This is a genomic window from Bacillus sp. LNXM12-1, from assembly GCF_003004375.1.
GTDB lineage: Bacteria > Bacillota > Bacilli > Bacillales > Bacillaceae > Bacillus.
In genome coordinates, this window is record NZ_PVWX01000007.1 from 1 (window position 1) to 55619 (window position 55619).

Consider the following 55619-nt stretch of genomic DNA (forward strand, 5'->3'; position numbering starts at 1 on the left):
ATCAGGTTGATAGGTCTGAGGTGGAAGCGTGGTGACACGTGGAGCTGACAGATACTAATAGATCGAGGACTTAACCTATATTCTAATGTGAAGCATGAACATTGTTATCTAGTTTTGAGAGAACATTCTCTCCATCAGGTTTGGTGGCGATAGCGAAGAGGTCACACCCGTTCCCATACCGAACACGGAAGTTAAGCTCTTCAGCGCCGATGGTAGTTGGGGGTTTCCCCCTGTGAGAGTAGGACGCCGCCAAGCTTTTCTAAGGATCAGTTCCATACGGAACTGGTCTTTTTTGTTTTTTAAGAAAAGGAACAAACACCCGATCTGACATGGATACATATACTAAACTACCATCTAAAACATTCTTAATTTTGTATACAATTGAAAGCGCTAGGGCATACTGAAGCTATAAGTGGAGGTGTCACAATGAGCAAAAAAGAGCGAGAAGCGATTTGTTTGATTTGTGAAGAGAAAAAGACAAAGGGAATTTATTTATATCATCAGTTTTTGTGCCGAGACTGTGAGCGAAAGTTAATTTCTACATCGACCTCGGATCCTAGCTATTCCGATTATGTGAGAAAGCTTAAAAATCTTCATACGCCGCCTTTGTATTCATAGACCACTAGATGGTCTTTTTTTATGAGCTATAAAGGATTGGTCTTGTTTTTTGGAACTTAGTTTGGACATCATCCGTAATTCATAATAAGATAAACAGAGAGCCTGATTATTCATAGGAGTCGATGAACATGAAATCAATTTTTTATACATTTATATGGGCCATCCTCTCTACTTTTTTTTCGGTTGTGATTTTAACCGTCAGTATAGGGGTTTTCCATCATCATGCTGGATTATCGATACTGTATGCGATGATTGGATGGGGTGTGATGTTTGTAGGGGGCAGATGGACTGCTTTCCAATTGTTTTTAAAGAAACACGGACTGTCTCGTAGTGATTATGTATATATCAAACAGCATTTAAAAGAAGCAGGGCAAAAGCTCGTGCGTTTAAAAAAAGCTTTATTTGCTGTGAAAAACGTACAAACGATCAAACATAATTATGAAGTTCTTCGGCTTGCACGACGAATCTATACAATAACAAAAAAAGAGCCAAATCGATTTTATGATGCACAGCGTTTTTATTTCGAAAGCTTGGATTCTGTCGTTGAACTAACTGAGAAATATGCACTATTGTATAATCAGCCTAATCGTAGTCATGAGCTGGAAATGACATTGAGCCAAACCCGAGTGACATTGACAGAGCTGCAAAAGCAATTGACCAATGATTTGCAGCAAGTTTTAGGAAGAGACATAGAAGCTCTTCATATTGAGCTTGAAGTAGCAGATAAAATGATGAAGAAATAGATGAAAGGAGTCAAACTCGATGAAACCGGAAGATCACGCCACACCATCACCTGCCTCCACTACAGATCTTCAGTTTCGGGTGTTTGATACCTTATCTGATGAGGAGAAAAAAGAAGCCGTGCAGCGTGCTAAGCAGATCCCTGACAATCCGCAAAAACTGCTTTTCTATGGTACACGTGTGCAGGAACGACTATTGGAACAATCACAACAGATGATGAAATATGTTGAGAAAAAAGATATCGATCAAATAGGAGACGTGCTTGAGACCTTTTTGCAGCAGCTGCATGTAGTGGAGCCTGAGGATTTACTGCCAAAGAAACAGGGCATTTTTTTAAAATGGTTTCAACGGGATAAACGATCTACTCAGGAGATCATATCGCGTTTTCAACATGCAAAATCACAGATCGAGAGATTGTCAGCAAGACTTCGTTATGCAAGAGGCGTATTAATCTCGGACCATATGTTATTAGAGCGTTTATTTGAAGAAAATCAAACTTATTTTCAAGAGATGACGCTGCAGGTCGCAGCAGTTGAAGCGAAAATGACAACGTTAGAGCAGCGGCCTATTTCAGAAACGCAACTTTCTGTTGACCGGACAATAGAGGAGCAATTGATGAGTCAAGAAGTCAATGAGGAAGAGTATGTGGAGAGACTAAAGGAACGAAAGTATGATTTGCTGTTAAGCCGGCAAATTGCATTGCAATGTAATGCTCAAATTCGGATGATCCAGCATACGAATCATACTTTGGCCAATCATATTCAATCAACTGTTTCTGCGTCTATTCCACTATGGATCAACCAAATGTCGATTGCGTTAACGCATATTCAGCAGCGGGCTAATTCAGCTCTTGAGAACCGAATCCAAAAAACATATGAAAAGGTATCGAAGCAGCAGGGACAGCTTCTTGAAGAGGTATCTTTTGCTCCTATAGATACGTTGAAAAAGGTCCAACGTCAATTAGCTGAAACATTACAGGAAACGTTACAGGTGAAAGAGCATGGAAGCCAAGAGCGAGCTCAATTGAAAAGCAGTATGTATGAGGCAGAGCAGCAGCTGGCGAATCCAATAAAGGAATGAGAAACCATCTTTCGGTTCACTTGTTTGAACGTTATAATAGACTTAAGATATCGTTAAAGTGAAAAGGGTCGATTTGTTTGAGAACACCTTTATATACAGCATTAGCACAGCATGCGGAAAAGAAGCCTTATTCTTTTCACGTTCCAGGACATCACAATGGAGATGTCTTTTTTGATGAGGCGCGGTCCCACTATGCTTCAATCCTTCAGCTGGATGTGACGGAGCTTGAAGGTCTAGATGATCTCCATCACCCGACTGGTGTGATTCAAGAGGCAGAAAATTTATTGACTAAGCTATATGGTTCAGATCAAAGCTTTTTCCTTGTAAATGGCACAACAGTCGGAAATTTGGCGATGGTGATGGCGGCATGCCGCACGGGAGACGAGATTTTTGTCCAGCGTAATTGCCATAAGTCTGTCTTCCATGCGATCGAGCTTGCAGGGGCAACGCCTATTCTGGTAGACGCTGAGATAGACCCACACTTGCATGTTCCAACACATGTGACGGATGATACAGTCAGAAAAGCCATAGCAAGACATCCTAATTGCCGAGCAATCGTTTTGACTTATCCGAACTACTATGGACATGCAGCTGATTTATCAAAGCTGATTCACATGTGTCATGAAGCAGGTGTGGTTGTTTTGGTTGATGAGGCTCATGGCGCGCATTTTGTATTAGGCGGCGCATTTCCTCCATCTGCTCTTTCCTATGGAGCGGACGTGGTGGTACAATCAGCACATAAAACCCTTCCGGCAATGACGATGGGTTCCTATCTTCATCTTCAAGGGGACCGAATCGATGCGAAGCGTTTGAAAACATTTCTCACGATGCTTCAAAGCAGTTCGCCGTCTTATCCAATTATGGCCTCATTAGATGTGGCGAGGGCTTATGTCGAGGAGATCAAAGGAAAAGGGACATTGGATGTAATCATGAAAGAACTGACAGAGCTGAAAGATCAGTTCAACCGTCTGACTCATCTTGAAGTGGTTGAGCCTGACTCGCTGCTTTCCGATCCATTAAAATGCGTCATTCGATCAACAAAAGGACTGACTGGTTACGAACTAAAACGGGTGCTTGAATCAGTGGATGTTCATCCAGAGCTTGCGGACGAACATCAGGTTTTACTTATTCTTAGCTTAGAACAGAGGAAGGACGTTCCTTTCAAGCGGATCGAGCAGGCTCTTAAGCAAAGTGATTCATTGATCAAAGGAAAAAAACATATCCAAAATGAGACGTTATCTATTGAGACTGATGAGCAAAATCAAGACATAGAGGCTGTCCCATTTGAACATGCAGCAGGCCGGATGAGTGCAGAATCAATTATTCCCTATCCGCCTGGTATTCCTTTGATGATTAAGGGAGAGCGTATTGAGATAGATCAAATTGAGGCGTTAAGCCGTTTGCTTGGACATCAGGTTCATGTTCAAGCAAGTCAGGTCATTCATCAGAGAAAATTATATGTTTATATAGAAGAGGAGACACTATGAGCGGTATGTTTATTACGTTTGAAGGGCCAGAGGGCGCCGGAAAAACGACAGTGATTCGAAAAGTGTACGAAGAAATGGAACGTCAAGGATATGCAGTCATGGCGACACGTGAGCCGGGAGGCATTGAGATTGCTGAGCAGATTCGTGAAGTCATTTTAAATGAAAAAAACACGAAAATGGATGCGAAAACAGAGGCATTGCTGTATGCAGCAGCGAGAAGGCAGCATTTGGCTGAAAAGGTAGAACCGGCATTGCAGCGCGGAGACACAGTCTTATGTGATCGTTTTGTTGATAGCTCTCTCGCTTATCAAGGCTATGCGAGAGGGCTTGGAATTGACCAAGTCAGATCAATTAACGACTTTGCTATTGATGGTACGATGCCGCAAATGACCATTTATTTTTCCATTACACCTGAAGAAGGGTTAAAACGAATTCACGCCAATCAAGGAAGAGAAAAAAACAGATTAGACATGGAGACGCTGAATTTCCACCAGTTGGTCAGAGAAGGCTATGAACTGCTTATTGCGCAATCGCCAGAACGATTCCGTGTAGTAGATGCGTCTCAGCCGATACAGGATGTCTATGAAGAAGTACTTCGGGTGATTCAGGACACATTAAAGAAAAATCAAATATGACCTCATTCCCAATCGTTGTTATAATATAGAGGAAGACATCGGCATGTCACCTGTGCCTAAAACAAAGGAGGCCAATCAAATGAAATTAATTGTTGCCGTTGTACAGGACCAAGATAGCAGCAAGTTGTTGAAAATATTGACTGAACATCATTTCGGCGTGACAAAATTAGCTTCAACTGGTGGGTTTTTAAAGTCTGGGAATACGACTTTTATCATTGGTTGTGATGATGTCCGAGTGGATAAAGCATTACAGCTTATAAAAGAAAATTGCCGCAAACGTGATCAAATGATTGCACCTGTATCTCCAATGGGTGGTAACGCAGATTCATATGTACCATACCCTGTTGAGGTTGAAGTTGGTGGAGCTACTGTCTTTATTCTGCCAGTTGAACAATTTCATCAATTCTAAGGATGGGTTGCTGTGAAAATTAATCAAGATATGCGGCTGCTTTTAGAAAAGCGTGAACTCCAAGGCATTAAAGGAAGCCAAACATCTGCCTCCTTTAAAGCATCGATGGAGACGCAAAGCGGCAAAATGCGCTTAGAGCAGCTGACGGTTATGCTGAGTGATATCGAAGTGTTCGGTAAAAAGCTGACAAAGTCACGAAACCTAAAGGACTTGGCAAGGTTTAAAGGGCTTGTGAAGCGCTTTGTAAAAGAGACAGTCGATAATGGATTCAATATAGAAACATCAAGGAGCTTTGACATTTATGGCAACACGCGTACACTCGCTTTAGTCAAAGCATTAGATGAAAAGCTGATTGAATTAACAGAGGATATGATGGACCAAGAGAAACCTTCTATTGATTTGCTTGAACGTATTGGAGAAATAAAAGGTTTATTGATTAACCTTTACACATAGAGAGTGATAACATGGCAATTAGCTGGGATGACATGAATGATTTGCAGCCGCGCGTCATGCGGCTGATTTTTAATAGTATTGATAAAGACCGACTTGCGCATGCCTACTTATTTGAAGGAAAAAAAGGGACGGGAAAGCTGGATGCTGCGATGCTTTTGGCTAAGAGCTTTTTTTGCTTGAAAGCAGGAGTGAAACCATGTGAATCCTGCCAAAACTGCAAAAGGATTGAGTCAGGAAACCATCCCGATTTACATCTCGTGCAGCCTGATGGTCAATCGATTAAGAAAGCGCAAGTGCAGGCATTGCAAGAGGAATTTACAAAAGCAGGTGTGGAATCTCACCGAAAAATGTATATCATTCTTCATGCGGACAAAATGACGGTCAATGCCGCGAACAGTTTATTGAAGTTCCTAGAGGAGCCTAACCGGGAAACGATGGCAATTTTAATCACTGAGCAATCGCATAAAATGCTGGATACGATTATTTCAAGATGTCAGATGCTTAGCTTTCAGCCGCTGCAGCCGCAATCCTTGGAGCAGCAGCTATTACAAGAAGGCGTATCTCAGCATCTTGCAAGGCTTTTGTCGAATTTAACCAACAATTTAGCAGAAGCACTCGAATTAAGTCGAAATGATCAGTTTGCAGAGTCTAGAGCGAAAGTGATAAAATTGTATGAAGTCTTACACCAGCGAAAAGAACATGCATTTTTTTATATACAAGATCAATGGATGCCTTTTTTCAAAGAGAAAGACCTTCAAGAAACAGGTCTGGATATGCTTTTATTTATATATCGTGATGTATTGTCGATTCAAATAGGAAATGAAGATAAAGTCATTTATCAAGACTTATTCCAGACAATGAAGCAGCACGCGCTGCATTCCACACAGCAGATGGTGACGAACCAGATCCTTGCTGTATTAGAAGCGAAAAAGAGACTTCAATCCAACGTGAATGCCCAAGGGCTGATGGAGCAATTGGTGTTGATGTTGCAGGAGGGATAAGTTTGTACAACGTAATTGGTGTTCGTTTTAAAAAAGCGGGCAAAATCTATTATTTCGATCCTAATGGATTTCATATAGAAAATGATAGTTGTGTCATTGTAGAGACGGTCAGAGGAGTTGAGTACGGACAAGTGGTCATCGCTAATAAAAAAGTAGATGAACACGATGTCGTTCTTCCTCTGCGTAAGGTGATTCGTGTAGCAGACGAACGAGACCGGCTCATCGTTGAGGAAAACAAAGAAGCAGCGATGACAGCCTTTGATACATGTCTTCAGAAGGTAAGTGAACACGGGCTAGAAATGAAGCTGGTCGATGTTGAATTTACATTTGACCGAAACAAGGTCATCTTCTACTTCACAGCGGATGGCAGAGTAGATTTCCGCGAGCTAGTGAAAGATCTTGCTTCAATTTTCAAGACGAGAATTGAACTTCGCCAGATTGGTGTAAGAGACGAGGCAAAAATGCTGGGCGGCATAGGTCCTTGCGGGCGAATGCTTTGCTGTTCGACATTCTTAGGAGACTTTGAACCAGTATCCATTAAGATGGCAAAAGACCAAAACCTGTCGCTAAATCCTACAAAAATTTCAGGGCTTTGCGGCCGTTTGATGTGCTGCTTGAAATATGAGAATGATGAGTATGAAACAGCGAAAGAACAATTGCCCGATATCGGTGAAACGATTCAGACATCTAGTGGCTCTGCAAAGGTAGTAGGGCTCAACATTTTAGAACGAATTTTGCAAGTTGAATTAACCGGGCAAGAAAAAGTGATAGAATATACGTGGGAAGAATTATTACAAGAAGGCGTTGTATCTGCACAAACAACTGAGTAACGAGGTGTGCCACCTTGGATAAAAAGGAACTATTTGATACGGTGATCAATTTAGAAGAACAAATCGGTTCTCTTTATCGCCAGTTAGGTGATTTGAAAAATCATATCGGTGAAGTGATTGAAGAAAATCATCAGCTGCAGATGGAGAATCAGCACTTGCGTGAACGTCTGGATCAGTCTGATCGGGACAAATCGTCTGAGACAGAGAATGATTCTGCTCAGAAGCCAGGTCATTCTGATATAGGAGAAGGTCATGATAACCTGGCTCGGTTATATCAGGAGGGCTTCCATATTTGTAATGTACATTATGGGAGCATTCGTAAAGAGGGAGACTGTTTGTTCTGTCTGTCATTTTTAAATAAAAAATGAGAAAAGGCTTCCGCTGAATCGGAAGCCTTTTTCACAGGAAAAGAAAGGATACATCATGGTTTCGTTAAGAGAAGATGAACGATTAGATTACTTGCTCGCCGAAGATATGAAGATTATTCAAAGTAAAACGGTTTTCGCCTTTTCATTGGACGCAGTATTATTAGCGAAATTTGCGTATGTGCCAATCCAAAAAGGAGAGATCATTGATCTTTGTACGGGAAATGGCATTGTGCCATTGCTGCTTTCGACTCGATCTAAGGCCTCCATTACTGGGGTCGAAATTCAAGAACGGCTGTTTGATATGGCAAAAAGAAGTGTGGCGTATAATCAACTTGAAAAGCAAATTAAATTGATTCATGGTGATTTGAATGATATGCCAGCACGCTACGGCAACCACAAAGTAGATGTCATCACATGTAATCCGCCATATTTTAAGACACCTTCTAAGGAAGAAATGAATGAAAATGAATACTTGGCAATTGCTCGGCATGAAATCCATTGTACATTAGAAGATGTCATTCGCGTTTCTTCCACGCTGCTGAAGCAAGGAGGTAAACTGGCGATGGTTCATCGGCCGGGTCGGCTGCTTGAGATTGTGGAATTGATGAAGAAGTACCGAATTGAGCCAAAACGAATTCAATTTGTTTATCCCAAACAGGGGAAAGAAGCCAATACCATCTTAGTAGAGGGTATAAAAGATGGAAAACCAGATCTGAAAATTCTCCCGCCTCTTTTTGTTTATGGAGATGATCAAGAGTATACAGAAGAAATCAGGACGATACTGTATGGAGAAGCATAATCATTACTTCTATGTATTGAAATGTGCAGATGGCAGCCTGTATGCAGGTTATACAAATGATTTGCAAAAAAGACTGACGATCCACAATAGTGGAAAGGGAGCAAAGTATACAAGAGCAAGACGGCCGGTTGAGCTGTATTATCATGAATGTTTTTCAACCAAAAGAGAAGCCATGCAGCAAGAATATCGTTTCAAAACGTGGACACGGAAAAAGAAAGACCTTTATATAGAAGAAATGCGTTTAGAAAAGGAGGCGGCACATGAAAACACAGAAAAGCTTTGATGGTCAATCAGATATGGGCATTCTGTATCTCGTCCCAACCCCAATTGGCAATTTAGAAGATATGACGTTTCGAGCCATACAAACATTAAAAGATGTAGACTATATTGCCGCAGAAGATACAAGACAAACGAAAAAACTTTGTCATGTCTATGAAATTGATACGCCATTAACGAGTTATCATGAGCATAACAAAGACAGCAGCGGCCACAAGTTAATCGAATGGTTAAAAGAAGGAAAAAACATCGCACTCGTGAGCGATGCTGGTTTACCGACGATCTCAGATCCAGGTGCTGAAGTGGTTCGAGACTTTACTAATATTGGCGGCTATGTCGTTCCGTTACCTGGAGCAAATGCTGCACTTACAGCACTCATTGCATCAGGGATTACACCTCAGCCATTTTTCTTTTATGGTTTTCTTGACCGACAAAAAAAGGAAAAGAAAAAACAGCTCGAAGCTTTGAAGAAGCGTCAAGAAACAATCATTTTCTATGAAGCGCCCCATCGATTAAAAGAAACGCTGACTTTGATGAAGGAAGTGTGGGGCAACCGGAATATCGCCATTACGAGAGAACTAACGAAAAAATTTGAAGAGTTTATTCGTGGAGATTTAGAGTCTGTGCTGACATGGGCCGCAGAGCATCAAATCCGGGGTGAATTCTGTCTTGTCGTACAAGGTAATGATCAAGATGAAGAAGAGCTAAATGAAGATGTCTGGTGGAAGTCCTTATCTGAAAAGGAACACGTGATCCATTACATAGAAGAAGGATTAACGTCGAAGGAAGCCATTAAACGTACAGCCGTCGAACGTGGTGTACCAAAGCGCATGATATACGATGCCTATCATATTGAACAATAAAGAAAGGTTCTTGCAAACGGTGCAAGAACCTTTTTTATATCAAACTTATTTTTGTGATTGAAGTTGGTTTTGGATTTCGTTAATGATTTGCTCTGCACCTTCACGGCTAAGAACTAATTTACCATTAGCAAGTTTAAGGTTATCGTCTGATACTTCACCTGTAACTTGGCAAGTCATGTTTGGTTTATATTTTTTTAGGATAATTTTTTCATCATCAACATAAATTTCCAAAGCGTCTTTTTCAGCGATTCCTAGAGTACGGCGAAGTTCGATTGGAATCACCACGCGTCCTAATTCGTCAACTTTACGTACAATACCTGTAGATTTCATCTTCATTCTCCTCCCAAAGAGTTCTTATTCTTAATATAATATTATCTTCGTCATTATTCGACAAATTCCTTACATTCATAGCATAACAAGGTTTCCATAAATCGTCAATCATTTTGTTTACTATTGTTTGTAAAATATGACTCTTAAAGTCAAAAGACCTTGAAACTATTGATTTATAAGGATTTCTCGGGTTTTTTCTATGAAAATATGAGAAATGACGAGTTCAGATTAACAAGACTTTTGCCCTAAATTAGACAATTGTAAATCTGGAAATAGATTTCATACGACAATATTCGACAAAATGTCGACAGGTTTGTCGTTTTTTTCGAAAAACTCATCTTTTTCGATCATTTCATCTTGTTCTATGTATATATGCTTGATCTTAAAGGCTAAGATGGTATCATAGAGAAAGCACAAGTGCAAAATTTAATGAATTGATCTAACACATTTTCATGTAATGATGATAACCGCTCTCGTCCATTGGGCGGGAGTTTTTGACATTTACACACATGCAGGAGGTTCCGACATGCCGGAAAAGAAAAAAACGTTTTATCTGACAACACCTATTTACTATCCGAGCGGAAAATTACATATTGGACATGCTTATACGACAGTAGCAGGGGATGCTATGGCTCGTTATAAACGTCTTCAAGGCTATGATGTGATGTATTTAACGGGTACAGATGAGCACGGACAAAAAATTCAGCAAAAAGCTGAAGAACAAAATATTACACCGATCGAGTATTTAGATCCGGTCGTAGCAGACATTCAATCATTATGGAAGAAACTCGACATTTCGAATGATGATTTCATCCGTACAACAGAAAAAAGACATACGAAAATCATCGAGCAAGTGTTTCAAAAGCTGCTTGATCAAGGTGATATTTATTTAGATCAATATGAAGGCTGGTACAGTATTCCTGATGAGACATTCTATACGGAAACACAGCTTGTGGATGTTGAGCGGAATGAAAAAGGAGAAGTCATTGGCGGGAAAAGCCCTGACAGCGGACATCCTGTCGAATTAATTAAAGAGGAATCATATTTCTTCCGTATGAGTAAGTACGCGGATCGTTTACTAGACTATTATGAGAAGAATCCAACGTTCATTCAGCCTGAATCAAGAAAAAATGAAATGATCAATAACTTCATTAAACCAGGTTTAGAGGATTTGGCTGTATCAAGAACAACCTTTGATTGGGGAATTAAAGTTCCTAACAATCCAAAACACGTCATCTATGTATGGATTGATGCGTTATTCAACTATTTAACTGCGATTGGCTACGGAACTGATCAGGATGAAAAATATAAAAAATATTGGCCTGCTAACGTGCATCTCGTAGGGAAAGAAATTGTACGCTTCCATACGATTTATTGGCCAATTATGCTGATGGCACTAGATCTGCCGCTACCGAAACAAATTTTCGCACACGGCTGGCTGCTGATGAAAGATGGGAAGATGTCTAAATCAAAAGGGAACGTAGTAGATCCCGTCACATTAATTGATCGCTATGGCCTTGATGCCCTTCGTTATTACCTCCTTCGTGAAGTACCATTTGGTGCGGATGGTGTGTTTACACCAGAAGGATTCGTGGAACGTGTAAACTATGACCTTGCCAATGATTTAGGTAACTTGCTTAACCGTACAGTTGCGATGGTACAAAAATATTTTGACGGTACATTAAGCAGCTATAAGGGTCCAGTTAATGAGTTTGATGAGGAACTTAAAGCGGTAGCTGAGCAAACAGTCAAAGCCTATGAAGAAGCGATGGAAAACCTTGAATTCTCGGTGGCTCTTTCAAATGTTTGGACATTAATCAGCAGAACCAATAAATATATTGACCAGACAGCTCCATGGGTGTTGGCAAAGGATGAAACAAAACGAAAAGAGCTGCATTCTGTCATGTATCATTTAGCAGAATCACTGCGCATCACAGCGGTGCTCTTAACGCCATTCCTAACGAAAACACCTGAGAAAATCTTCTTCCAGCTTGGCATTGAAGAAGAGAAGCTTAAAAGCTGGGATAGCATTCTATCTTTTGGTGCCATTCAACAAGCGACGGTACAAAAAGGAGAGCCTTTGTTCCCTCGTTTAGAGGTTGAAGAAGAAGTAGCGTATATTAAAGAGAAAATGCAGGGAAGTGCACCAAAGGAAGAAGAGAAAGTAGAAATAGAAGAAACGGAATTACCTGAGCTTGGAGCAGAAATTGCATTTGATGATTTCTCAAAAGTTGATCTTCGAGTAGCACAGGTACTGGAAGCAGCCCCAGTGAAAAAAGCGGATCGTCTCTTAAAGCTTCAGCTTGATTTTGGATTTGAAAAAAGACAAATTGTTTCAGGGATTGCCAAGCATTATCAACCTGAGGAATTAGTGGGGAAAAAGCTCGTTTGCGTAGCGAATCTCACACCAGTCAAACTCAGAGGGGAAATTTCCCAGGGAATGATTTTAACTGGAGAAACTGATGGGAAATTGCAGGTTCTTGAAGTAGACCGATCTCTAGCAAATGGAACAAAAATTTTATAAATCAACAAAAGGTGTTCCACGTGTAACATTTCGTCGAACACCTTTTGTTTTTTAGAAGAATTGTCGAAAGGAGCAATCAACGATGTTATTTGATACACATGCCCATTTAAATGCTGAACAATATAATGAAGACTTAGAGCAGGTGATCGAAAGAGCGAAAAGTGAAAAAGTCGAAAAAATCGTGGTGGTAGGGTTTGACCGCCCGACAATTACAAGAGCAATGGAATTAATTGAAGAGTATGATTTCATCTATGCAGCCATTGGCTGGCATCCAGTCGATGCCATTGATATGACAGATGAGGATTTGCTGTGGATCAAAGAATTATCTCAACATGAAAAAGTCGTTGCGATTGGAGAAATGGGTCTGGATTACTATTGGGACAAGTCGCCAAAAGATGTACAAAAGGAAGTCTTTAGACGTCAAATTGCTCTTGCGAAGGAAGTGAATCTTCCAATCATTATTCATAATCGTGACGCAACGGAAGATGTCGTGACGATCTTAAAGGAAGAGGGAGCGGCTGATGTTGGAGGGATTATGCATTGCTTTACGGGCAGCCTAGAAATCGCAAAAGCGTGTATGGATATGAACTTTTATATTTCATTCGGTGGACCCGTGACATTTAAAAATGCCAAAAAACCGAAGGAAGTTGTCAAGGACATACCAAGTGACCGGCTTTTAATTGAAACAGACTGCCCTTACTTAACGCCAGCGCCATTTAGAGGGAAACGTAACGAGCCAAGTTATGTGAAATATATCGCAGAACAGATCGCGGAGTTACGAGAAACAAGCTTTGAAGAGCTTGCTGAATTGACCACAAAAAATGCGAAAAAAGTTTTCGGTATAAACTGACAGTATATGATGTCAATCCTTGTTTAAGCTTGTCCAATTGTGAAACATAACGAAAATGTTCTACACGTTTGCGCCTCCTCATAGGATAAGTTGTCGATAAGTCTTTCTTCCCTTCCTTCCATCAATCTCCCATAATAGGGTTACAATCGAGCATTTTTGTACAGTGGGAGGAAGGGTTGACAGGTTTTGAGATACTCTATATAATCTCTCCGAGGAGAAGGAGGCGTTTTTCATCGTACAAAAAATGAAAAATCTGTTTTCTGTTAAGCTAGGAAAAGGCAAGGTTTTATTACTAGTTGTTTGCTTGCTTTTAGCTGGAACTGGGACGGCTTACGGTGCGCATGAGCTCACTAAGCAGTCTATTACCATTTCAATCAATGGTAAAGAGAAGACAATTCGTACACATGAAGAGACAGTAGCACAGCTGCTTTCAGACCTTGGAATAAAGACCAGGGCGGAGGATCATATCTCTCCAAGTCTAAATACAAAAATTGAAGACAACATGAACATTGTGTATGATGCGGCTATACCGGTTCATCTGACCCTAGATGGGAAAGAGAAAACGATATGGACAACAGATCAGACGGTTGGAGCATTATTGAAGAATGAGAAGATAGATATTGGGAAGCACGATCAAGTAACTCCAGGAAAGAATGACAAGATTAAAAAGGATATGAATCTTGTGGTTCAGCAGGCCTTCCAGGTCAGCGTAAATGATGGAGGAAAAGATAAAAAGGTGTGGACCACTTCGACTACGGTCGCTGACTTTTTAAAGCAACAAGAGCTGAGGCTCAAGAAGCACGATAAGATCAAGCCTGCGTTACATAGTAACCTTTCTAAAAAGAGCGCAGATATAAAGATCACTCGGGTGGAAAAAGTCACCGATGTAGTGGAAGAGAAAATTGCTTTTGATACCAAACATAAAAAGGATCGTTCTCTTGAAAAAGGAAAAGAGAAGGTGCTTAAAAAAGGTGAAGAAGGTAAATTGAAGAAGCACTATGCCATTGTGAAAGAAAACGGCAAAGTGGTGTCTAAAGAATTGATTAAAGAAGTGACTGAAAAAGATAGCAAGGATCGTTTAGTGGCTATTGGTACACAAGTGTCCAATAAAGAGCCTAAAGCGACACCTGCCGTTTCAAGAAGCAATGAATCGTCTGGAAAAGAATTTTATGTGGCGTCGACAGCCTATACAGCGAGCTGTGCTGGATGTACGGGCAGAACGTCAACAGGCTTTGATTTAAAAGCAAATCCGGGTGCAAAGGTTATAGCAGTAGATCCGAGTGTCATTCCGCTAGGCTCTAAAGTGTATGTGGAAGGCTATGGATATGCCGTTGCATCAGACACTGGATCTGCTATAAAAGGGAATAAAATCGATGTGTTCGTCCCAAATAAGTCGGCAGCTTATCAATGGGGAAATAAACGAGTGAAAATTAGAGTACTCAAATAAACACATCAAATCATTTATATGAACAGAGGGCTTTGCGCACCCTCTGTTTTTTTGGTTATAATAGAAGCACTGTTTTCTAATTAATTAGACGCAAAAACAGCATGAAAGGTTTCATTTTTTAACCAAAAATTGTTTATTGTTTTTGCAAGCGGAGGAATACATGAAAATCAAAGAAATCATTGTGGTGGAAGGTCGTGATGACACTGCCAGAGTGAAGATGGCAGTTGATGCAGATACGATCGAAACAAACGGATCAGCTATTGGTGATACAGTTATTCAACAAGTGCGTCTTGCTCAGGAGACGAGAGGGGTCATTATTTTAACTGATCCTGATTTCCCTGGTGAGAAGATCCGGAAAACCATCGCAGAAGCGGTTCCTGGCTGTAAGCACGCATTTTTGCCAAAACATCTTGCGAAGGCGAAGCGAGACAAAGGAATTGGTGTCGAGCATGCTTCCTTGGACAGTATTCGAGAATGCCTAGCCCATGTCCATGAGGAAATGGAAGAATCGGAAAGTGACATTACATTAGATGACTTATTTGACGCAGGCCTTATCGGAGGAGAAGCATCGAAACGCCGCCGCGAACGACTAGGTATGCTTTTAAATATAGGATATACCAATGCGAAGCAGCTGCAAAAGCGCCTTCACATGTTCCAAATAACCAAACATGATTTTATTGCGGCCTTAAAGACCGTCATGCAGGAGGAAGCCGATGAATAAAGATATTGCGACACCCATCAGAACGAAGGAAATACTGAAGAAATACGGTTTCTCTTTTAAAAAGAGCTTAGGGCAGAACTTTTTAATTGATACAAATATACTCGATCGTATTGTCGATCACGCAGAGGTGACGGATGAGACCGGCGTGATTGAGATTGGGCCTGGTATCGGTGCATTGACCGAGCAGCTCGCTAAGCGTGCAAAGAAAGTCACCGCTTTTGAAATCGATCAGCGTTTATTGCCCATTTTAAACGATACACTCTCTCCATATGATAATGTCACGATCATTCATCAAGACGTATTAAAGGCGGATGTGAGGAAGGTCATCGAGGAAAATTTTGCTGACTGTAAAGAAGTGATGGTTGTCGCCAACCTTCCATATTACGTGACGACACCGATTATTATGAAGCTGCTTGAAGAAAACCTTCCATTGAAAGGGATTGTCGTCATGCTGCAAAAAGAAGTAGCAGATCGTATGGCAGCAGTCCCTTCATCAAAGGAATACAATTCGCTGTCTATCGCAGTTCAATACTATACGGAAGCGAAAACAGTAATGGTTGTGCCTAAAACGGTTTTTGTTCCACAGCCTAATGTGGATTCGGCTGTGATTAAACTAACCGTTCGTGAAACGCCTGCTGTCTCAGTAGAAAATGATGCGTTTTTCTTTCAATTGATCCGTGCGAGCTTTGGTCAGCGCCGAAAAACATTGATGAATAATCTCATGAACAATTTACCTGATGGAAAAAAACATAAAGCCATCATCGAAGAAGCACTTCAAACAGCAGACATTGATGGAAAGCGCCGCGGCGAGTCATTATCCATTGAGGAATTTGCCCGTTTGTCGAATGTTTTACAAAAAGCCCTGTTTTAAGGGCTTTTTTTGTTTTTCACCACTTCGCTTGTTCGGGCATAGGCTAGAAAGAACAGCACATATGAAAGACGAACATATTTAGTGCAAGACGATACCAACAGGATATGAGCCTGATTGTGGAGTGAAAAGCATGCAATTTCAAATAGGAGATATGGTGACAAGGGCATCCTATCAAATGGATATTTTGTTTCGAATCATTCGAATTGATGAGACCGATCAGCACGAAGCCACCGCCATATTGCATGGGAATGAAGTGAGGTTGATTGCTGATGCCAAGTTGTCAGATCTCGTCAAGGTTCAAAAAGAGGAACAGCTGACTAGAGAGAAAAATGACGAACGAAAAATCAATGAATCGCTTGACTTACTTAGACAGGATTATCAGCTGCTGCGGGAAAAACAAGAGTATTATACTTCTGGACAATATCAGCATCAAGAGCAGTATTTTCACATGCCTGGAAAGGTCCTTCATTTAGATGGAGATGCTTCATACCTAAAGAAATGCTTGGATGTATATGAACGAATTGGTGTACCTGTGTACGGTGTACATTGCCATGAGAAGAAAATGCCAAGCATGATTGACTCGTTAATTGATCAATATCGACCTGATATTTTGGTCATCACAGGACATGATGCGTATTCCAAGCAAAAGGGCGGCGTACATGATATCGGTGCCTATCGCCATTCTCGTCATTTCGTTGAAACGGTTCAAAAAGCAAGACGGAAAATTCCTCATTTAGATCAGCTTGTGATCTTTGCAGGTGCCTGTCAATCTCATTTCGAATCATTGATCCAAGCAGGTGCCAATTTTGCGAGCTCGCCTTCCCGTGTGAATATCCATGCGCTCGACCCCGTCTATATCGTTGCGAAGATCAGCTTCACTCCATTTGTAGATCGAATCAACGTGTGGGATGTGCTCCGAAATACATTAACAAGAGAAAAAGGCCTCGGAGGCATCGAGACGAAGGGCGTTCTAAGGGTAGGTATGCCATATAAAAGAGACCATGAATCGACATAACCCGACTGATTTCAGTCTGGTTTTTTTTATGTTCAAAAAGAAATTGCAAAAGGATACATAATTCACCGGAATTTGAGAAAAATAGGGAGAAGAAAAGGTAGAAGTTTGTCAAAATTATTTTGTTGACAATGGCTCGTGTTCGTTGATATAATTTAATTTTTATTTGACAAAAACGAGCCGTTGTTGTATAATTATCTCAGTGAGGTGGATGCAATGGCGAAGACTTTGTCCGACATCAAAAGATCGCTTGATGGTAACTTAGGTAAACGTTTGACGTTAAAGGCTAACGGGGGCCGCCGTAAAACAATTGAGCGTTCGGGCATTTTAGCTGAAACGTACCCTTCTGTATTTGTGATTCAATTAGATCAAGATGAGAATTCGTTTGAAAGAGTTTCTTATAGTTATGCAGATATACTGACTGAGACGGTCGAATTAACGTTCGATGATACCGCTAGCTCAGTCGCCTATTAATGGGCAGTGAACTTCTTGTTTACTGCTTTTTGTTTTGCCTTTTTTTCTGAATGGGAGTCTGTCCATTTTTTGAAAGGGGTAAAAGAAAGGATTCGATACAAAATAAGAAAGCCACACAAGCAGTGGCACTGATTCGAATTCTCGACTAAAGGGGCTGTTTCGTTTGGGTAGACGCCGAGGTATTATGTCAGATGAGTTCAAATACGAGCTGGCGAAGGATCTTGGATTTTATGATACCGTCAAAAATGGAGGCTGGGGAGAGATTCGTGCGCGTGACGCAGGTAATATGGTCAAACGTGCCATTGAATTAGCTCAACAGCACATGGCTCAGGATGAGAATCAACGATAGAAAAACGGTCAGGGATACCTCGGGTGTCTCTGGCTTTTTTTGATGAAAAAGTCAGTGTGCTCGGCGTAAAAGCCTATATTCATCAGATCCATCAAATGTGATACAATATTGATACTTATGTTTAGATGGAGAAGTAGGTGAAATGTTTGCGTATTTTAGAAAAAGCACCGGCAAAAATTAATCTCTCACTTGATGTTCATGGAAAAAGACCGGATGGATATCACGAAGTGGAGATGGTGATGACAACAATAGACCTTGCAGATCGACTAGAGCTGACGGAGCTGGACAAGGATGAAATCCGTGTATCATCTCATAATCGATTCGTGCCAGATGATCAGCGTAATTTGGCTTATCAGGCGGCTAAATTGCTCAAAACAAGGTTCGGTATTCAAAAAGGTGTATCCATTGTCATCACGAAAACAATTCCAGTCGCAGCAGGTTTAGCTGGAGGCAGCAGTGATGCGGCAGCAGCTCTTCGCGGCTTAAATCGTTTGTGGAAGTTGAACCTCACGTTAGATGAACTAGCTGAGCTTGGAGCGGAGATCGGCTCAGATGTGTCCTTTTGTGTACACGGAGGCACAGCACTAGCGACAGGACGTGGAGAAAAGCTGAAGCATATTGCGACACCGCCGCATTGCTGGGTGATTTTAGCGAAGCCGGTGATTGGGGTATCTACAGCTGAAGTCTATAGACAATATGACGCAAGCAAAGTAGAACACCCGAATGTAAAGCGTATGATTGAAGCGATTGAAGCGAAAGATTATAAAGAGATGTGCGGCTCACTCGGCAACGTTCTAGAGTCTGTGACATTAAAGATGTACCCAGAAGTAGATATGATCAAAAGACAGATGAAGCGTTTCGGTGCTGACGCTGTTTTAATGAGTGGAAGCGGCCCTACAGTATTTGGCTTGATTCAATATGAATCGAAGGTACAAAGAATATATAACGGACTGAGAGGATTTTGTGATCAAGTATACGCTGTCCGCATGATCGGCGAACAAAATGCCCTTGATTAAATCCGTATATTAAGTTATATTTATCATAAATTATTCGGGTTCTGGGGGTAAGTTCATGAAGTTTCGTCGAAGCGGCAGATTGGTGGACTTAACAAATTATTTGTTAGCCCACCCGCACGTACTAGTACCGTTAACTTTTTTTGCAGAAAGATATCAATCTGCGAAGTCCTCTATTAGTGAAGACTTAACGATTATCAAACAGACCTTCGAACAGCAGGGAATAGGCACATTGCTTACTGTACCTGGTGCTGCTGGCGGAGTGAAATATATTCCAAAGATTCACCTAAAAGAAGCAGACGACGTAGTAAACGATATCGGAGAGGCTCTATCGACTCCTGAACGTGTACTTCCTGGCGGTTATTTATATTTAACCGATGTTTTAGGTAATCCATCAATTCTTGCGAAAATCGGTAAGCTGTTTGCGACCATCTTTGCAGACCGTGCGATTGATGTCGTCATGACCGTTGCGACAAAGGGTATTCCAATTGCCTATTCTGTTGCGGGTTATTTAAATGTGCCTGTTGTGATCGTTAGAAAAGATAATAAGGTAACCGAAGGATCAACTGTAAGTATTAACTACGCGTCAGGTTCGTCTAACCGAATTCAAACCATGTCACTTGCAAAGCGGAGTTTAGATAAAGGATCCAATGTCCTAATCATTGATGACTTTATGAAAGCGGGCGGAACCATTAACGGCATGATGAATTTGCTTGAGGAATTTAATGCAAATGTTGCAGGGATCGGTGTTCTTTTAGAAGATGAAGGCGTAAATGAACGTCTCGTTGATGAATATGTATCGCTTTTAAAGCTTTCAACCATTGATATGAAGCAGAAGATCATTGAGATCAATGAAGGCAATTTCCACGAGTTTTTTCATTCGAAAGCTTAAGCTTTGATCAAACATGTAGTTGAATGGGAGAGATTGATATGACAAAAGTTGTTCAAACCAAACATGCACCAGCAGCCATTGGACCTTACTCTCAAGGGATTATTGTCAATAACATGTTTTACAGCTCAGGGCAGATTCCATTAACGCCAGCTGGAGACTTTGTAAATGGAGATATTAAAGAACAAACACATCAAGTGTTCCGTAATCTTAAGGCAGTACTTGAAGCAGCAGGTGCTTCCTTTGAGACAGTCGTGAAAGCAACAGTTTTTATCAAAGATATGGAACAATTCGCAGAAGTAAATGAAGTGTACGGTGAGTATTTCCATACACATAAGCCAGCTCGTTCATGTGTGGAAGTAGCAAGACTTCCTAAGGATGCACTCGTAGAAATTGAAGTAATTGCATTAGTAAAGTAAACAGGCAGTCTCAACGAAAGCCGTTTGGTTTCATCATATGCAGGAAAAGACATCATCATGATGTCTTTTTTTCACGCAAAGAATGTAAGCGTCGTCACCAAAATGACAAATAATGTATAAATATCCCGATATTTCAAAAAAAGTTTAAAAAAAGAGCAGGAGAATCACCACAATCGTTGAATACCTAAGTAATGCTTTTATATTGGGAAAAGGTGGTGAACTACTGTGGAAGTTACTGACGTAAGATTACGCCGCGTGAATACCGATGGTCGCATGAGGGCGATTGCATCCATCACGCTGGACCACGAATTTGTTGTTCATGATATTCGTGTGATTGATGGAAACAATGGGTTGTTTGTGGCAATGCCTAGCAAACGCACGCCTGATGGAGAGTTTCGCGATATTGCACACCCAATTAATTCAGGTACTCGGGGTAAAATCCAAGATGCTGTATTAAATGAATATCATCGCTTAGGCGAAGAGGAAGAAACAATTGAATATGAAGAAGCTGGAGCTTCTTAATCATATGTGAATCCAAAAAGACAGCTTTAAGAGAAAATGGAATGTTTTCTTTTAAATGCTGTCTTTTTTGCGTTTTTTCTCTTGTTTCTTATGTCTTTCATCCATTAGAAAATTATTGCACTTCCTCTTGTATCCTTGAAATCAGTCCTTATTTAGGATATATTTTTCTATGGATAATAGGGATATTGGAGGCCAATCAATGGATAAGCGGTTCGCAGTGATTTTAGCAGCGGGAAAAGGAACGAGAATGAAGTCAAAGCTATACAAAGTACTTCATCCAGTTTGCGGAAAGCCAATGGTCGAGCATGTGGCAGATGAAGCGTTAAAGCTTTCTTTAGCCAAGCTAGTGACGATCGTCGGTCATGGAGCAGAGAACGTCAAAGAGCAGCTTGGAGACAGAAGTGAGTATGCACTTCAAGAAGAACAGCTGGGAACAGCACATGCCGTCAAACAAGCAAAGTCGTTCCTTGCGCAGGAAAAGGGAACAACCATTGTCATTTGTGGTGATACGCCATTATTGACAGCGGAAACAATGGAAGCTATGTTGAGCGAGCATCAAAAACATCAAGCGAAAGTCACTATTTTAACTGCACATGCGGATGACCCGACAGGTTATGGTCGTATTATTCGTGACGAAACCGGTGCTGTCGTGAAAATTGTGGAGCATAAAGATGCGAATGATGCGGAACGTCAAGTGAATGAAATTAATACAGGGACCTATTGTTTTTCAAATGAAGATCTCTTCCGTGTGATTGAGCAAGTATCGAATGAAAATGCACAGGGTGAATACTATTTGCCAGACGTCATTGAAATTTTAAAGAATGAAGGGCAAACGGTTGCAGCATATCAAACACCGCATTTTGAAGAAACACTTGGAGTCAATGATCGTATCGCTCTATCACAAGCAGAGCAATTCATGAAGCGACGTATTAATCATCAGCATATGAAGAATGGTGTGACCTTGATTGATCCTGAGAACACGTATATTTCACCAGATGCTGTCATCGGTGAAGATACAATCATTTATCCTGGGACGGTCATCAAAGGGAATGTAAAAATCGGTGCAGACGCTACTATTGGGCCAAACACTGAAATTGTTGACAGCATCGTCGGAGATCGCACAGTGATTAAGCAATCTGTCGTCTGCGATAGTGAGGTTGGAGTCGATGTGACAATTGGGCCGTTTGCTCATATTCGCCCGTTGTCGAAAATTGGCGATGAAGTGAAGATCGGGAATTTTGTCGAAATCAAGAAAACGGTTTTCGGTGACCGCAGCAAAGCATCTCATCTAAGCTATATTGGAGATGCAGAGGTCGGAACTGATGTAAACCTTGGCTGTGGATCTATTACAGTCAACTATGATGGGAAGAACAAATTCTTAACGAAGATTGAAGATGGCGCTTTTATTGGCTGTAATTCAAATCTCGTAGCACCAGTCACTGTCGGAAAAGGGGCATATGTTGCAGCTGGTTCAACGGTTACAGAAAATGTACCGCAGGATGCATTGTCTATTGCTAGAGCAAGACAAGTCAATAAAGAAGATTATGTGAAAAATATTCATAAAAAATAATCCAAATACCCGGAGGTTTACCATGTCTAATCGTTATGCTGATGCGAATTTAAAGATATTCTCTTTGAATTCAAACCCTGAACTTGCTAAAGAAATTGCCGATCGTATCGGAGTTGATGTAGGAAAGAGCTCTGTTAAACGCTTTAGTGACGGTGAAGTCCAAATCAATATTGAAGAAAGTATTCGCGGCTGTGATTGTTATGTCATTCAATCAACGAGTGCGCCAGTCAATGAGCACATTATGGAACTGCTCATTATGGTGGATGCACTAAAACGCGCTTCTGCGAAAACGGTCAATATTGTGATCCCTTATTACGGATATGCACGTCAAGATCGTAAGGCAAAACCTCGTGAGCCAATCACTGCGAAGCTTTTTGCGAACTTACTTGAGACAGCAGGTGCTACTCGTGTCATTGCACTTGATCTTCATGCGCCGCAGATCCAAGGTTTCTTTGATATTCCAATCGATAACTTAATGGCTGTGCCAATCTTAACAAACTATTTCGAACAGAAAAACTTGAAGGATATCGTCGTTGTGTCTCCAGACCACGGTGGTGTGACACGTGCGCGTAAAATGGCAGACCGCCTGAAAGCGCCAATCGCTATTATCGACAAACGTCGTCCGAAGCCAAATGTTGCTGAAGTGATGAACATCATTGGTAACATTGAAGGCAAAACGGCGATTCTCATCGATGATATCATTGATACGGCTGGTACCATTACACTTGCTGCAAATGCACTTGTGGAAAATGGAGCGGCTGAAGTATATGCTTGCTGTACTCACCCAGTATTGTCTGGACCAGCAGTAGAACGTATCACAAATTCTAAAATAAAAGAATTGGTTGTGACAAACAGTATTCATTTAACAGATGACAAGAAAGTTGAAAAATTCATTCCGCTTTCAGTTGGGCCTTTGCTTGCAGAAGCCATCATCCGTGTACATGAAGAAGAATCTGTGAGCTACCTTTTTAGCTAATTTTCTGATTAAAAAAGGCCCTAGGCATCAGCTTGGGGTCTTTTTGCTGTCATCATTCAGAGCAAATAGGTTTAAAATGATTCGCTTATGGGTAATTATGAGAGTAGTGACAAAAATGAAATAGGATGGTGCTGAATATGGCAACTTTAAAAGCAAATAAAAGAACTGATTTCAAACGTTCCACACTGCAAAAAATCCGTCATTCAGGACACGTTCCTGGTGTCATATACGGAAAAAATACAGACAACCTGGCTGTTTCACTAGACAGCATCGATTTATTAAAGACCTTACGTGATGAAGGAAAGAATACAATCATCACATTAGACGTGAACGGTGAAACAAAATCCGTGATGGTCACAGAATTACAAACAGATCCGCTGAAAAATGAGCTTGTCCATGCAGATTTCCAAGTGGTCGACTTACAGCGTGAAATTGAAGCAGATGTACCTGTCCAGCTGATTGGCGAATCTAAAGGGGTAAAAGATGGCGGTGTGCTCCAGCAGCCACTATTTGAACTATCCATTACAGCGAAACCAAAAGATATCCCGCAGCATATTGAAGCAGATATTACAAACTTAGAAGTAAATGATGTCCTAACAGTCGCTGATTTGTCTGTTCAGTCATCATATCAAGTGAATAACGATCCAGAAGAAGTCGTTGCATCCATTTTGCCGCCTCAGCAATCAGAGGTTCCTGAGCCAGATAGCGAAGAGGAACCAAAAGAACCTGAGGCCATTAAAGAAAAGGATAACGATGGAGAATAACTGGTCATTTAGAGACGTAACCCTCCCGCGGTTGCGTCTTTTGTGCTAGAATGAAAAGAATTCATACGTTTTTACATGGGGCAATCCTATTGGCTCATTTTTTAGGCGTGTGCTTTGTGACAAAGGAGGTTATTGGTTTCATGATTGCATTCGTTGGATTAGGTAATCCAGGAAAAGAATATGAAAAAACAAGACATAATGTCGGGTTTATGACAATAGATGAATTATCGAAAAAATGGGACATCCCCTTAAATCAATCAAAATTCCATGGACAATTTGGAACAGGGTTTGTTTCAGGGCAAAAGGTTCTACTTGTAAAGCCGCTTACATATATGAACTTATCAGGAGAATGCGTGCGTCCGCTAATGGATTACTATGATATTCCACTTGAACATTTGAAAGTCATCTATGATGATCTTGATTTGCCAACTGGGCGGATTCGTTTGCGTACAAAAGGAAGTGCAGGCGGACATAATGGAATCAAATCGTTGATTCAGCATTTAGGGTCACCTGAGTTTGACCGATTCCGTATCGGCATTGGACGTCCTCAAAATGGCATGAAGGTCGTCGATTACGTGCTAGGACGCTTTTCTGAAGAGGAGCAGCCTGACATTGCATCAGCCATTCAGGCGTCTGTCGAAGCTTGCGAGGCGGCTTTAACAAAGCCATTTTTAGAAGTGATGAATGATTTTAACAAGAAGGTATAAGAATGATAAGCAAAGCACATACTGATTATAAAATCTCAGCATGGGAGGATCACGTATGGCTTTGCATTATTACTGCCGGCACTGTGGTGTAAAGGTTGGCAGTCTAGATGAATCCGCTGTTCAAAGTGAAGCACTTGGATTTCATCACTTAACAAATGAGGAAAGAAACGATATGATTTCTTATAGGGAAAATGGTGATTTACATGTACAAACCATTTGTGAGGATTGCCAAGAGGCGCTCGAAAGAAATCCTGATTACCATCAGTATCATACCTTTATTCAATAAAAAGCTTTGGTGTAGATAATAGACCAAAGCGTTTTTCTGTTTTAAACAAGCAGGGAGGAGGAGCCAAATGAAAAATATACAATCATTTATCAAACAAAGTGATGATTTTCAGTCCATTTTTAATGGGCTAAAGGAAGGGTTAAAAGAACAGCTGCTCGCCGGACTATCAGGCTCCGTCAGATCTTTATTTACAGCCGCTATATCAGACGAACTTAAGCGGCCGATGTTTATTGTGACTCACAACTTGTATCAAGCGCAGAAGGTAACAGATGATCTTGCCAGTGTGATTTCAGATCGCTCGGTCCTTCTTTATCCTGTTAATGAACTCATTGCTTCAGAAATTGCCGTTGCCAGCCCTGAGCTCAGAGCACAGCGTCTAGATGTTCTGAACCGGCTGGCGAATGGAGAAAACCCCATTATCGTCACACCGGCTGCAGCGGTGCGCAGAATGCTTCCGCCAGTTGAGCTCTGGAAGGAGAGTCAGATCCATTTAAAGCTCGGTGAAGAAATTGATTTGGAGGCGTTTTCAAAACAACTTGTACAAATCGGTTATGACCGGACGTCGATGGTTGCTGCGCCCGGAGATTTTAGTGTGCGCGGAGGAATCATTGATATTTATTCGTTAACGGAAGATCATCCGATCCGTATTGAGCTGTTTGATACAGAAGTAGACTCGATTCGAACGTTCCACTCAGATACACAGCGTTCATTAGAAACACTTCAAGAGATTAAAATCGGTCCCGCAAAAGAGCTGATTGTGAGAGGTTCTGAACGAGTGAGAGCCATTGAACAGCTTGATCAAGGACTTGCGAAGAGCTTAAAGAAATTTAACTCAGACCAGCAAAAAGAACTGCTTCATCAACATATTTCTGCTGATCGAGAGAAGCTGCTAGAAGGTATCGTGACACAGGAAATGACGAAGTACCTGTCCTATTTCTATGTAAAGCCTGCTAGTTTGCTAGATTACACATCACAGGAAACGATTATTATTTTAGATGAAATTAGCAGAATTCAGGAGATGGAAGAACAGCTTGAACAGGAAGAAGCTGATTGGACAATTAGCCTGCTTGAAGAAGGTAATATCCTTCATGATTTATCCCTTTCTTTCCCGTTCCAACAACTAATCAATCAGCAATCGCGGTCTATTCTGTACTACTCCTTGTTTCTGAGACATGTCCAGCAGACAAATCCGCAAAATATCGTCAATGTATCTAGTAAGCAAATGCAGAATTTCCACGGGCAGATGAATGTGCTTGCGAGTGAAATTGAACGCTACAAAAAACAACAATACACAGTTGTCTTCTTAGGTGCGGATGAAGAGCGGACAGATAAACTATCTTCTGTCTTACATGATTATGACATTGAAGCCGCTCTTGCCAAGCCGGACGCCGAGCTTGTAAGCGGACAGGTGTATATTTTACAAGGTGAGCTGCAAACAGGCTTTGAACTGCCGTTATCGAAAATTGCCGTGATCACAGAAGGCGAGCTCTTCAAGAAACGTGTGAAGAAGCAGGCACGTAAGCAAAAGCTGACCAATGCAGAGCGAATTAAGAGCTATTCAGAGCTTCAAGTCGGCGATTATGTGGTGCACATTAACCACGGAATCGGTAAGTATTTAGGAATTGAAACGCTTGAAATCGGCGGCATTCATAAAGATTATTTAAATATTCATTATCAAGGAAGCGACAAGCTTTATGTACCGGTTGAACAAATTGATCAGGTGCAGAAGTATGTCGGATCAGAAGGTAAAGAACCAAAGCTGTACAAACTAGGCGGCAGCGATTGGAAACGTGTGAAGAAAAAAGTGGAAACATCTGTACAGGACATCGCAGATGATCTCATTAAGCTGTATGCGGAACGTGAGGCAAGCAAAGGGTATGCCTTCTCGCCTGATCATGAGATGCAGCGCCAGTTTGAATCAGCGTTCCCTTACCAGGAAACAGATGATCAAATCCGTTCGATTCACGAAATCAAACAAGACATGGAGCGGGAGCGTCCAATGGACCGCCTACTTTGTGGAGATGTGGGATATGGAAAAACAGAAGTGGCGATTCGAGCGGCCTTCAAAGCCATTGCTGACGGAAAACAGGTTGCTCTGCTTGTACCGACAACCATCTTAGCGCAGCAGCATTTTGACACGATTATGGACCGATTCCAAGACTACCCTGTCAAAATCGCTCAGCTGAGTCGTTTCCGTACAAGAAAAGAAACAACCGAAACGTTAAAAGGGCTGAAAAACGGAACGATTGATATGGTCATCGGCACACACCGTTTGCTTTCTAAAGATATTGTCTATAAAGACTTAGGTTTGTTGATCATTGACGAAGAGCAGCGTTTTGGTGTGACGCATAAAGAGAAAATTAAACAGATGAAAGCCAATATCGATGTACTGACATTAACGGCTACGCCAATTCCGCGTACGCTGCATATGTCTATGCTTGGCGTACGGGATTTATCGGTTATTGAGACACCGCCTGAAAACCGTTTCCCTGTTCAAACCTATGTGGTCGAGTACAATGGCGCTTTAGTCAGAGAAGCGATTGAGCGAGAACTAGCACGCGGCGGTCAAGTGTACTTTCTTTACAACCGTGTTGAAGATATTGAACGCAAAGCAGATGAAATCTCCATGCTAGTCCCAGACGCGAAAGTCAGCTATGCACATGGGAAAATGAGTGAGAACGAGCTGGAATCAGTGATGATCAATTTCCTTGAAGGTGAATCAGATGTATTGGTCAGTACCACCATCATTGAAACGGGAGTCGACATTCCAAATGTGAACACGCTCATCGTCCACGATGCGGATAAAATGGGGCTTTCTCAGCTGTACCAGCTAAGAGGACGAGTAGGACGCTCGAATCGTGTCGCATATGCTTATTTCACGTATCGAAAAGATAAAGTTCTGTCTGAAGTAGCAGAGAAGAGACTTCAAGCTATTAAAGAATTCACAGAGCTCGGATCAGGATTTAAAATTGCGATGCGTGATTTAACGATTCGAGGAGCAGGAAATTTACTTGGTGCACAGCAGCATGGATTCATTGATTCTGTTGGATTCGACCTCTATTCTCAAATGCTGAAAGAAGCCATTGAGGAAAGAAGAGGCGATACAACGGCTCAAGATAAATTCGAACCGGAAATCGATCTGCAAATCGATGCCTACATCCCGGACACTTACATTTCGGATGGGAAGCAAAAGATCGAGATGTATAAACAGTTCAGAGCGATTGGATCAATCGAAGAGCGAAAAGAGCTTCAAGATGAAATGATCGACCGATTTGGTGAATATCCGCAAGAAGTGGCGGACTTGTTCACGATTGCGACGATGAAAGTATACGCAGTGCAGGAACGTGTCGAACTGATCAAGATGGAGAAAGGCATTGTCAGGCTTACTCTTGAAGAGCAAGCAAGCAGTGAAATCGACGGTCAAAAATTATTTGCGCTCAGCAGTAAATATGGTCGTGATATAGGCTTGGGAATGGAAGGCAGCAAGCTGATTATTTCTGTTCAAACGAAAGGCAAGAAGACTGAGGAATGGCTTGAGATCGTTCTGAATATGCTTCGAGGCCTTCAAGAAGTGAAAAAAGAAACCATTCCATCTTCATAAAATTTTGTTTGTCTCTCGTGTATATTACGTTTGATGTGACGGATACTAAACTCAGGGTCAAGTGGTGAATGTTGCATAAAGTGGACGCTTTTGTTCCATTCACCCAACACATCATCAAACGAAAGAGAGGCAGCAGTGAATGAAAGCAACTGGAATTGTACGCCGCATCGATGATCTAGGTAGAGTGGTTATTCCGAAGGAGATTCGCAGAACATTGCGCATCCGGGAAGGAGATCCGCTTGAGATTTTCGTCGACCGCGATGGAGAAGTGATTTTGAAGAAATATTCGCCGATTAGTGAGCTAGGAGACTTTGCGAAGGAATATGCTGATGCATTATTCGACAGTTTGGGTCATTCCATCCTGATCTGTGATCGAGATACGTATATTGCTGTATCCGGCAGTTCGAAAAAAGAGTACTTAAACAAATCCATCAGTGATTTACTTGAACGAACAATGGACCAGCGTAATTCTGTATTAGAAGAAAGCAAAAAAGAAATTCAACTTGTCGATGGTATTGATGATGACGTATCTGCTTATACCATTGCACCTATTGTTGCAAACGGAGATCCGATTGGCGCCGTCGTCTTATTTTCTAAAGAGCGTTCAATGGGAGAAGTGGAGCATAAAGCGGCAGAAACGGCAGCTGGCTTCTTAGCCCGTCAAATGGAACATTAGGTCTAATATTCTATATCATATAGATAAAATGAAAGAATGCCGATGAAATCATTTGATTTTGTCGGCGTTTTTTATATGGGATGAAACAAAACGAGGAATGTGCCGTCTACTCCTTAGAAAGAAACGGCTTTTCATTCACGTATGATATAATGAGTGCGTTTAACTGTAGATCTATTTTTAAAGGAGTCATCCATGAAAAATGCTGTGAATCAGCCGCATTGGCTTTTCCAGGGTGCGGTGATTTTGACCATCGCAGGCTTGTTATCAAAGGTACTAAGTGCCGTTTATCGTGTTCCGTTCCAGAACATCGTAGGAGACACAGGGTTTTATATTTATCAGCAAGTGTATCCCTTCCTTGGCATTGCCATCATGCTCGGCACCACAGGGTTTCCTGTCATGGTGTCCAAGCTTCTGAGTGAGCATGGGGAAGAGAATCGAAGGATCATTACAAGGGTATCCTTGGTCTATATCACTTTACTGAGCTTGGTCTTATTTCTTTGTCTTTACATAGGAGCAGGCAGAATTGCGAGCCTTATGGCGGACAGTCAATTAATCCTGCTCATCCAAATGAGTGCTTTCGTGTTTTTATTTCTTCCGCTTACCGTGATGCTGAGGGGAGTTTTTCAGAGTGACGGTATGATGCTTCCAACGGCTATTTCTCAATTGGTGGAGCAACTCATCAGGGTAGGCGTCCTGCTTGTTTTATCCTTCTATTTCGTGAGGCGCGGCTATTCGCTTTATGAAACAGGGGCGGGTGCGGTCTTCTCCTCCATAGCGGGGAGTGCGGCCTCGCTTATACTACTTCTTTTTCTTTGGCTGACATACCGAAAACAGCCTGCTGCAAGTATGACAAGCAAACAGGCGACACTTCGGAAAAAGGATGTTTTGAAGAGTTTGGTGCTGTATACATTCACGATTTGTGTCAGCGGATTGCTCATTTTATGGATGCAAATGGTTGATGCCTTTCATCTGTATGCGTTGCTGCGCAGTGAGGGTCTGAGTGAAGCCGCGGCAAAAGCGGCAAAAGGTGTGTATGACCGAGGACAGCCGTTCTTACAGCTAGGGACGGTGTTTGCCATTAGCATCGGAACCTCTCTTGTGCCATTTTTATCGGCGGCCATGAGGAATGGAGAGCATGAAGCGATAAGGCAAAAAGTGCGTACATCGTTTAAGACCACGTCGGTTTTAGGGATTGGTTCAGCAGTTGGGCTGATTTGTATTCTAGCGTCAGTCAATACCATGCTTTTTCGTAATGACTTAGGCACCGATGCGCTGCAAATATTCTGTATTTCCATCGCATTTACATCGATTGCGATTACGCAAGCAGCTTTACTTCAAGGGCTCGGGCATACTGTGTATCCGGCTGTTGTGGTGATTCTCAGTGTGCTGGTGAAATGGATACTAACGCTTGCACTTGTCCCGCTATTTGGCATCTACGGTGCCGCATGGTCAACCGTATGTGGTTTTCTCGCTGCGGCTCTGCTCAATGCCGTTTATTTGAGGCATAAAGGATGGATTTCGTTGAGAGAGCTGTTCCCAGTGAAAATTCTTTTATCGGCTGCTTTCATGGCCATTGTCTTAATAGGGTATCAGGCACTGTTTTCTTGGGTCATTCCCTTTGAAAAACGTCCTTTTTTCGTTTTAGAGAGCCTGACGTCAGTTTTTATTGGTGGTTTCGCCTTTTTATATAGTATTCTTAAGCTAGAAGTATTTACGGACGAGGAATGGAGACTCATTCCATTAGGAGAAAAGATTTTATATTTTAAACAGATGAGAGGGAATCGAAATGGCAGGTAAGATTACCGTCGTCGGTCTCGGGGCAGGCGACATGGATCAGCTGACGCTCGGTGTATACAAGCAGCTGAAGCAGGCGAAAGAAGTATTTATGAGAACGCAGGATCATCCGCTTACCGCAGAGTTGATGCAGGAGGTCTCATCGCTGACCTTTTTTGATGAAATTTATGAAAAACACGATCAGTTTGATTCGGTCTATCAGGAAATCACTGAAATTTTATTTACAGAGGCTGCGGAAAAGGATATTGTGTACGCAGTACCAGGACACCCATTTGTCGCAGAAAAGACCGTCCAGCTATTAGTTTCTCAGCAGCAAGAGCGCGGGATTGAGGTGTCTGTTGCTGGTGGACAAAGCTTTTTGGATGCGACGTTTAACTCCTTGCAGATTGACCCAATCGAGGGATTACAATTCGTTGATGCAGGAGATATGAGAGCGGACGATCTGAAATTGACCCAGCATGTCCTCATTTGTCAGGTATATGATCAGCTGACCGCTTCGAATGTGAAACTCACGCTGATGGAAAAGCTTCCTGACGATTATGAAGTCTATATTGTGACTGCGGCTGGAAGCAGTCAGGAACAGATTACTGCCGTTCCTTTATTTGAACTTGATCGAGATGTGTCGATAAATAACTTAACGAGTGTTTATGTACCTCCGATTCAAGATGAAAAGCTGCTTTATCAACAATTTGACACTTTCCGTGACGTCATACGTACATTAAGAGGTCCGGGCGGCTGTCCATGGGATCAAAAACAAACCAATGAGTCACTTAAACCATATTTAATTGAAGAATGCTATGAACTGCTTGAAGCGATCGATGAAGATGATCCAGACCATATGGTGGAAGAGCTCGGAGATGTGCTGCTGCAGGTGTTACTTCACGCCCAAATTGGTGAAGATGACGGCTTTTTCTCAATTGGTGACGTCATCCAGCATGTCACAGAAAAAATGATTCGTAGACATCCCCATGTGTTTGGTGACACAAATGTTTCTGAAGCAGCAGATGTGGTCGCCAACTGGGAAAAAATCAAGCAGCAGGAGAAGCCGGAGCGGGCAGCCTCCATTTTGCAATCCATCCCGGCGACGCTTCCAGCACTAACAAAGGCATATAAGCTCCAAAAGAAAGCCGCCAAAGTAGGCTTTGATTGGACAGATGTGAAAGATATTTGGAACAAATACGAAGAAGAGAAGCAGGAATTTCTCGTTGAAGTGGCAGAGAAGCCGGACGAAAGTGCAACGAAGCAGATGAAAGATGAATTTGGAGATCTTTTGTTTGTTCTCGTCAACATTGGAAGGTTCTATCAGCTAGAGCCTGAAACGGCACTCGCTTCCGCCAACACAAAATTCATGCGTCGCTTTCAGCATATCGAACAAAAAGCAAAGGACATGGGACGTTCATTAGATGACTTAACGCTAGAGGAAATGGACGATCTATGGAACGATGCCAAACGTATAGAAAGAGGTGAGCATACATGAGACTAGATAAATTTTTAAAAGTGTCCCGTTTAATTAAAAGAAGAACATTGGCAAAAGAAGTAGCTGATCAAGGCAGAATTTCTATTAACGGCACACAGGCGAAAGCCAGCTCTGACGTGAAAGAAGGAGACGAGCTTCAAATCCGTTTTGGTCAAAAACTTGTGACGGTTCAAGTCAACGAGTTAAAGGACACGACGAAAAAAGAAGAAGCCGCTGGCATGTATACTGTGCTAAAAGAAGAAAAAACAGCAGAATAGGGCTTGTTCTAAATGATCCTCCTGTCACATACAATGCAGTAACAATGCAAGTATGAGATATGGGGGATGTATAAATGAATCAATATTATAATCAACCTCAAGGCACGAAGCTGTCATCAGAAGCGGAGCACAATGTCACAATGCGAAACAGAAAGCATTTAGATATTACCGGTGTCAAACAGGTGGAAAGCTTTGATAATGAAGAATTTCTGCTTGAGACGGTCATGGGGATTCTCGCTATCCGTGGAGAAAATCTGCAAATGAAAAACCTAGACGTCGAAAAAGGCGTTGTATCGATCAAAGGGCGTGTCTTTGACTTAATTTATGTAGATGAGCAGCACGGGGAGAAAGCTAAAGGATTTTTTAGCAAGCTGTTTAAATGACGCTGACAGTCCAGTTTTATACGATGCTTTCGATGGTAGCGATGGGCATCTGGCTGGGCGCATCGCTTGATACGTACAAGCTGTTTGTGAATCGGGAAAAGACAGCAAAATGGCTTTTGGTTATACACGATCTCCTTTTTTGGCTGGTACAGGGCCTCTTATTCTTTTATGTCCTGCTGCTGACAAATGAAGGAGAATTCAGGCTTTATATCTTTCTAGCCGTTGCACTAGGTTTTTCGATGTATCAGGCATTGATGAAACAGCTGTATATGAACATTCTCAAGTTTATGATGATGTGTGTGTATCAGACCGCTCTCGTCCTTAAACGGCTGGTCATGTCCATCGTCTTCCAGCCAATCCGCTGGCTGCTGACATTGATTATAAGTGCTATTATGTTCTTGCTCCACTTGCTCTTACGTCTTGTTCATTTTACGTTTCGGCTCGTGTGGAAGGTGCTGTCCATTGTTTGTTATCCGCTCATCTGGTTACTTAATGTGACCATTATTCATCGGATTCCCGAAAAATGGCGAACATCAATGAGATTGTTTTTCTCTAAAGGAGCAGGAATTTTACAAGGGACCAAGAAATTATCTGGTACCATCAAAACGAAATGGAAACAATTCTGGACAAAGTAAGAGAGGAGGCCTTCAACCTTGAACAAGAGAAAAAGAAATATCGCACAAATTCAAAATGATTACCAAAAACAAATGGAACAGCAAGCACAGCGCTTAAAACGCAAACGCCGTGGACTCCTTAGAAGGCTTACCGTGTTTGGTGTGATTGTGCTCATGTTTGCTGTCTTGGTGACAAGTGCCCTCTGGTCGCAATCGTCCTCATTAAAGGAAAAAGAAGAGAAGAAGGTTGCGCTTGAAAAAGAATTGAAGCAATTACAAACAAAGCAGGAAGATATTTCTGATGAAATTAAAAAGCTGAAAAGCAAAGAATACGTACTCGAACTGGCACGACGAGACTATTATATGTCCAAAAAAGGCGAAAAAATCTTTGATGTGGGCAATAAGAGCGATTAGCCTTGTTGACACTTAAAATTCAGTTTATGTATAATTGAACAAATGAGATTTTTTTATAAGTCTAAGGAGGAGCACTTTTTTTATGTCGATTGAAGTTGGCAGCAAGTTACAAGGGAAAGTTACGGGCATTACAAATTTTGGAGCTTTTGTGGAGTTGCCAGGCGGTTCAACTGGTCTCGTTCATATCAGTGAGGTAGCCGATAACTATGTAAAAGATATTAATGAGCATTTAAAAGTCGGTGAACAAGTTGAAGTGAAAGTGATTAACGTTGAAAAAGACGGTAAAATCGGCTTGTCCATTAAAAAAGCAAAAGATCGTCCTCAACAACAACAATCAAGACCGAGCAGAAATGATTTCCGTCCGAAGGAATCGTTTGAGCAAAAAATGAACAAATTCTTAAAAGATAGTGAAGACCGCTTAACATCTTTAAAACGTAACACGGAATCAAAACGTGGGGGACGCGGAGCAAGAAGAGGTTAACTTGTTGCTGCTTTCTATATATCTTTCACAACAAAGCACCTGCTGTCCGCAGGTGCTTTTTTTCTTGATCCATACGACATTTTTTGAGATTTCTTCATTTAATTTAGAACTTCCTATTGACGGACAAGCGATTCCTTTGTATTATAGATCTTGTGCTTCTTAGCGCATTTTTATTATGGCGGTGTAGCTCAGCTGGCTAGAGCGTACGGTTCATACCCGTGAGGTCGGGGGTTCGATCCCCTCCGCCGCTATCCTTTTTAGTAGAACATAAAAGCAAGGCCCGTTGGTCAAGCGGTTAAGACACCGCCCTTTCACGGCGGTAACACGGGTTCGAATCCCGTACGGGTCATCTTCAAAACAGCTTTCTTTAGGAAGGCTGTTTTTTTGTGTCTTCGTAAAATTCTGATGAAAGACATCGACTTTCATGAAAGTATGCCTCTTTGACGAATAAAGCGTCGAACGTTTTATGGAAACGACAACTTCTTTTGACAAAATTTCTTTTTCACCTTCGCTATAATGACAAGCAACGAATATCAGGTGGGGGATGAAAAGATGGAAAAACTAGAAAGAAGAACTGATTTAACAGGAGCGGGGTTTGAAAGAATCAGTGCAGGGTTAAAAAAGATGAAAAACCTGTTTCTTCATCACACGCATTCTCTTTTTTTCTATAAAGGGTTTATTTATGTTGTACTTGGTTTTTTATTAGGACGAGCCTTTATTTTATCTGAAATTATGCCGTTTGCTCTGCCTTTCTTCGGCTCCATGCTGCTTATCAAAAGAGATAAGGCCATGCTTGCTTGTCTCGCTTTACTCGCTGGAGCCATGACGATATCACCTCAAAACGCATTGTTTGTGTTTGCGTCGTTGATCGTGTTTCTCCTTATGTCCAAGGTGGTTTCTTTCATCATCAAAGACCCAGTGAAAACATTGCCGGTTGTCATTGTGCTGTCAATGCTGATCACCCGAGGAGCATTTGTTTACCTAGAGCAAGGTGCTATGCAAAGCTACGATTACGTCATGGCGGGTGTTGAAGCAGGACTTGCCTTCATTTTGACACTGATTTTCCTTCAAAGCCTGCCGATTTTTACAGTCAGGAAAATCAAACACTCCTTAAAGGTTGAAGAAATTATTTGCTTTATGATTTTAATTGCCTCAGTTTTAACAGGTCTGGCTGGTATCACATTTCAAGGGATGCAGGCAGAGCATATTTTGTCACGTTATGTAGTGCTGAGCTTTGCCTTTATTGGAGGAGCAAGTATTGGTTGTACGGTGGGTGTCGTGACAGGATTAATTCTCGGTCTCGCTAACATCGGAAACCTTTATCAGATGAGTCTTCTTGCCTTTTCAGGCTTATTAGGGGGATTGCTGAAAGAGGGGAAGAAAGCAGGCGCAGCCATTGGCTTAATTGTGGGTTCCTTACTTATTTCCCTATACGGAGAAGGATCAGCAGGTCTTGTGACCACGCTGTATGAATCACTTATTGCAGTTGCGCTCTTCTTACTCACGCCACAATCAGTGACCTCTAAGGTAGCGAAATATATTCCTGGTACGGTAGAGCATGTACAAGAACAGCAGCAATACGCCCGGAAAGTACGGGATGTGACAGCAAAAAAGGTAGACCAATTTTCTAATGTATTTCATGCGCTGTCTGAGAGTTTTGCGACATTTTACGAATCCATTCCTGAAGAAAAGAAGCAGGAAGAGGATGTAGATCTTTTTTTAAGTACGATCACAGAACGATCCTGTCAAACGTGCTATAAGAAAAATAAATGCTGGGTGCAGAACTTTGATACAACCTATGAACTGATGAAACAAGTTATGCATGAATCTGATGAAAAAACCTACGAGCATAACCGGAAATTGAAGAAGAAATTTAGCCAGCACTGCTCAAAATCAAAACATGTCGAGGAATTGATTGAAGAGGAGATCGCTTACTATAAAGCCAACCAGACTCTGAAGAAAAAGGTCCAAGACAGCAGACGACTTGTAGCCGAACAGCTGATGGGGGTCTCACAAGTGATGGAGGATTTTTCCCGGGAAATAAAACGAGAAAGAGAACAGCATTTTATTCAAGAAGAGCAGATGATAGAAGCACTTCAGCACTTTGGGATTGAAATTCAGCAAGTAGAAATTTATAGCTTGGAGCAGGGGAATGTCGATATTGAAATGAGAATCCCATATTGCCAAGGACATGGTGAATGTGAAAAAATCATCGCTCCCATGCTCTCAGATATTTTAGAAGAACAGATTTTAGTCAAAGCAGAGCAGTGTGCAGAGCACCCAACAGGCTATTGCCACGTTGTATTCGGCTCTGCAAAATCATATCGAGTGGCTACAGGCGTAGCGCATGCAGCGAAAGGCGGAGGGTTAGTGTCTGGGGATAGCTACAGCATGATGGAGCTGGGTGCGGGCAAATATGCCGCAGCTATTAGTGATGGAATGGGCAATGGAGCAAGGGCTCATTTTGAAAGCAATGAAACGATTAAGCTGTTAGAAAAAATATTGGCGTCAGGTATCAATGAAAAAGTGGCAATCAAAACCATTAATAGTATTTTATCTTTACGAACGACGGATGAAATCTATTCTACATTAGATTTATCAATTATTGATTTACAGGATGCGAGCTGTAAGTTCCTCAAGATTGGTTCAACACCCAGCTTTATTAAACGGGGTGATCAGGTGATGAAGGTACAAGCGAGCAACTTACCAATTGGGATTATTGATGAATTTGAAGTGGAGGTAGTGAGTGAACAGATGAAGGCAGGAGATCTGCTGATTATGATGAGTGATGGCATTTTCGAAGGACCAAAGCATATTGAAAATCATGATCTGTGGGTGAAGCGCAAAATGAAAAGCTTTAAAACAGAAGATCCGCAAGAGATTGCTGATTTATTAATGGAAGAGGTCATTCGAACAAGAGCGGGTCAAATTGACGACGATATGACGGTTGTTGTCATCAGGCTTGATCACAACACACCAAAATGGGCATCCATTCCGACTGGTACATTCTATCTTGAGAAACAAGAGATTTCTTAAAATATCGTATAATATGAATTTCTTCTGGCGATGATGGGGATATAAAGCATTCAGTTACGATCCCAGGAGGAATGAAGATGCGAAAAGGTCACGTAAACCAAATCTTATTGATTACAGATGGCTGCTCAAATCACGGGGAAGATCCACTTGCGATTGCCTCATTGGCAAGGGAACAAGGGATTACAGTCAATGTCATTGGCATTATGGAGGAAAACAGACACGATCATGAAGCGATGAAAGAAGTCGAGGGGATTGCCCTCGCAGGCGGAGGCATCCATCAGGTTGTCTACGTCCAGCAGTTATCTCAAACGGTACAAATGGTCACAAAAAAAGCGATGACACAAACCTTACAAGGTGTTGTGAATAAAGAATTGCAGCAAATACTTGGCAAAGACACTGAAATTGAAGAGCTTCCGCCTGATAAGCGTGGGGAAGTGATGGAAGTAGTCGATGAGTTAGGAGAGACGGTTCATCTTCAAGTACTTGTGCTTGTTGATACAAGTGCAAGTATGAAACCGAAGCTGCCGACCGTTAAAGAAGCACTCATCGATCTTTCTATTAGCTTAAATTCAAGGATTGGTGAAAATCAGTTTGGGATGTGTATATTTCCCGGGAAAAACTCAGATGCTGAAATTGTGTTGAATTGGACGCCTCGATTCGATTCGTTATCATCTATTTTCCCGAAACTGACCACGGGAGGAATTACTCCAACTGGACCAGCGCTTCGAGAAGCACTCCAGCATTTCAAATCAGTTCGTTCGCGTAAAGGGCTGCTTGAAGCAAAGGAAGAGCATGATAATGAATTCGGCTTCTAACATTCCGTTAGGCACGGTGATTCAAGGGAAATGGCATCACCATCATTACCGCATTGTAAAAGAGCTGGGAAAAGGGGCGAACGGTATTGTCTATCTAGCCGAATCGCCAAATGGTCAAGTAGCCCTTAAAGTGAGTGATGACAGTATGCTCATTGCATCTGAAGTCAATGTATTAAAATCCTTTTCTAAGGCTCCTGTGAAAACCATGGGGCCTTCTTTTTATGATATGGATGATGCGATTTATCCCGGTATGCTTCAAAAGCGTTCCTTTTATGTGATGGAGTATGTCAGAGGCCCGTTACTGCTTGAATTTGTAAAACAAAAAGGTGATGAGTGGATCGTCGTTTTAATGGTTCAGCTTTTATCTAACCTGGCTCATTTACATCAGGAAGGCTGGATTTTTGGTGACTTGAAGCCAGATAATCTCATCGTGTCAGGTCCCCCAGCCGCGATCCGGTGCATTGATGTAGGGGGAACGACAAAAGCAGGCAGGGCAATCAAGGAGTATACAGAGTTTTTTGATCGAGGCTATTGGGGATTCGGCACAAGAAAGGCAGAGCCATCCTATGATCTGTTTGCCTTAAGTATGGTGATGGTGAATTGTGCGTATAAGAAAGAATTCAAAAAAGGAGCAGAACCGGAAAAGCAGCTTTACAGAGCGATTGAAGGACATCCTTTATTAAAGCGTTATGAAAGGGTGTTAAAGGCTGCTCTACAAGGTAAATATCAATCAGCGGCGGCTATGAAGAGTGCGATGCTGAAAGAAGGACAGCTGATCGCTTCAAGAAAAGCGAGTCAAAAGAAGCAGCAGCAAAAAAACGGGCAAAAGCCCGCTGTTCAACAAAATCAACAGGTGACTTCACGGTCGAGAGTTGCAGCAGCAAAAAGAACACCAGTACGCAAAAAATCAGGCGGGCTTTTTGAAACTGTTCTGATCGTGTGCAGTGTACTTGCTCTTTACTGTGCATATGTAGTTTTGTTCCTGCTATAGACCTGTAAAAAAGCAGGCTTCATCTTTGCTTGGAGCTACTGAAAGTGATAGGATATGTATATCTTTAAATTACCTGCTCTTTGTGAGGAGGAAGTTGTGAATAGAATTGAATCATTTTTGAAAAAACATGATGTTTACCTTGAAAATACGACAGTCATTGTCGGGGTTTCTGGCGGACCAGATTCCATGCTCTTACTGCACGAACTAAACAAGCGTCGAAAAGGTTCCTATCAGCTGATTGCAGCCCATGTAGATCACATGTTCAGAGGAGAAGAATCCTTTGCTGATTTGGCATTTGTTGAGGCTTACTGCAAGGAGCAAGAGATTCCTTTTGAATCGGCCCGCATACAGGTCACCCAATATGCAAAAGAAAACCACTTAAACAAACAGGCAGCTGCAAGGGAGTGCAGATATGCTTTCTTTCGTCAATTGATGGAGCAATACAACGCTCAATTTATAGCGCTTGCACATCATGGAGACGACCAAGTAGAAACAATGATGATGAGGCTTGCGAGAGGGACTGTTGGAATAGGACTCGCCGGTATCCAAGCAAAACGTCCTTTTCAAGATGGATGGCTGATTCGGCCGCTCATTGGATATTCCAAGGACGACGTGCTGACCGCTTGTGAAAAAGAACATATTCCCTATGTCATTGATCAAAGCAATCACACTGATGACTACTTGAGAAACCGGATAAGAAGACACATTCTTCCCGTGTTAAAAGAAGAGGCACCTCATGTACATGAAAGCTTTCAGTTTGTAAGTGACATGCTGACTGAGGATGAGCAATACTTGCAGGCATTAACAAAGGAACAAATGAACCAAGTGATAACGAATCAATCGCCTAAGCAAATTAAGATCAAAACGAAGCCTTTGCTTGACCTGCCTTTGCCTTTACAAAGAAGAGGCATTCAACTAATATTAAACTATCTTTATGAAAACACTCAATCAGCGTTTTCAAACCAGCATATTCTAGGGACTTTGGACTGGTTATCTCATACCGAACAACCGTCTGGATCATTAGATTTGCCAAAAGGTTTACAAGCTGTCAAGTCTTATGATTACTGTATGTTTACCTTTGAACGATCGCTTGTACTAGACCAGTCTTATGCTCTTCACTTAAAGGGTGAGCTTGGAGAGGAGCTTTTCCTTCCGAATGGGCAGTCTATCGTGGTATCAAATCATGTTCCGAAGGATGCACGGAACGGAAACCATTTTTTCTTGCTTCAAAAAGATCATGTTCGTCTCCCTTTGATCATTCGCTCACGAAAAAATGGTGATCGAATCAAACTTAAAGGGATGAATGGATCAAAAAAGGTGAAGGATATATTTATTGATAAAAAAGTGCCTCTTGCAGAAAGAGACAGCTGGCCGATCGTCACTGACTCGGATCATCAAATCATCTGGATCCCAGGTCTGAAAAAATCCGTTTTTGAAGAAATTGATATGACAAACAGCGATCTCATTGTATTACAATATAGACAGCATGAAAATTTGTAGGGGGCAAGCAAAAGCATGAAACAAGATATTGAAAAGGTTTTGATCTCAGAAGAAGAGATCCAGCAAAAAGTGAAGGAACTGGGTGCAACATTAACCAGCGATTATGATGGTAAATTTCCCCTGGCTATTGGTGTTTTGAAAGGGGCTCTTCCATTCATGGCAGACCTGATCAAACACATTGATACATATTTAGAACTTGATTTTATGGATGTATCTAGCTACGGAAAATCTACCGTATCTTCAGGAGAAGTAAAGATCATTAAGGATCTTGATACTTCTGTTGAAGGAAGAGATATTTTAATTATGGAAGATATCATCGACAGTGGGTTAACTTTGAGCTATCTGGTAGAGCTTTTCCGATACCGTAAAGCAAATTCCATAAAAATTGTGACATTGCTTGATAAACCAAGCGGTCGTAAAGCAGACATCAAAGCAGATTATGTTGGATTTGAAGTGCCAGATGCATTTGTTGTCGGCTATGGATTGGATTTCGCTGAACGTTACCGAAACCTCCCGTATATTGGAGTGTTAAAACCATCTGTTTACGAAGGCTAATCAGCATACGTATACATGAGGTTATTGGTTGTATTGGAATGATTTTCTATGATACTATTGAACATAGTTGTGCTTACTGTGGGAGGAGGTAAGGAATGAATCGGGTTTTTCGTAATACGATTTTTTATATACTTATTTTATTACTTGTGATAGGGGTAGTCAGTTGGTTAGGATCCCCTAATCAAAAGCCTGAGAACATGTCTTACAGCAAATTTTCGCAAAATTTAAGTGCGGGAAAAGTGGAGAGTATCTCCATTCAGCCTGTAAGAGGGGTTTATGAAATTCGTGGTCAATTAGATGGCGCGAAGAAAGATCAATACTTCATTACCCATGTTCCAGATGGTCAAGGTGTTGACCAGATTTACAGTGCACTGAAGAATACAGATGTAAAAGTAGAACCAGCACCTGAAACAAATGGATGGCTGCAAGTTCTGACCACCATCATTCCGTTTATCATCATCTTTATCCTGTTCTTCTTCTTATTGAACCAAGCTCAGGGCGGTGGAAGCCGTGTTATGAACTTTGGTAAGAGTAAGGCGAAGCTTTACACAGAAGAGAAGAAACGTGTGAAATTTAAAGATGTTGCCGGTGCAGATGAAGAAAAGCAAGAGCTTGTAGAAGTGGTTGAATTCCTAAAGGACCCACGTAAATTTGCGGAGCTTGGCGCAAGAATACCTAAAGGGGTTTTACTAGTAGGACCTCCAGGTACAGGTAAAACATTGCTTGCGAGAGCATCTGCAGGAGAAGCAGGCGTTCCTTTCTTCAGCATCAGTGGTTCTGACTTCGTCGAGATGTTCGTCGGTGTCGGTGCATCACGTGTACGTGATTTATTCGAAAATGCGAAAAAGAATGCACCTTGCTTAATCTTTATTGATGAGATTGATGCAGTGGGTCGTCAGCGTGGAGCCGGTCTTGGCGGTGGTCATGACGAGCGTGAACAAACGCTTAACCAGCTTCTTGTTGAAATGGATGGTTTTAGTGCGAACGAAGGTATTATTATCATTGCTGCGACGAACCGTGCAGATATCCTAGATCCTGCATTGCTGCGTCCGGGACGTTTTGACCGTCAAATTACGGTTGACCGACCAGATGTCATTGGCCGTGAAGAAGTACTGAAGGTTCATGCGAAAAACAAACCGCTTGATGATACAGTGAACTTGAAAGCCATTGCAAGCAGAACACCTGGGTTCTCTGGAGCAGATCTTGAGAACTTACTAAACGAAGCAGCACTTGTTGCTGCCCGTCATAACAAAAAGAAAATCGATATGCGTGATATCGACGAAGCGACTGACCGTGTCATCGCTGGACCGGCGAAGAAAAGCCGCGTCATTTCGAAGAAAGAACGTAATATCGTGGCTTACCATGAAGCAGGTCATACTGTGATTGGACTTATCCTAGACGAAGCGGACATGGTGCATAAAGTAACGATCGTTCCTCGTGGTCAGGCAGGCGGATATGCGGTCATGCTTCCAAGAGAAGACCGTTATTTCCAAACGAAGCCAGAGCTTCTTGATAAAATTGTCGGCTTGCTCGGCGGTCGTGTTGCAGAGGAAATTACGTTTGGTGAAGTAAGCACAGGCGCTCACAACGACTTCCAGCGTGCAACAGGCATTGCAAGAAAAATGGTTACTGAGTTCGGTATGTCTGATAAGCTTGGTCCACTTCAGTTCGGTCAAGCACAAGGTGGTCAAGTGTTCCTAGGCCGTGATTTTAACAACGAGCCGAATTATAGTGAAGCCATTGCTTACGAGATTGACCAAGAAATTCAGCGTTTCATCAAGGACAGCTACGAACGTGCGAAACAAATTCTCACTGAGAACAAAGATAAGCTAGAAATCATCGCACAGGCCCTTTTAGAAGTTGAAACATTAGATGCTGAGCAAATTAAATCTCTTTACGAAACTGGAAAGCTTCCAGAGCGTGTATACGCAGATGACGAAGAGAAAAACGATGATGTGAAAGTGAACATCAAGAAAAAAGAAGATGAGGAGATCTAATCTCCTTCTGTGAAAGCTGCCGGGATCACCGGCAGCTTTTTTTATTTCGATTCCTAAATGGATCGGTTTCGAATTGTTTACAAATGGAACTCAATTCGTGTATGGTATGATAGAAAGTCGAAAAATGCTCTTTTTGAGAAACTATTCAAAGTGGTGATGAAGTTGTTACTCGTGATAGATGTAGGAAACACAAATACCGTTTTAGGTGTTTATCATAACGGCGATCTAAACTACCATTGGCGAATTGAAACAAGCCGTCATAAAACAGAAGACGAATTTGGTATGGCCATCAGGTCTTTATTTGATTATGTGGGGCTGATGTTTGATCAAATAGAAGGAATTATCATCTCGTCTGTTGTCCCGCCAATGATGTTTGCACTAGAAAGAATGTGCGAGAAGTACTTTCACTTAACACCCCAAATTGTAGGGCCTGGAATGAAGACTGGATTAAACATTATGTGTGACAATCCAAAGGAAGTCGGGGCTGATCGAATTGTGAATGCAGTAGCGGCGATTCACCTATATGGGGCACCTCTCATTGTGGTAGACTTTGGCACAGCGACAACCTACTGCTATATCAATGAACAAAAACAATACATGGGTGGGGCAATTGCACCTGGTATTACCATCTCAACAGAGGCTTTATATACAAGAGCGGCGAAGCTGCCGAGAATTGAAATTGTCCGTCCAGATCACATTGTTGGAAAAAACACCATTAGTGCGATGCAATCCGGCATCCTTTATGGATATGTTGGGCAAGTCGAGGGAATAGTGAAACGGATGAAGCAGCAAGCGAAACAAACACCGAAAGTCATTGCAACAGGCGGTTTGTCAACATTGATTGGAAATGAATCAGACTGCATTGATATTGTCGATCCGTTCTTAACATTAAAAGGACTTCAACTTATTTATGAACGTAATCGTGTCGGTGTACTATAGGAGGTTTAAAATCGAATGGATCACTTAGTTAAAGCGTTAGCATATGACGGAAAAGTCCGAGCATATGCTGCAAACACAACAGATACAATCAACGAAGCACAAAGAAGGCACCATACATGGCCAACAGCATCAGCAGCGATTGGCAGAACAATGACAGCTACAGTCATGATGGGTGCTATGCTGAAAGGCGAAAATAAGCTAACGGTCAAAATTGAAGGCGGTGGACCAATCGGTGCCATCATTGCTGATGGAAACGCAAAAGGTCAGGTGCGCGGATATGTCTCAAACCCACAAGTCCACTTTGACTTAAATGAACATGGCAAGCTGGATGTCAGACGTGCAGTTGGGACATCTGGAACGTTGAGTGTTGTCAAAGATATCGGACTGAAAGATCACTTTACAGGACAAACGGAGATCGTCTCAGGTGAAATTGGAGATGACTTCACTTATTATCTTGTCTCTTCTGAGCAAGTGCCTTCCTCTGTAGGCGTAGGGGTTCTGGTCAATCCAGATAACTCGATCCTTGCAGCAGGCGGTTTCATCATTCAATTGCTGCCTGGAACAGAAGATGCTGTCATCGAAAGACTAGAAAAGCGGCTCTCAACCATTGAACCTATTTCTAAACTCATTGAAAAAGGGATGACACCAGAAGAAATTTTAGAAGAAGTACTCGGAGAAAAACCTCAAATTTTAGAAACTGTACCTGTCGAATTCTCTTGTAACTGCTCAAAAGAACGTTTTGCTAATGGCATTATCAGCCTAGGGAAAGCCGAAATTGACGACATGATTGAACAAGACGGACAAGCAGAAGCTCAATGCCATTTTTGTAACGAAACGTATGTATTTACAAAAGAAGAGCTAGAAGAGCTACGTGAAGAAATAACCCGCTAAGCTCTAAGCAGCGGGTTTTCTTTTTAGAATGGAAAGGAGACGAAAAATGAGACTAAAAGCAAGAGTGGTATGGACATTTATCCTCGTGTTGCTTATGATCAATGCCGTTGTCATTGCATATGTATTAACAAAGTCGCAAATGTCACAGGCTTCTTCAAATGGGAAGAGCGGTGAAGAAATTGCGTCGATTGGAAAAGAGAAGGTGACGCGTCAAGAATGGTTAAAGAAGATGGAAGACCGCTATGGCAAGGCAACACTTGAGCAAATGATTAATCAGAAGGTGGTCAATCAGCTTGCGAAAGAAAACAAGCTTGAGGTGTCTTCAAAAGAGATCAATCGTGAATTGCTCATGCTTAAAGCGGTATCTAATAATTTCTACGAAGATGGACATACGAGTGAAAAGGAATGGAAAGAACAGATTCGTTATCAAATTTTATTAGAGCAGCTTTTAACGAGAGATGCTGTCGTTTCTGAAAAAGAAGCGAAATCCTTTTATGAAAAAAACAAGGACTTATATCAATATGATGATTCATACCGTATTCGTCATATCGTCGTGAAGACAAAAGGCGAAGCTGAAAATGTATTGAAGGATCTGAAAGGCGGATCTAGCTTCGAAGCGGTGGCAGCTGAACGCTCCATTGACCGCTACACCTCTCCATATGGCGGAGATCTTGGGTTTGTGACAGAAGAACAAGAAAGTATACCAGCCCTATACATACAGGAAGCTCAAAAGCTTCAGCCAGACGAATGGACAAAAGAACCGATCGAGACCAAGAACGGGTATGCCATTATTCAACTAAAAGAAAAATTAGATGGCCGCTCCTTCTCTTATGAAGAAGTCAAAGATCAGATCAAAAGGCAGATTGCCATGGAAGACCTAGGTGAAAAGGCGAATGTCAAAACCCTGTGGAAAGAAGCAAAAGTCACATGGTTTTACGATGGCGAGCAGGACTAAAAGCATTGACAAAATTTTTTGAAATTGATAATTTAATATTAATACAATAAAATTACTCGGAGATAGAGGTGTTAGTGATGGCTCGTATTGCAAATTCAGTTTTTGAACTAATAGGAAATACACCAGTCGTTAAATTAAACCGTTTAGTAGATGAAGACAGTGCGGATGTCTACTTGAAACTTGAATATATGAACCCGGGCAGCAGTGTAAAAGATCGTATTGCGTTAGCGATGATCGAAGATGCTGAAGCGAAAGGTACTTTAAAAGCCGGCGACACGCTCATCGAACCAACAAGCGGAAACACAGGGATCGGTCTTGCGATGGTAGCGGCAGCTAAAGGAATTAACGCAATTCTAGTGATGCCAGACACAATGAGTCAGGAGCGCCGCAACCTTTTACGCGCTTATGGTGCAGAGCTTGTATTAACACCAGGTGCAGAAGGAATGAAAGGTGCCATTAAAAAGGCAGAAGAATTGGCAGAAGAGCATGGTTACTTCATGCCTCAGCAATTTAGCAACGAAGCCAATGCGGAGATTCACCGTCGTACTACAGGAAAAGAAATTCTTGAACAGTTTGACGGCGAGCTTGATGCATTTATTGCAGGTGTTGGTACGGGCGGCACGATTACGGGTGCTGGTGAAGTCCTAAAAGAAGCCATCCCATCGATTCAGCTTTATGCGGTAGAGCCGACAGATTCTCCTGTATTATCAGGCGGAAAGCCAGGTCCGCATAAAATCCAAGGGATAGGAGCAGGTTTTATCCCTTCAATCTTGAACACGGAAGTATATGACGGTATTATCCAAGTGAAAAACGAAGATGCATTTGAGCTTGCAAGAAAAGCAGCGAAAGAGGAAGGGATCCTTGGCGGTATTTCTTCTGGAGCAGCTATTTACGCAGCACTTCAAACAGCGAAGAAGCTTGGTAAAGGGAAAAAGGTTCTGGCTATCATCCCAAGTAATGGGGAGCGTTATCTCAGTACACCTCTTTATCAATTCGATTAAACCAATTACCCCAGCATTTGCTGGGGTTTTTTTATGAAATCTGTAGATGGAAAGCAAATACTATTTTCTAAATAAATTGGATTGCATTACAATAAGATTAATGAAAATGAAAAAGGATGATAACATGACACAACGCAGGCCGATGGGCATCCAAATTCCTTTTACGAAAGATGCTTTCCTGAAAAGATACGAACAATTAACTGCTGGCGAAACACACCATGTTCTTCTTGAAAGTGCTCGCGGCGGTTCATACAGCATTGCTGGCATTGACCCGGTTGCTAAAGCGAAGGGGAAAGACGGGATGACAACCATCCATTATCAAGATGAGGTGCTGTTCAAAGAAGGCGATCCATTCAGAGCGTTTACGGATTGGTTCCAAACCCTTCAAACCGAAATGAATGAGGAATATCCTGATTTTCAAGGCGGGGCGATTGGATTTTTAAGCTATGATTATGCAAGATATATCGAGCATTTTAAAATGCTGTCCATTGATGACCTGAAAACACCTGATCTTTATTTTCTCGTATTTAATGATGTTGCGGTCTTTGATCATGAAGAAAACGTGCTGTGGCTGATCACTCACACAGAAGGAACGGAACCTGTGAGTGACACTCATCAAAGACTCGAAGATTTGAAGCGAAAGTGGACAAGCTCTTCAGAAGAATCAGCGCAATCTCCTGTTCATGAATCTTCTGCAGAATTTGTACCAGCAGCACCGTTTACCGAAGAAACCTTTGGAGAAGCAGTAGAGAAAATTAAACAATATATCGCAAGCGGTGATGTGTTCCAAGTGAATTTATCCATCAGACAAGATGAACAGCTCCACACACATCCGTATGATTTATACAAAACGTTACGTCAAGTCAATCCATCTCCGTATATGTCTTATCTGCACACGCCTGATTTCCAGATTGTTTGTGGATCTCCAGAGCTGCTTATTAAGAAAAAGGGGAATCAATTAGAAACAAGACCGATTGCGGGTACAAGATCAAGAGGCAAAGACGACGCTGAGGATCAAGCGCTGGCAAAAGAGCTCATTGAAAATGAAAAAGAACGCGCAGAGCATGTGATGCTCGTGGATCTTGAGCGGAATGACCTTGGACGCGTGTCTACTTATGGCTCAGTAAAAGTGAACGAATTTATGGCGATTGAGAAATATTCACACGTGATGCACATTGTATCCAACGTACAAGGGGAACTGCGTGATGATTGTGATGCAGTAGATGTCATGAGAGCTGTATTCCCAGGCGGAACAATTACAGGTGCTCCAAAGGTGAGAACAATGGAAATCATAGAAGAGCTTGAGCCGACAAGGCGTGGGCTTTATACTGGATCTATAGGCTGGTTTGGATTCAATCAAGATATGCACTTTAACATCGTCATTCGTACGGCGTACTGTACTGAAGGCAAAGCCTTTATGCAGTCGGGTGCTGGGATCGTCATCGATTCTGTACCAAAGCACGAATACAAAGAATCGATTAAAAAAGCCTATGCAGTGAAAAAAGCATTACAGTTGAGCAAAGAAGAGACTATTTTGAGTTAGAGGTGAGCAGAGCATGATATTAATGATTGATAATTATGATTCATTTACGTACAACTTGGTCCAGTATTTAGGTGAGCTTGGAGAAGAATTGATCGTGAAACGGAATGATCAAGTAACCATTCAAGAAATCGAAGAACTCAAGCCGGATTTTCTCATGATTTCCCCGGGGCCATGCAGTCCAGATGAAGCGGGAATTAGTATGGAGGCGATCAAGCACTTTGCGGGAAGTATTCCGATCTTCGGTGTGTGTCTAGGTCATCAATCCATCGCGCAAGTTTTTGGCGGGGATGTCATTCGTGCAGAACGCTTAATGCATGGTAAAACGTCAGAGATTGCTCATGACGGAAAAGGTGTCTTCACTGGACTCCAAAATCCGCTTGTCGCAACGAGATATCATTCATTAATTGTCAAAAACGAGACGCTGCCGGAGTGTTTTGACGCAACAGCCAGCACAAAGGAAGGTGAGCTCATGGCCATTCGCCATAAAGAGCTGCCGATTGAAAGTGTACAGTTTCATCCTGAATCGATTATGACGTCCTTCGGAAAAGAAATGCTTAAAAATTTCATTGAAACCTATCGTAAAAAGGGGCATGAAGTAAACGCATGATCATTTATCTGAACGGTCAGTATATAGAGGAGAAAGACGCGACTCTTTCTCCTTTTGATCATGGTTTTCTATATGGCATCGGTGTATTCGAAACATTTACCAGCCTGGCAGGACAAGTCTTTCTGTTAGATTGGCACCTTGAAAGGCTCAATCAATCATTGCGTGACCTTTGCATCGAATCCACAATAGAGAAACCATTTGTACTCGACATTATTCATACCTTACTAAATAAAAACGAAATAGCCGGTGGACACGCGAGAATTCGCTTCAATGTTTCTGCGGGCAGGGGCAATGGATTTTCTGCAGATCCTTATGAAGAGCCTGTCGTGTTTGTCATGATCTCTCCATTCCGGCCCGAATCTGTTTTAGATGAGAAACAGGGAGTCATTCTTCAAACGAGGAGAAATACGCCGGAAGGTCCGAGGCGCCTTAAGTCTCACCATTATATGAACAACCTGCTGGCTAAAAGAGAAGTGGGAAATGATCCGAAATTAGAAGGTATCTTTTTAACAAAAGAAAATGATGTGGCAGAAGGAATTACTTCCAATGTATTTTGGCGAAAAGGCGATGTGATTTATACACCGTCACTTGATACAGGCATTTTAAATGGAGTCACTCGTCGATATTGTATCGAAACACTCCAAGCGATGGAGGCTTCACTAAAAGTAGGGCGATATACAGTCTCCCATTTGCTATCAGCTGATGAGGCATGGATGACCAATTCTGTTCAAGGGATTGTGCCTTTCAGAAGTATAGGGGAAATCTCCTTTCCTCAAAACAGCCGGATCTTCTCAACAAAATTGAGAACACAATATACAAAAGAACGTCTAGATTATAAAGAGTAGGTGGACACAATGACACAACAAGTGATAAAACAGCCTAAAATCATACAAGCCAAGCACCACACCCTTAGTTATGAAGAAAAGACATTGGTCATGGGCATTTTAAATGTCACACCTGACTCTTTTTCAGATGGAGGAAAGTTTAATCAAGTGGATAAAGCGCTGGCTCATGCAGCCCAGCTGATAGAGGACGGGGCACATATCATTGATATAGGCGGAGAATCGACTCGCCCAGGAGCGGCATTTGTCTCAGAACAAGAGGAGCTTTCAAGAGTCATTCCCGTCATTGAAAAGATCACAAAACAATTGGATGTACCGATTTCCATTGATACGTATAAAGCCCATGTTGCAGATGAAGCGGTGAAAGCTGGAGCTTCCATCATTAATGATGTATGGGGAGCGAAGGCAGATCCTCAAATGGCGCATGTGGCAGCGAAGCACAATGTGCCGATTATTTTAATGCACAATCGGCCAGAGCGAAACTACACACATCTGATTTCAGATATGATCGCAGATTTGAAAGAAAGTGTTCAAATTGCAAAACAAGCGGGTGTCCGTGATGACATGATCATATTAGACCCAGGTGTAGGATTTGCGAAAAATAAAGAGGACAATCTCATGGTCATGAATGAGCTCGAACATTTTTGTCACCTTGGGTATCCACTGCTCTTAGCTACATCTCGAAAGCGATTCATCGGAGCTGTCTTAGACCTGCCGCCGGAAGAACGTACTGAAGGAACGGGAGCCACGGTCTGCCTTGGGATTCAAAAAGGCAGTGCGATGGTTCGTGTACATGATGTAAAAGAAATCGCAAGAATGGCAAAAATGATGGATGCCATGTTGAATAAGGGAGGCGCTTATCATCGATAAAGTATATGTAAATGGAATGGAATTTTACGGCTATCATGGCGTATTTGCAGAAGAAAATAAATTAGGACAGCGGTTCCGTGTGGATTTAACAGCTTCACTTGATTTAAGTAAAGCCGGACAAACTGATGACCTCAATGAGACCATTAATTATGCAGAGCTCTACCAAATCTGCAAAAGCATTGTAGAAGGTGAATCAGTCAACCTCGTTGAAACACTGACAGAAAGAATTGCGAACCAAGTGTTAAAGGACTTTCCGACAGTTCAGGAATGTACAGTAAAGGTAATCAAACCAGATCCGCCAATTCCAGGACACTATCAGTCCGTTGCAATTGAAATGACGAGATCACGCACATGAACAATACCGCATACATCGCTTTAGGTTCGAACATAGGTAAAAAGGAAACCTATTTAAAAGAAGCTGTCAAAAAACTGCACGAACATCCAGAGGTTCAAGTAGAATTGATCTCCTCTATATATGAAACAACACCTGTAGGTTACGAAAACCAAGATGACTTTTTAAATATGGCTGTGAAAATTTCCACTTCGCTTCGTCCAAATGAACTACTGGTGCTTACTCAGAAAATCGAGCAAGAGTTAGGCAGAACAAGAGAAGTGAGATGGGGACCGCGAACGGCTGACCTTGACATTTTACTTTATAATCGTGAAAATATTGAAACAGAACAGCTTGTAGTACCACATCCTAGAATGTACGAACGTTTATTCGTTCTTGTTCCGATGAGTGAGATTTGCCCAGGAATCGGCGAAGTACAAATAAATGCCGTAACAGACCAAGAAGGTGTAAGCATATGGAAAAAGACATGTGGGGTAGAAGAATTCGTGCATACCGAAAGCTAAAAGGGTATACTCAGGAAGGGTTCGCGAAAAGACTAGGCATCTCTGTCTCTGTCTTAGGAGAAATTGAGCGAGGCAATCGATTACCAACAAACCAATTGGTTGGTCAAATAGCAGATGCTTTAAATATAACGGTGGAAGAACTTTCGCCAATTCTTGAAGAAGGAAGGAGGGGAAATGATGTTTAAAATCGGAGATATCGACATTAATAACAAAGTGGTGCTCGCGCCTATGGCTGGTGTGTGCAACTCTGCCTTCAGACTGACAGTTAAAGAGTTTGGAGCGGGTTTAGTCTGCGCTGAAATGGTCAGTGACAAAGCGATCCTGATCAACAATGCAAGAACAATGGGTATGCTATACATTGATGAACGTGAAAAGCCTTTGAGCCTTCAGATATTTGGAGGTGAAAAAGACACACTCGTCGAAGCGGCAAAGTTTGTAGACCAGAACACAACAGCAGACATTATTGATATCAACATGGGCTGTCCTGTACCGAAGATTACGAAATGTGATGCAGGAGCGAAATGGCTGCTTGATCCAAACAAGATTTATGAAATGGTCTCTGCTGTTGTAGATGCTGTAGATAAACCTGTTACGGTGAAAATGAGAATGGGCTGGGACGAAGATCATATCTTCGCTATCGACAATGCCCGTGCTGTTGAACGAGCAGGTGGACAAGCGGTTGCGCTTCACGGACGTACACGTGTGCAGATGTACGAAGGAACAGCGAATTGGGATATTATAAAAGAGGTCAAACAATCTGTTTCCATCCCTGTCATCGGCAATGGAGATGTCAAAACCCCTCAAGATGCAAAACGTATGCTTGATGAAACAGGTGTAGATGCTGTCATGATCGGAAGAGCCGCACTAGGAAACCCGTGGATGATCTATCGAACGGTTCATTATTTAGAAACGGGTGAACTAAAAGAAGAGCCAAATGTACGTGAGAAGATGTCAGTGTGCAAACTTCACTTAGACAGACTCATTGACCTAAAAGGCGAACACGTGGCTGTCAGAGAAATGAGAAAGCACGCAGCATGGTACTTAAAAGGTGTCCGAGGCAATGCGGACGTAAGAAATCAAATCAATCAAAGTGAAACGAGAGCGGAGCTAGTACAAGTTCTTGATGACTTTACGATCGAAGCCGAGGCAAAAGAGCTTCAAAGTATAAAAGTAGGATAAGACTATCTTTCTTTTTGTAGCTCACTGCTAGTGCATGTACTGGCAGTTTTTCTGCTTTTCTCTGCAAAATACATTATTGGAGTGATATAAATGAGTAATGAAGGGCTTAATAACGAAGAATTAAATGACCAATTCCAGGTCAGACGTGACAAAATGAATAAAATGAGAGAAGAGGGTATCGATCCATTCGGCGAACGATATGACCGCTCTCATCAATCCGCACAAATTATCGCTGAATATGATGAGTTTTCTAAAGAAGACTTAGAAGAAAAGTCTACCCAAGTGACAATCGCTGGACGTATGATGACAAAGCGAGGAAAAGGGAAAGCTGGCTTTGCGCATATACAAGACTTAGAAGGACAAATTCAAATATACGTTCGTAAAGATAGTGTAGGAGAAGAAGCTTACGAGTTATTCAAAAGCTCAGACCTAGGCGATATCATCGGTGTAACAGGAATGGTATTTAAAACGAACGTTGGAGAACTTTCAATTAAAGCGACTAGCTTTGAGGTTCTCACAAAAGCACTTCGCCCGCTTCCTGATAAATATCATGGACTCAAAGATGTTGAACAACGTTATCGTCAGCGCTACCTTGACCTGATTGTAAATCCAGAAAGTAAGCAGACGTTCATCATGCGAAGCAAGATTATTCAATCCATGAGAAGATACTTAGATTCTAAAGGGTACCTAGAAGTTGAAACACCAACAATGCACAGCATCCCTGGTGGTGCATCAGCACGTCCTTTCATTACTCATCACAATGCACTGGATATGCCGCTTTATATGCGTATTGCGATTGAACTGCACTTAAAACGCCTGATTGTCGGTGGCCTAGAGAAAGTATACGAGATTGGCCGTGTATTCCGTAACGAAGGTGTATCAACTCGTCATAACCCAGAATTCACTATGATCGAGCTGTACGAAGCTTACGCAGATTACAAAGACATCATGAACCTAACTGAAAACCTGATTGCTCATATTGCCGAAGAGGTACTAGGAACAACCACTATTCAATATGGAGAAGATGAAATTGATCTCAAGCCTGAATGGAAGAGACTCCATATGGTTGAAGCGGTCAAAGAAGCAACTGGTGTGGACTTTTGGCAGGAGATGTCTGTAGAAGAAGCGAAGCAGCATGCCGCTGATCACGGAATTGAAATCACGAAAAACATGACAGTAGGTCATATCATCAATGAGTTCTTCGAGCAAAAAGTTGAAGAAACATTGGTTCAGCCTACATTTATTTACGGACACCCAGTGGAGATTTCTCCATTAGCTAAGAAAAATCCTGAAGACCCTCGCTTTACTGATCGCTTTGAACTATTTATCGTACGCCGCGAGCATGCTAATGCATTCACAGAGCTAAACGATCCAATCGATCAAAGAGAACGATTCGAAGCTCAATTAAAAGAACGTGAAGAAGGGAATGACGAAGCGCATCTAATGGATGACGATTTTGTTGAAGCATTAGAATATGGTATGCCTCCAACAGGCGGACTAGGAATCGGTATCGACCGGTTAATCATGCTATTAACAAATTCTCCATCAATCAGAGATGTACTGCTTTTCCCACAAATGAGAAACCGTTAATACATCAATCAAAGCGCCATTTTAACTATGGCGCTTTTTATTTTTCATAAAATGAAACTTTTTTTAAAAAAACTATTGCAAGGAAAGAATCAAGATGGTATATTATTATTCGTTGCCGCAAAACAGCAACGAGGTTAAAAAAGAAATTGAAAAAATTCTTGACTTTAACCGATACGAAATGTTAAGATATTAAAGTCGCTTACGAGCGATAATGAAAATGATCTTTGAAAACTAAACAAGACAAAACGTACCTGTTAATTCGAGTTTTTATAAAAAAATCCTATGAAACATCATAGGTAGTCAGTCAAACGCTGACGAAAAACAAAACTTCGGTTTTGTACTTTTTCGGAGAGTTTGATCCTGGCTCAGGACGAACGCTGGCGGCGTGCCTAATACATGCAAGTCGAGCGGACAGAAGGGAGCTTGCTCCCGGATGTTAGCGGCGGACGGGTGAGTAACACGTGGGTAACCT

58 protein-coding genes, 2 tRNA genes, 2 rRNA genes and 1 pseudogene are annotated in these 55619 nt (G+C 41.8%); 62 read left to right on the plus strand and 1 reads right to left on the minus strand.

Annotation, left to right across the window (positions count from 1 at the left end):
• The first annotated feature begins 139 nt into the window (after positions 1-139).
• From rrf to rsmI, 14 genes are all read left to right on the plus strand, one after another.
• Positions 140-255 (plus strand): 5S ribosomal RNA (gene rrf / locus C6Y07_RS18325).
• Between the two features lie 171 nt (positions 256-426).
• Positions 427-618, plus strand: coding sequence for a sigma factor G inhibitor Gin (locus tag C6Y07_RS18330; RefSeq protein WP_003217973.1), 192 nt, complete (start codon positions 427-429; stop codon positions 616-618).
• A gap of 128 nt (positions 619-746) precedes the next feature.
• Positions 747-1361, plus strand: coding sequence for a 5-bromo-4-chloroindolyl phosphate hydrolysis family protein (locus C6Y07_RS18335; RefSeq protein ID WP_106157164.1), 615 nt, complete (start codon positions 747-749; stop codon positions 1359-1361).
• 19 nt (positions 1362-1380) lie between these two features.
• Positions 1381-2439, plus strand: coding sequence for a toxic anion resistance protein (locus C6Y07_RS18340; RefSeq protein WP_106073173.1), 1059 nt, complete (start codon positions 1381-1383; stop codon positions 2437-2439).
• 77 nt (positions 2440-2516) lie between these two features.
• Complete coding sequence (locus C6Y07_RS18345; RefSeq protein WP_106073174.1) at positions 2517-3926, plus strand: aminotransferase class I/II-fold pyridoxal phosphate-dependent enzyme; 1410 nt, start codon at positions 2517-2519, stop codon at positions 3924-3926.
• Positions 3923-4561: a dTMP kinase gene (gene tmk, locus C6Y07_RS18350; RefSeq protein WP_034665671.1), complete on the plus strand. Its 639-nt coding sequence runs from the start codon at positions 3923-3925 to the stop codon at positions 4559-4561. Before C6Y07_RS18345 ends, tmk begins: the two co-directional genes overlap by 4 nt.
• A gap of 79 nt (positions 4562-4640) precedes the next feature.
• Entirely contained in the window at positions 4641-4970 is a 330-nt protein-coding gene (locus tag C6Y07_RS18355; RefSeq protein WP_024425625.1) for a cyclic-di-AMP receptor, read from the plus strand.
• A 12-nt stretch (positions 4971-4982) separates the two neighbouring features.
• Entirely contained in the window at positions 4983-5423 is a 441-nt protein-coding gene (locus C6Y07_RS18360; protein ID WP_034665673.1) for a YaaR family protein, read from the plus strand.
• An 11-nt stretch (positions 5424-5434) separates the two neighbouring features.
• Positions 5435-6424: a DNA polymerase III subunit delta' gene (gene holB, locus C6Y07_RS18365; protein WP_106037503.1), complete on the plus strand. Its 990-nt coding sequence runs from the start codon at positions 5435-5437 to the stop codon at positions 6422-6424.
• A gap of 2 nt (positions 6425-6426) precedes the next feature.
• A complete protein-coding gene (gene ricT / locus C6Y07_RS18370) occupies positions 6427-7254 on the plus strand; it encodes a competence/sporulation regulator complex protein RicT (protein ID WP_012008643.1) in 828 nt (275 codons plus the stop codon).
• Positions 7255-7268: 14 nt separating this feature from the next.
• Entirely contained in the window at positions 7269-7622 is a 354-nt protein-coding gene (yabA, locus tag C6Y07_RS18375; RefSeq protein ID WP_003217957.1) for a DNA replication initiation control protein YabA, read from the plus strand.
• 55 nt (positions 7623-7677) lie between these two features.
• Entirely contained in the window at positions 7678-8421 is a 744-nt protein-coding gene (locus tag C6Y07_RS18380; protein WP_060595347.1) for a tRNA1(Val) (adenine(37)-N6)-methyltransferase, read from the plus strand.
• A complete protein-coding gene (locus C6Y07_RS18385; RefSeq protein ID WP_060595348.1) occupies positions 8408-8704 on the plus strand; it encodes a GIY-YIG nuclease family protein in 297 nt (98 codons plus the stop codon). The genes C6Y07_RS18380 and C6Y07_RS18385 overlap by 14 nt, the downstream gene beginning before the upstream one ends.
• Positions 8682-9560 carry a 16S rRNA (cytidine(1402)-2'-O)-methyltransferase gene (gene rsmI, locus C6Y07_RS18390; protein ID WP_060595349.1) on the plus strand — a complete coding sequence of 293 codons (879 nt, stop codon included), beginning with the start codon at positions 8682-8684 and terminating at the stop codon, positions 9558-9560. Before C6Y07_RS18385 ends, rsmI begins: the two co-directional genes overlap by 23 nt.
• A gap of 45 nt (positions 9561-9605) precedes the next feature.
• On the opposite strand, the gene abrB is transcribed toward rsmI, so the two are convergent.
• Positions 9606-9896, minus strand: coding sequence for a transition state genes transcriptional regulator AbrB (abrB, locus tag C6Y07_RS18395; RefSeq protein WP_087975202.1), 291 nt, complete (start codon positions 9894-9896; stop codon positions 9606-9608).
• A gap of 520 nt (positions 9897-10416) precedes the next feature.
• On the opposite strand from abrB, the gene metG reads away from it, so the two are divergent.
• The 48 genes and pseudogenes from metG to C6Y07_RS18635 form a co-directional block, all read left to right on the plus strand.
• Positions 10417-12414: a methionine--tRNA ligase gene (gene metG / locus C6Y07_RS18400; RefSeq protein WP_034665685.1), complete on the plus strand. Its 1998-nt coding sequence runs from the start codon at positions 10417-10419 to the stop codon at positions 12412-12414.
• A gap of 82 nt (positions 12415-12496) precedes the next feature.
• Positions 12497-13264: a TatD family hydrolase gene (locus C6Y07_RS18405; RefSeq protein WP_034665688.1), complete on the plus strand. Its 768-nt coding sequence runs from the start codon at positions 12497-12499 to the stop codon at positions 13262-13264.
• Between the two features lie 244 nt (positions 13265-13508).
• The gene (locus tag C6Y07_RS18410; RefSeq protein ID WP_034665691.1) at positions 13509-14711 is read left to right on the plus strand and encodes a G5 and 3D domain-containing protein; all 1203 of its coding nucleotides are present in this window, start codon (positions 13509-13511) and stop codon (positions 14709-14711) included.
• Positions 14712-14871: 160 nt separating this feature from the next.
• A complete protein-coding gene (gene rnmV / locus C6Y07_RS18415) occupies positions 14872-15432 on the plus strand; it encodes a ribonuclease M5 (protein WP_060595350.1) in 561 nt (186 codons plus the stop codon).
• Positions 15425-16303, plus strand: a complete 879-nt coding sequence (gene rsmA, locus C6Y07_RS18420) for a 16S rRNA (adenine(1518)-N(6)/adenine(1519)-N(6))-dimethyltransferase RsmA (RefSeq protein ID WP_066031453.1) — start codon at positions 15425-15427, stop codon at positions 16301-16303. The genes rnmV and rsmA overlap by 8 nt, the downstream gene beginning before the upstream one ends.
• Before the next feature lie 130 nt (positions 16304-16433).
• A complete protein-coding gene (yabG, locus tag C6Y07_RS18425) occupies positions 16434-17318 on the plus strand; it encodes a sporulation peptidase YabG (protein ID WP_012008652.1) in 885 nt (294 codons plus the stop codon).
• Positions 17319-17531: 213 nt separating this feature from the next.
• On the plus strand, positions 17532-17789 hold the full coding sequence (veg, locus tag C6Y07_RS18430) for a biofilm formation stimulator Veg (RefSeq protein ID WP_003217979.1): 258 nt from the start codon (positions 17532-17534) through the stop codon (positions 17787-17789).
• A 163-nt stretch (positions 17790-17952) separates the two neighbouring features.
• Entirely contained in the window at positions 17953-18138 is a 186-nt protein-coding gene (locus tag C6Y07_RS18435) for a small, acid-soluble spore protein, alpha/beta type (RefSeq protein ID WP_012008653.1), read from the plus strand.
• Positions 18139-18284: 146 nt separating this feature from the next.
• Positions 18285-19154 carry a 4-(cytidine 5'-diphospho)-2-C-methyl-D-erythritol kinase gene (gene ispE / locus C6Y07_RS18440; RefSeq protein ID WP_060595352.1) on the plus strand — a complete coding sequence of 290 codons (870 nt, stop codon included), beginning with the start codon at positions 18285-18287 and terminating at the stop codon, positions 19152-19154.
• A gap of 55 nt (positions 19155-19209) precedes the next feature.
• Entirely contained in the window at positions 19210-20043 is an 834-nt protein-coding gene (gene purR, locus C6Y07_RS18445; protein ID WP_034665706.1) for a pur operon repressor, read from the plus strand.
• A gap of 38 nt (positions 20044-20081) precedes the next feature.
• Positions 20082-20459 (plus strand): 2-iminobutanoate/2-iminopropanoate deaminase, encoded by a 378-nt coding sequence (ridA, locus tag C6Y07_RS18450; RefSeq protein ID WP_034665708.1) that lies wholly within the window; start codon positions 20082-20084, stop codon positions 20457-20459.
• A gap of 225 nt (positions 20460-20684) precedes the next feature.
• Positions 20685-20981, plus strand: a complete 297-nt coding sequence (gene spoVG / locus C6Y07_RS18455; protein WP_034324487.1) for a septation regulator SpoVG — start codon at positions 20685-20687, stop codon at positions 20979-20981.
• Between the two features lie 199 nt (positions 20982-21180).
• Positions 21181-22551 carry a bifunctional UDP-N-acetylglucosamine diphosphorylase/glucosamine-1-phosphate N-acetyltransferase GlmU gene (gene glmU, locus C6Y07_RS18460; RefSeq protein ID WP_106048782.1) on the plus strand — a complete coding sequence of 457 codons (1371 nt, stop codon included), beginning with the start codon at positions 21181-21183 and terminating at the stop codon, positions 22549-22551.
• 22 nt (positions 22552-22573) lie between these two features.
• Entirely contained in the window at positions 22574-23527 is a 954-nt protein-coding gene (locus tag C6Y07_RS18465) for a ribose-phosphate diphosphokinase (protein ID WP_060595354.1), read from the plus strand.
• Positions 23528-23664: 137 nt separating this feature from the next.
• The gene (locus C6Y07_RS18470) at positions 23665-24291 is read left to right on the plus strand and encodes a 50S ribosomal protein L25/general stress protein Ctc (protein WP_060595355.1); all 627 of its coding nucleotides are present in this window, start codon (positions 23665-23667) and stop codon (positions 24289-24291) included.
• A 140-nt stretch (positions 24292-24431) separates the two neighbouring features.
• Entirely contained in the window at positions 24432-24998 is a 567-nt protein-coding gene (gene pth / locus C6Y07_RS18475) for an aminoacyl-tRNA hydrolase (RefSeq protein WP_012008658.1), read from the plus strand.
• A gap of 55 nt (positions 24999-25053) precedes the next feature.
• Entirely contained in the window at positions 25054-25284 is a 231-nt protein-coding gene (fin, locus tag C6Y07_RS18480) for an anti-sigma-F factor Fin (protein ID WP_003217967.1), read from the plus strand.
• Positions 25285-25351: 67 nt separating this feature from the next.
• The gene (mfd, locus tag C6Y07_RS18485) at positions 25352-28885 is read left to right on the plus strand and encodes a transcription-repair coupling factor (RefSeq protein WP_066031452.1); all 3534 of its coding nucleotides are present in this window, start codon (positions 25352-25354) and stop codon (positions 28883-28885) included.
• A gap of 139 nt (positions 28886-29024) precedes the next feature.
• Positions 29025-29561, plus strand: a complete 537-nt coding sequence (spoVT, locus tag C6Y07_RS18490) for a stage V sporulation protein T (RefSeq protein WP_003217990.1) — start codon at positions 29025-29027, stop codon at positions 29559-29561.
• Positions 29562-29753: 192 nt separating this feature from the next.
• Entirely contained in the window at positions 29754-31358 is a 1605-nt protein-coding gene (locus C6Y07_RS18495) for a putative polysaccharide biosynthesis protein (RefSeq protein ID WP_066031451.1), read from the plus strand.
• Positions 31348-32832, plus strand: coding sequence for a bifunctional methyltransferase/pyrophosphohydrolase YabN (yabN, locus tag C6Y07_RS18500; RefSeq protein WP_106157166.1), 1485 nt, complete (start codon positions 31348-31350; stop codon positions 32830-32832). Before C6Y07_RS18495 ends, yabN begins: the two co-directional genes overlap by 11 nt.
• Entirely contained in the window at positions 32829-33089 is a 261-nt protein-coding gene (locus C6Y07_RS18505; RefSeq protein WP_008341839.1) for an RNA-binding S4 domain-containing protein, read from the plus strand. Before yabN ends, C6Y07_RS18505 begins: the two co-directional genes overlap by 4 nt.
• A 74-nt stretch (positions 33090-33163) precedes the next feature.
• Positions 33164-33472, plus strand: a complete 309-nt coding sequence (gene yabP, locus C6Y07_RS18510; protein WP_034665732.1) for a sporulation protein YabP — start codon at positions 33164-33166, stop codon at positions 33470-33472.
• On the plus strand, positions 33469-34107 hold the full coding sequence (gene yabQ, locus C6Y07_RS18515; protein ID WP_060595359.1) for a spore cortex biosynthesis protein YabQ: 639 nt from the start codon (positions 33469-33471) through the stop codon (positions 34105-34107). The genes yabP and yabQ overlap by 4 nt, the downstream gene beginning before the upstream one ends.
• 18 nt (positions 34108-34125) lie before the next feature.
• Positions 34126-34500, plus strand: a complete 375-nt coding sequence (locus C6Y07_RS18520; protein WP_003217952.1) for an FtsB family cell division protein — start codon at positions 34126-34128, stop codon at positions 34498-34500.
• An 82-nt stretch (positions 34501-34582) separates the two neighbouring features.
• Positions 34583-34981, plus strand: coding sequence for a S1 domain-containing RNA-binding protein (locus C6Y07_RS18525; protein ID WP_003217901.1), 399 nt, complete (start codon positions 34583-34585; stop codon positions 34979-34981).
• Between the two features lie 177 nt (positions 34982-35158).
• Positions 35159-35232: transfer RNA gene (locus C6Y07_RS18530), tRNA-Met, on the plus strand.
• A 26-nt stretch (positions 35233-35258) separates the two neighbouring features.
• Positions 35259-35330, plus strand: a tRNA-Glu gene (locus C6Y07_RS18535).
• Positions 35331-35533: 203 nt separating this feature from the next.
• On the plus strand, positions 35534-38017 hold the full coding sequence (gene spoIIE, locus C6Y07_RS18540) for a stage II sporulation protein E (RefSeq protein WP_066031449.1): 2484 nt from the start codon (positions 35534-35536) through the stop codon (positions 38015-38017).
• A 77-nt stretch (positions 38018-38094) separates the two neighbouring features.
• Complete coding sequence (locus C6Y07_RS18545) at positions 38095-38832, plus strand: vWA domain-containing protein (protein ID WP_066031448.1); 738 nt, start codon at positions 38095-38097, stop codon at positions 38830-38832.
• On the plus strand, positions 38816-39823 hold the full coding sequence (locus C6Y07_RS18550; RefSeq protein ID WP_034665743.1) for a protein kinase domain-containing protein: 1008 nt from the start codon (positions 38816-38818) through the stop codon (positions 39821-39823). Before C6Y07_RS18545 ends, C6Y07_RS18550 begins: the two co-directional genes overlap by 17 nt.
• A 96-nt stretch (positions 39824-39919) precedes the next feature.
• Positions 39920-41342 (plus strand): annotated as a pseudogene (gene tilS / locus C6Y07_RS18555) (tRNA lysidine(34) synthetase TilS).
• Positions 41339-41878 (plus strand): hypoxanthine phosphoribosyltransferase, encoded by a 540-nt coding sequence (hpt, locus tag C6Y07_RS18560; protein ID WP_003217950.1) that lies wholly within the window; start codon positions 41339-41341, stop codon positions 41876-41878. Before tilS ends, hpt begins: the two are co-directional and overlap by 4 nt.
• Positions 41879-41973: 95 nt before the next feature.
• Positions 41974-43875, plus strand: coding sequence for an ATP-dependent zinc metalloprotease FtsH (gene ftsH, locus C6Y07_RS18565; RefSeq protein ID WP_060595363.1), 1902 nt, complete (start codon positions 41974-41976; stop codon positions 43873-43875).
• A gap of 162 nt (positions 43876-44037) precedes the next feature.
• The gene (locus tag C6Y07_RS18570) at positions 44038-44814 is read left to right on the plus strand and encodes a type III pantothenate kinase (RefSeq protein WP_060595364.1); all 777 of its coding nucleotides are present in this window, start codon (positions 44038-44040) and stop codon (positions 44812-44814) included.
• Between the two features lie 15 nt (positions 44815-44829).
• Positions 44830-45705, plus strand: coding sequence for an Hsp33 family molecular chaperone HslO (gene hslO / locus C6Y07_RS18575; RefSeq protein ID WP_060595365.1), 876 nt, complete (start codon positions 44830-44832; stop codon positions 45703-45705).
• Between the two features lie 46 nt (positions 45706-45751).
• Entirely contained in the window at positions 45752-46660 is a 909-nt protein-coding gene (locus C6Y07_RS18580) for a peptidyl-prolyl cis-trans isomerase (RefSeq protein WP_034665753.1), read from the plus strand.
• A gap of 77 nt (positions 46661-46737) precedes the next feature.
• Positions 46738-47661, plus strand: a complete 924-nt coding sequence (cysK, locus tag C6Y07_RS18585; RefSeq protein ID WP_012008673.1) for a cysteine synthase A — start codon at positions 46738-46740, stop codon at positions 47659-47661.
• Positions 47662-47785: 124 nt separating this feature from the next.
• Complete coding sequence (pabB, locus tag C6Y07_RS18590) at positions 47786-49204, plus strand: aminodeoxychorismate synthase, component I (protein ID WP_066031446.1); 1419 nt, start codon at positions 47786-47788, stop codon at positions 49202-49204.
• Between the two features lie 13 nt (positions 49205-49217).
• On the plus strand, positions 49218-49811 hold the full coding sequence (gene pabA, locus C6Y07_RS18595; protein WP_060595368.1) for an aminodeoxychorismate/anthranilate synthase component II: 594 nt from the start codon (positions 49218-49220) through the stop codon (positions 49809-49811).
• Positions 49808-50656: an aminodeoxychorismate lyase gene (gene pabC / locus C6Y07_RS18600; protein ID WP_066031445.1), complete on the plus strand. Its 849-nt coding sequence runs from the start codon at positions 49808-49810 to the stop codon at positions 50654-50656. Before pabA ends, pabC begins: the two co-directional genes overlap by 4 nt.
• Positions 50657-50665: 9 nt before the next feature.
• Entirely contained in the window at positions 50666-51523 is an 858-nt protein-coding gene (gene folP / locus C6Y07_RS18605; protein WP_060595370.1) for a dihydropteroate synthase, read from the plus strand.
• Positions 51516-51878, plus strand: coding sequence for a dihydroneopterin aldolase (gene folB / locus C6Y07_RS18610; protein ID WP_034665765.1), 363 nt, complete (start codon positions 51516-51518; stop codon positions 51876-51878). The genes folP and folB overlap by 8 nt, the downstream gene beginning before the upstream one ends.
• Positions 51875-52378, plus strand: a complete 504-nt coding sequence (gene folK / locus C6Y07_RS18615; protein ID WP_066031444.1) for a 2-amino-4-hydroxy-6-hydroxymethyldihydropteridine diphosphokinase — start codon at positions 51875-51877, stop codon at positions 52376-52378. Before folB ends, folK begins: the two co-directional genes overlap by 4 nt.
• Positions 52330-52563, plus strand: a complete 234-nt coding sequence (locus tag C6Y07_RS18620; RefSeq protein ID WP_034665770.1) for a helix-turn-helix domain-containing protein — start codon at positions 52330-52332, stop codon at positions 52561-52563. Before folK ends, C6Y07_RS18620 begins: the two co-directional genes overlap by 49 nt.
• On the plus strand, positions 52556-53557 hold the full coding sequence (gene dusB, locus C6Y07_RS18625; RefSeq protein WP_066031443.1) for a tRNA dihydrouridine synthase DusB: 1002 nt from the start codon (positions 52556-52558) through the stop codon (positions 53555-53557). The genes C6Y07_RS18620 and dusB overlap by 8 nt, the downstream gene beginning before the upstream one ends.
• A gap of 90 nt (positions 53558-53647) precedes the next feature.
• Positions 53648-55147, plus strand: a complete 1500-nt coding sequence (gene lysS / locus C6Y07_RS18630; RefSeq protein WP_106071960.1) for a lysine--tRNA ligase — start codon at positions 53648-53650, stop codon at positions 55145-55147.
• 342 nt (positions 55148-55489) lie between these two features.
• Positions 55490-55619 (plus strand): 16S ribosomal RNA (locus C6Y07_RS18635); the annotation flags it as partial.

What these genes read in the sequence shown, in the direction of transcription:
- C6Y07_RS18330 (WP_003217973.1), top strand. Translation starts at nt 427, where the DNA reads ATGAGCAAAAAAGAGCGAGAAGCGATTTGTTTGATTTGTGAAGAGAAA.
- C6Y07_RS18335 (WP_106157164.1), top strand. Translation starts at nt 747, where the DNA reads ATGAAATCAATTTTTTATACATTTATATGGGCCATCCTCTCTACTTTT.
- C6Y07_RS18340 (WP_106073173.1), top strand. Translation starts at nt 1,381, where the DNA reads ATGAAACCGGAAGATCACGCCACACCATCACCTGCCTCCACTACAGAT.
- tmk (WP_034665671.1), top strand. Translation starts at nt 3,923, where the DNA reads ATGAGCGGTATGTTTATTACGTTTGAAGGGCCAGAGGGCGCCGGAAAA.
- C6Y07_RS18355 (WP_024425625.1), top strand. Translation starts at nt 4,641, where the DNA reads ATGAAATTAATTGTTGCCGTTGTACAGGACCAAGATAGCAGCAAGTTG.
- holB (WP_106037503.1), top strand. Translation starts at nt 5,435, where the DNA reads ATGGCAATTAGCTGGGATGACATGAATGATTTGCAGCCGCGCGTCATG.
- C6Y07_RS18380 (WP_060595347.1), top strand. Translation starts at nt 7,678, where the DNA reads ATGGTTTCGTTAAGAGAAGATGAACGATTAGATTACTTGCTCGCCGAA.
- C6Y07_RS18385 (WP_060595348.1), top strand. Translation starts at nt 8,408, where the DNA reads ATGGAGAAGCATAATCATTACTTCTATGTATTGAAATGTGCAGATGGC.
- rsmI (WP_060595349.1), top strand. Translation starts at nt 8,682, where the DNA reads ATGAAAACACAGAAAAGCTTTGATGGTCAATCAGATATGGGCATTCTG.
- abrB (WP_087975202.1), bottom strand. Translation starts at nt 9,896, where the DNA reads ATGAAGATGAAATCTACAGGTATTGTACGTAAAGTTGACGAATTAGGA.
- metG (WP_034665685.1), top strand. Translation starts at nt 10,417, where the DNA reads ATGCCGGAAAAGAAAAAAACGTTTTATCTGACAACACCTATTTACTAT.
- C6Y07_RS18405 (WP_034665688.1), top strand. Translation starts at nt 12,497, where the DNA reads ATGTTATTTGATACACATGCCCATTTAAATGCTGAACAATATAATGAA.
- C6Y07_RS18410 (WP_034665691.1), top strand. Translation starts at nt 13,509, where the DNA reads ATGAAAAATCTGTTTTCTGTTAAGCTAGGAAAAGGCAAGGTTTTATTA.
- rnmV (WP_060595350.1), top strand. Translation starts at nt 14,872, where the DNA reads ATGAAAATCAAAGAAATCATTGTGGTGGAAGGTCGTGATGACACTGCC.
- rsmA (WP_066031453.1), top strand. Translation starts at nt 15,425, where the DNA reads ATGAATAAAGATATTGCGACACCCATCAGAACGAAGGAAATACTGAAG.
- yabG (WP_012008652.1), top strand. Translation starts at nt 16,434, where the DNA reads ATGCAATTTCAAATAGGAGATATGGTGACAAGGGCATCCTATCAAATG.
- veg (WP_003217979.1), top strand. Translation starts at nt 17,532, where the DNA reads ATGGCGAAGACTTTGTCCGACATCAAAAGATCGCTTGATGGTAACTTA.
- purR (WP_034665706.1), top strand. Translation starts at nt 19,210, where the DNA reads ATGAAGTTTCGTCGAAGCGGCAGATTGGTGGACTTAACAAATTATTTG.
- ridA (WP_034665708.1), top strand. Translation starts at nt 20,082, where the DNA reads ATGACAAAAGTTGTTCAAACCAAACATGCACCAGCAGCCATTGGACCT.
- glmU (WP_106048782.1), top strand. Translation starts at nt 21,181, where the DNA reads ATGGATAAGCGGTTCGCAGTGATTTTAGCAGCGGGAAAAGGAACGAGA.
- C6Y07_RS18465 (WP_060595354.1), top strand. Translation starts at nt 22,574, where the DNA reads ATGTCTAATCGTTATGCTGATGCGAATTTAAAGATATTCTCTTTGAAT.
- C6Y07_RS18470 (WP_060595355.1), top strand. Translation starts at nt 23,665, where the DNA reads ATGGCAACTTTAAAAGCAAATAAAAGAACTGATTTCAAACGTTCCACA.
- pth (WP_012008658.1), top strand. Translation starts at nt 24,432, where the DNA reads ATGATTGCATTCGTTGGATTAGGTAATCCAGGAAAAGAATATGAAAAA.
- fin (WP_003217967.1), top strand. Translation starts at nt 25,054, where the DNA reads ATGGCTTTGCATTATTACTGCCGGCACTGTGGTGTAAAGGTTGGCAGT.
- mfd (WP_066031452.1), top strand. Translation starts at nt 25,352, where the DNA reads ATGAAAAATATACAATCATTTATCAAACAAAGTGATGATTTTCAGTCC.
- spoVT (WP_003217990.1), top strand. Translation starts at nt 29,025, where the DNA reads ATGAAAGCAACTGGAATTGTACGCCGCATCGATGATCTAGGTAGAGTG.
- C6Y07_RS18495 (WP_066031451.1), top strand. Translation starts at nt 29,754, where the DNA reads ATGAAAAATGCTGTGAATCAGCCGCATTGGCTTTTCCAGGGTGCGGTG.
- yabN (WP_106157166.1), top strand. Translation starts at nt 31,348, where the DNA reads ATGGCAGGTAAGATTACCGTCGTCGGTCTCGGGGCAGGCGACATGGAT.
- C6Y07_RS18505 (WP_008341839.1), top strand. Translation starts at nt 32,829, where the DNA reads ATGAGACTAGATAAATTTTTAAAAGTGTCCCGTTTAATTAAAAGAAGA.
- yabP (WP_034665732.1), top strand. Translation starts at nt 33,164, where the DNA reads ATGAATCAATATTATAATCAACCTCAAGGCACGAAGCTGTCATCAGAA.
- yabQ (WP_060595359.1), top strand. Translation starts at nt 33,469, where the DNA reads ATGACGCTGACAGTCCAGTTTTATACGATGCTTTCGATGGTAGCGATG.
- C6Y07_RS18525 (WP_003217901.1), top strand. Translation starts at nt 34,583, where the DNA reads ATGTCGATTGAAGTTGGCAGCAAGTTACAAGGGAAAGTTACGGGCATT.
- spoIIE (WP_066031449.1), top strand. Translation starts at nt 35,534, where the DNA reads ATGGAAAAACTAGAAAGAAGAACTGATTTAACAGGAGCGGGGTTTGAA.
- C6Y07_RS18545 (WP_066031448.1), top strand. Translation starts at nt 38,095, where the DNA reads ATGCGAAAAGGTCACGTAAACCAAATCTTATTGATTACAGATGGCTGC.
- C6Y07_RS18550 (WP_034665743.1), top strand. Translation starts at nt 38,816, where the DNA reads ATGAATTCGGCTTCTAACATTCCGTTAGGCACGGTGATTCAAGGGAAA.
- hpt (WP_003217950.1), top strand. Translation starts at nt 41,339, where the DNA reads ATGAAACAAGATATTGAAAAGGTTTTGATCTCAGAAGAAGAGATCCAG.
- ftsH (WP_060595363.1), top strand. Translation starts at nt 41,974, where the DNA reads ATGAATCGGGTTTTTCGTAATACGATTTTTTATATACTTATTTTATTA.
- hslO (WP_060595365.1), top strand. Translation starts at nt 44,830, where the DNA reads ATGGATCACTTAGTTAAAGCGTTAGCATATGACGGAAAAGTCCGAGCA.
- C6Y07_RS18580 (WP_034665753.1), top strand. Translation starts at nt 45,752, where the DNA reads ATGAGACTAAAAGCAAGAGTGGTATGGACATTTATCCTCGTGTTGCTT.
- cysK (WP_012008673.1), top strand. Translation starts at nt 46,738, where the DNA reads ATGGCTCGTATTGCAAATTCAGTTTTTGAACTAATAGGAAATACACCA.
- pabB (WP_066031446.1), top strand. Translation starts at nt 47,786, where the DNA reads ATGACACAACGCAGGCCGATGGGCATCCAAATTCCTTTTACGAAAGAT.
- pabA (WP_060595368.1), top strand. Translation starts at nt 49,218, where the DNA reads ATGATATTAATGATTGATAATTATGATTCATTTACGTACAACTTGGTC.
- pabC (WP_066031445.1), top strand. Translation starts at nt 49,808, where the DNA reads ATGATCATTTATCTGAACGGTCAGTATATAGAGGAGAAAGACGCGACT.
- folP (WP_060595370.1), top strand. Translation starts at nt 50,666, where the DNA reads ATGACACAACAAGTGATAAAACAGCCTAAAATCATACAAGCCAAGCAC.
- folK (WP_066031444.1), top strand. Translation starts at nt 51,875, where the DNA reads ATGAACAATACCGCATACATCGCTTTAGGTTCGAACATAGGTAAAAAG.
- C6Y07_RS18620 (WP_034665770.1), top strand. Translation starts at nt 52,330, where the DNA reads ATGGAAAAAGACATGTGGGGTAGAAGAATTCGTGCATACCGAAAGCTA.
- dusB (WP_066031443.1), top strand. Translation starts at nt 52,556, where the DNA reads ATGTTTAAAATCGGAGATATCGACATTAATAACAAAGTGGTGCTCGCG.
- lysS (WP_106071960.1), top strand. Translation starts at nt 53,648, where the DNA reads ATGAGTAATGAAGGGCTTAATAACGAAGAATTAAATGACCAATTCCAG.